We start from the raw sequence: 56,037 nt of genomic DNA on the forward strand, positions 1-56,037 counted from the left end.
TCGTCCTGAGCCAGGATCAAACTCTCCAACAAAAACTTGTCGAACAGCATCCTGACAACAAAAGTGTTGCCAAAGGAATCCCAACCAGCCAAACCCAAAGATTCGACCAGTCCGGGGTATAAATCATAATTGGCACTGGCTTATCAAGCACCCTGTTGAGTTCTCAAAGAACAACCACACACCGAACAGCAACCCCGCTTCACGGAGCGCCCCTCGGGGCAACCTCTCTAACCTACTCGGACCGACCCGCGTTGTCAATCTCGTTTCCGAGATGATCAACGAAGTGAGATCCGGACCCACGTCGACGCACGCCGAAGCTCGGCGGTCGTTGCTGTCGTGGGAAGCCGCAGACCGGCCGATCGCCGCTTCGCGGCTATCCGCCCGGCTCCTGCCGGCCTCAGAACTCTACCCGGTCGGTTTCGCGTTCGCAACCCCGTGTTTCCCGGAGTGTTCCGCACCGCCCGGTCTCAGCCTCGCTGGCGTTTCCGCCGCGAGCCTGGCGCCCGTTCTCGGCCGGTTTGTCCGGCCTCCCCCGTGCAGAGAGAAAGTTACGCGGACGGCCCGGAGAAGGCAAATCAACGGCGGTCACTGTGGCCCCTCCGCCGGTCCTGGCACCCCCACGACCGGCCCGACCCGATCGCCCGATGTGGATAGGGCGGCCGACAGCGCCGCGCGGATCGCCCGGGCGTGCCAGAGTGTCTGGCATGGATGACGTATCCCGGCCGCCGGCGATCCTCCTCGCCGAGGAAGCGCTGCTCGGGCTCCTCCTGCCGTTCTGGCAGCTGGTCATCGGCGCCTTCGTGCTCGTCGTCCTCGTCCTGTCGGTGGGCCGGTTGGCCCGACGCGGCCGGTCCCGGATGACCACCGCGCTGCTGGTCACCGCCGCGGCGATCGCCGGCTTCGCCCTGGTGGGCGTCCTGCTGCAGGGCTGACCCGGTGCCCGCTCGGCGCTGACGCCACCCGCCGATCACCCCGGAGCCGGCCCGGGCTCACCCGGTCCCGGCTCAGTGCTGACGCGACGGCCAGCTCGGCGCTGATCCGGCCGGTGCCGACCGACGGACGAATCAGAACCGCCGGTTGGCCAGGCTGGGCAGCTCGGCGCGGATGGTGGCGAGCCGGTCGAGATCCAGATCCGCGAAGGCGACACCGGGCTCGTCGGGCATCTGAGTGAGCACCGTCCCCCAGGGGTCGACCACCATGCTGCGACCGAAGCAGGTTCGCCCCGGGTCGTGGTCGCCGATCTGGCCGGCCGCCAGTACGTAGCACTGGTTCTCGATCGCCCGGGCGCGTAGCAGCACCTCCCAGTGGTCCCGGCCGGTATGCAGCATGAAGGCGGCCGGCACCACCAGCACGTGGGCTCCGCCTTCGGTGGCGAGCCGGCGGTAGAGCTCGGGAAAGCGCAGGTCGTAGCAGATCGACAGGCCGACCCGGACGCCCTCCACGGTGATCGTCACCGGCTGGTCCCCCGGGGCCACCGTCGCCGACTCCCGATAGGACACCCGACCGGGGATCTCCACGTCGTACAGGTGGATCTTGCGATAGCTCGCGGCCAGCGCGCCGGCGCGGTCGAAGACCAGCGAGGTGTTCCAGGTGTGCTCCGGATCCGGCCCGGCCTCGTGGAACGACCCGGCGACCACCCAGATCCCCAGTCGGCGGGCCACGGCCGCGAAGAACTGGCCCACCTCACCGTCGACCGGCTCCGGCGCGGGCGACCCCGCCGCGGGGCCCAGGTAGTCGACGTACTCGGGCAGGATCGCGAGGTCTGCGCCGCCGTCGGCGGCGCGCTCCAGCAACGACTCCGCGGCGGCGAGGTTCGCCTTGCGGTCGTCCCGGGCGTTGAGCTGACAGACGGCGACGCGCATGGAAATCAGCGTACGGGGGCGCGCGGCGCCCGGACAGCGTTGGCCATGGACCGCCGGCGTGTGGTCGGGTGGACGCCGCCAGCAGCCGGCCGCGGCCGGGACGGCCGGGCCCGCTGCACGGCGGTCAGGCCGACTTCTCCTCGCGGTCGCGGCGGGCACGCCGGCCGGTGAACTCGCGGGGCACGATCGTCGGGTTGACGTTCTCGAGGACCACCTCACGGGTGATCAGCACCCGGGCGGCGTCGGGGTTGCTCGGCACCTCGTACATCACGGAGAGCAGCACTTCCTCCATGATCGCGCGGAGCCCGCGGGCACCGGTGCCGCGCAGCATCGCCTGGTCGGCGATCGCCTCCAGCGCCGGCTCTTCGAACTCCAGCTCGACGCCGTCCAGCTCGAAGAGGCGCTGGTATTGCCGGACCAGCGCGTTGCGCGGCTCGGTGAGGATCCGCACCAGCGCCTCGCGGTCCAGGCTGCGCACGTTCGTGATCACCGGAAGCCGGCCGATGAATTCGGGGATCAGCCCGAACTTGAGCATGTCCTCCGGCATCACCTGGCTGAAGATGTCGTCGGTCGAGCGCTCGGAGACCGCCCGGAGCCGGGCGCCGAAGCCGGTGCCGCCGTGGCCCGTACGCGCCTCGATGATCTGGTCCAGGCCGGCGAAGGCGCCACCGCAGATGAACAGCACGTTGGTGGTGTCGATCTGGATGAACTCCTGGTGCGGGTGTTTCCGGCCGCCCTGCGGCGGCACGTTCGCCACGGTGCCTTCCAGCATCTTGAGCAGCGCCTGCTGCACACCCTCGCCGGAGACGTCCCGGGTGATCGACGGGTTCTCCGACTTGCGGGCGATCTTGTCGACCTCGTCGATGTAGATGATGCCGGTCTCGGCGCGCTTGATGTCGTAGTCGGCGGCCTGGATCAGCTTGAGGAGGATGTTCTCGACGTCCTCACCGACGTAGCCGGCCTCGGTGAGCGCGGTGGCGTCGGCGATCGCGAACGGGACGTTGAGCATCCGGGCCAGGGTCTGCGCCAGGTGGGTCTTGCCGCACCCGGTGGGGCCGAGCAAAAGGATGTTGGACTTGGCCAGCTCGACGGCGTCGCCGCCGGTGCCCGGCCCGCCGGCCGACTCGGCCTGGATCCGCTTGTAGTGGTTGTAGACCGCGACGGCGAGCGCCTTCTTGGCCTGGTCCTGCCCGACGACGTAGTTGTCGAGGAACTGGCAGATCTCCATCGGCTTGGGAAGCTCTTCCCACTTCACCTCGCCGGACTCGGCCAGCTCTTCTTCGATGATCTCGTTGCAGAGATCGATGCACTCGTCGCAGATGTAGACCCCGGGGCCTGCGATGAGCTTCTTGACCTGCTTCTGCGACTTGCCGCAGAACGAGCACTTGAGTAGGTCGCCGCCGTCACCGATCCGTGCCACCTACGTTCTCCCTGCACTCACCGGCCGGGGACCCGGCCATGACCTGCGGCGGCTGCGCCCCGCCCGTCTCGTTCACCCCGCCGGGCCGTCCCAGCGAAGCGGTACAGACCCGACGTTACCCGCTGGCGGAGGTTTCTCCGACCCCCAAAACGGGTGTGTCAGAGGTCGGCCGGGATCAACGCCCCGGCCGACCTCCGACCCGGTACCGGTCAGCTGGCCGCGTTGGCGGCCAGCAGGCCCTTCTTGCGGCTGGTCAGGATCGTGTCGACCAGCCCGTACTCGCGGGACTCCTCGGCCGTCATGATCTTGTCGCGGTCGATGTCCTTGCGAACCTTGTCGACCGGCTGGTTGCAGTGCCGGGAGAGCATCTCCTCCAGCTGGGTCCGCATCCGCAGGATCTCCCGGGCCTGGATCTCGATGTCCGAGCCCTGCCCGTAGCCGCCCTCGGTGGCCGGCTGGTGGATGATGATCCGCGAGTTCGGCAGCGCCATCCGCTTACCCGCCGTGCCGGCCGCGAGCAGCACCGCCGCGGCGCTGGCGGCCTGGCCGAGGCAGACGGTCTGGATGTCCGGCCGGACGTACTGCATGGTGTCGTAGATCGCCGTCATGGCGGTGAACGAACCACCCGGCGAGTTGATGTACATGATGATGTCGCGGTCCGGGTCGGTGCCCTCGAGCGTCAGCAGCTGGGCCATCACGTCGTTGGCCGACGCGTCGTCCACCTGGACGCCGAGGAAGATGATCCGGTCCTCGAAGAGCTTGTTGTACGGGTTGGACTCCTTGACCCCGTACGACGTGCGCTCGACGAACGACGGCAGCACGTAGCGGTTGTGCACGGCCGCGAACTGGGGCGGCAAACTCAGGTCGGTCATCGTCAGCTCCTCAGCTCAGGGTCCCGGCACCTTCCGGAACCTGGGTGGCTCCGGTGATGACCTTGTCGATGAAGCCGTAGTCCACGGCCTCCTGGGCGGTGAACCAACGGTCGCGGTCCGAGTCGGCCTCGATCTGCTCGGGAGCCTGACCGGTGTGGTGCGCGACCCGCTCCTGGAACATCCGCTTGGTGTAGAGCATCTGCTCCGCCTGGATCGCGATGTCGGCGGCGGTGCCGCCCACGCCGCCCGACGGCTGGTGCATCATGATCCGCGCGTGCGGCAGGGCGTAGCGCTTGCCCTTGGTGCCCGCGCAGAGCAGCAGCTGGCCCATCGAGGCGGCCATGCCCATCGCCACCGTCGAGACGTCGTTGTCGATGAACTGCATGGTGTCGTAGATCGCCATGCCGGAGTAGACCGAGCCACCCGGCGAGTTGATCCAGAGGTTGATGTCGCGGTCCGGGTCCTCCGCGGCGAGCAGCAGCAGCTGCGCGCAGATGCGGTTGGCGACCTGGTCGGTCACCTCGCTGCCCAGGAAGATGATCCGCTCCTTGAGCAACCGGTTGTAGACCGAGTCGTCGAGGTTGCCAATGTTGTCGCCACCTCGGGCATCGATCGCCCGGAGCGGCTTCGCTGGGATGTGCATGTCGGTCATGGCAGCCCTTCGCTCTCCGTACCGTCCTACCCGACCCTAACCGCTGGGCCGGGCAGCAGAGTCCCGGTCGTGGCACTGTTCGCTCTCAGCGCAGCCACCCTCGGGCCGTACCGAAAAAGGGTTGTGGCCGCCGCCCGCCGGAAGCGGCGGACGACGGCCTCACCCGACGATCAGTGCTCGTGGTTGTGCTCGGCCTCGTTGGCCGCGCGCAGCGCCTCGAGGGTGACCTCGTTGCCGGCGCTGTCCTTGATCGTGATCCGCTCCATCACCGAAGCGAGCGCCTTGCCGCGCCGGACGTCGCCGAAGACCGCGGCCGCCGCGCCCGAGCGCACCAGCTGGTCGTAGTACTGCTGCGGGGCCATCCCGGCGCGCTGGGCCCGGTGCACGATCTCGTGACCGAACTCGTCGTCGGAGACCTGGACGTCCTCGGCGTCGGCCAGGGTGTCCAGCAGCAGCTGGACCTTGACCCCCTCGGTCGCCGCCTCGGTCAGCTCGGCGTCGATCTGCTCCTCGGTCTTCTCCTCCGAGGCGAGGTAGTCCTCCAGGGTGGCGCCGATCCGCTCCAGCTGGTCGATCATGGCCTGCTTGCGGCTGTCGACCTCCTCGCGGACGACCCCCTCCGGCGCCGGCACCTCGGCGGCGGCGACCAGCTGCTCCAGGGCCTTGTCCCGGGCGGCGTAGATCTGCTCGACCTGCTTGCCCCGGCTGACCCGCTCGCGCAGGTCGTTGCGGAGCTCCTCGATCGTGTCGAACTCGCTCGCCATCTGGGCGAAGTCGTCGTCCAGCTCCGGCAGCTCCTTCTCCTTGACCGTGCGCACGGTCACCGCCACCTCGGCGTCCCGGCCGGCGAAGTCGCCGCCCACGAGCTGGGTGGTGAAGGTGGTGGTGTCGCCGGCCGCGAGGCCCACCACGGCCTCGTCCAGGCCCGGCAGGAGCTGCTTGCTGCCGACCTCGTGCGAGATGTTGCTCGCCGAGCCGCCCGGCACGTCCTCGCCGTCGACCGTGGCGTTCAGGTCGATCTGGACGTAGTCGCCCTCCTGGGCGGCGCGCTCGACGGTCTTCAGGGTGGCGAACCGCTCGCGCAGGTTCTTCACCTGCTCGTCGATCTCGCTCTCGTCGATCTGCAGCTCGTCCACGGTCACCTCGACGGTGGCCAGGTCGGGAAGGGTGATCTCCGGGCGGACGTCGACCTCGGCGGTGAAGTTGAGGGAGTCACCGTCGTTGAACTCGGTGATCTCGACCTCGGGGCGGCCGAGCGTCTTCAGGTCGTGCTCGCGGACGGCGGCCAGGATGTTCTCCGGGATGGCGTCCTGCACGGCCTCGTTGAGCACGGTGCCCCGGCCCACCCGCTGGTCGATGACGGCGGTCGGCACCTTGCCCCGACGGAAGCCGGGCACCTGGACCTGCGAACCGATCTCCCGGTACGCCTTCTTGAGGCTCGGCTCGAGCTCGACGAACGGCACCTCGATGGCGAGCCGAACGCGCGTCGGGCTCAGAGTCTCGACGGTGCTCTTCACAGGCGTACTCCTTGACGGATCTCAGTTGAGTCTGGGCGTGATTCAGCCCATCGAGTGTAGGCGAGCCGGTCGGGCGCTCCGGCAGCGCCCGGGGACCGCACGGGAAAAATCGGCGGCGCCCCGGACGACCCGGCTGCGGACGACAGTCGGGGTGGCGGGATTTGAACCCACGGCCCCTCGCTCCCAAAGCGAGTGCGCTACCAAGCTGCGCCACACCCCGTGGCGACGAGAAGTGTATGCCGTCGCACCCCGGCCCGGGCCCCGGGGCACCACCAACCCGACACATCGCCCGCTTTCCCCCGCCGCTCGCGGCCCCCGCGCGCCTGGGCGGTTGGAGGCCGCAACTTCCGGGATGTTGTGGCCTCCCCCGCCTCTCCAGGCGACAACATCCCGGAAGCTGTGTAGATCTTGGCGGGCGGCGCGGCGCGCGGGGGACACGACTGCGTGCGGAGCGAGGGCATTGGGTACGCTGTCCGCGTCCCGGGTGTGTCGGGGCGTACGCGGGCGTAGCTCAATGGCAGAGCTTCAGTCTTCCAAACTGACGGTGCGGGTTCGATTCCCGTCGCCCGCTCCACCGAAGAAGGCCCAGGTAGACCGCGACACCTGGGCCGTTCCGTTCCGCCGGGTCTGAATCTTGACTTGCGTTCAGCGGTACGCCGAAATCAGCGAGTCGACTGCCGCATGATCCAGGTGGGCAGGGGCTCCGTGAAGGCGTGCACCACCTCCCAGCCGGCGCGGCGGTACACCTCGACGTTGTCGGGGTTGCTGGTCTCCAGGATCGCCGGCAGGCCGTCCGCGGCGGCACGGTCCAGTCCCATCTTCATGACGGCGTGGCCCCACCGGCGACCGGCGTTGTCCGGGTGCGTACCCAACACACCGAGGTACCAGAACGGCCCGGCCGGCAGTGCGGAGTGCACCGCCTCGTCGTAGCCGCGGACGCGGGCCAACACGTCGGCGGGAAGGTGGGCGGCGAGATCGTCGTTCGGCCACTCGTTCTCGGCGGCGGGGGGTTCCCAGATCGCGACCGACGCGCCGTGCTCGATCGTCCAGATCGTTCCCTTGTGCACCCGCTTGTCGAAGAGGTGCCCGAAGAAGGCGGCGGCGTAGAGCGGATAGGTCGCCTCGTCGGGGAAGAGGTAGCGCAGGACGGCATCCTTGGTGAAGGCGGCGACCAGCGAGGTGATGACCTGTGCACGGTCTTCCGGGGTGGCGACGGTGATCTCGGGCGCTGTCACAGCGGGAACCTATCTCAGGCCGTCGCACCGCCAGGAGCACCCGGCGAGCCGGGGTCAGCCCCATCGCCTTCATAGTGGCCCAGGTCGCGGGCAAGTTCGCCGACCAGCGCCGTGGGCCGGCGCCGTAGCCACCACCGGTCGGTCACGCCGAACGGCCAGAAGGCCGCACCGTCGTCGACGGTCACCTCGCGAAACTTCTCGTCCAGCTCATCCACGATGCCTTGCCAGTTCGCCCGCACGGGCTCGGTGAGCAACGGCAGCGCCTGTTCGATCCATTCGCGGCAGGACAGGTCGTTGCGGTACTCGTCCACACCCCAGTCATAGCCGGCACGGATCTCCTCGATCAGTCCCGACCACCCGTCCACCGCCTGCGGAAGGCTGCGGACCGTTCGCCAGCCCCTTTCGCGCAGCGCTTCCCCCACGCGTAAGGCGGATTGGTAGTCCTCGCGGCTGAGGTTCTGACTCTCCACCTGCCCCATCATGCCTCCGCCGGTCACGGGTCCAGCTTGGTCTCCCTCAGCCAGCTCAGGAACGCCCCCATTCGCTCGTCGCTCCATCGTTGGCGTCCCGAGGGCCAGCCGTACCACCGGCCTTCGGCAATTTCGAAGCGCCACCGCATCAGCAGTCCCGGGCGGTAGGGAGTCAGCTTGTAGCCCCACTGCGTCGCGCGCGATTCAGCTTCGCTGACCAGTTCGTCGAACTCGTTCGGGGTCAGACCGAGTTCTCGGACGGTGGTGGTGAGGATCGCCGTCTGGGCCAGCACCCGGTGGGCAGGGGCAATGTCGTTGTCCGTCCCCCCGGCGTCCAGCTCGCTGAAGATCACACGCGACACCTCGTCGGCCGTGAGGCCGGCGGTACCCCTTGGCCGGCTTCGCGCCGCAAGCTCAGCGAACTGGCGAATCTCGGCCGGGCCGCAACAGTACTGGCCCAGCCGGGAGATCACGCCGCGGCACACGGCCTCGAACGTCGCCGCCAAGGCGGTCTTGTCCCGCGTCCTGGATCCCAAGCGGCGCAACACGGAGCGAGCGCCGAGCAGGTACGCGTGCCAGACATGACCCTCCAGCGTCGTCAAGCCGCTGGCCCTCTTCGTCGGCACGCCCGCACCGTACAAGTCAGGCGCCACAGCCGAGCCGACAACGCGAGGCCCTCAGCGGACGCGCCGGCCGGCGAATAATCGGCTGCTCCGCCCCGTCGGCGCGGGCGAGAATCCGCGCATGTCCCAGGCCACGCTGCGAACCAGCCGGATCCACCTCGTCCCGCTCTCCGACGAGCACCTAGACGACGAGGTCGAGCTCGACGCCGACCCTGAGGTGATGCGCTACCTCGGCCCGGCGCGTACCCGTGCGGAGGTGCAGGCCCTGCACCGGCGGCGGCTCGCGGCCGCGCAGCAGGTGCCCGGTCTGGGTTTCTGGGCCGGTCTCGTCGACGGGGCGTTCGTCGGTTGGTGGATCCTCGAACCGCCGGAGCGCGCCGACCAGGGCCCGATCGAGGGGCAGGCCGAACTCGGCTACCGGCTGCTGCGCCGGTACTGGCGCCGGGGCCTGGCCAGCGAGGGGGCCCGCGAGTTGGTCCGGCACGGCTTCGAGGATCTCGGCCTGACCCGGATCTTCGCCGAGACCATGACGGTCAACACCCCGTCGCGAGCCACCATGGCCTCGGTCGGGCTGCGGTACGTCCGCACGTTCCACCTCGACTTCGACGACCCGCTGCCGGGCACCGAACTCGGCGAGGTCGAGTACGCGCTGACCCGGCAGGAGTGGCTCGCCCACCGGGCGGAGGCCGTCGACCGCCCCTGACGCCGATGGCCGCCGACGACCGCGGCCGCGGTCGTCGGCCGCAACGTCGATCAGGCGTGGTCGTTGGGGGCCGGACCGGTGCCGATGCTCAGCCGGTAGATCCAGGCCGGGTACCGCACCCGCTGAGCACCGCCGGCCAGGCCCGGCGTCCGGTGCAGCTGCGCGGCGGGCAGCCAGAGATCGCCCCCGGCGTCGACCCACATGGCATCCACCCAGACCAGCCGGGGATCGGCGATCAGCGTCGTCACCGCGCGTTCCGGCGAGATGGCGAGGATCCGCCGCCGTTCGACGTCACTCAGGTAGATCGTGCCGGCCGCGTCGATCGCGGTGCCGCCGGTCGTCGGGGTGTCCAGCCAGGGCTCGACCTGCGCGGCCACCGTCTCGGGGGCGATCGTCGGGTCGTCCAGCCAGCGGGTCTCGATCCGGGACAGGCCGCCGGAGGCCGGCTGGTAGTAGAGGTACCGCCCGTCCGGCGACACCTCCAGTTGATCGGCGTGCAGGACGACCTCGGCGCCGTCCGGGCCGTGCAGCACCTCGCCGTCGGCGATCAACCGTCGGCCCACCGTGCTCGGGTGTCCGTCGAGCACCCGGCGGGCCGCGCCGGTCGCCAGGTCGAGCACGATCAGCCCCGGCGCCCCGGCGTCGGTCAGGTAGCCGGTGCCGCCGTTGAAACGGACGTCGTCGACGTAGCTGCTCTCGACGACCGCGGCGGTGAGTTCGTAGATCCGCGTCACCTGCCCGGTTGCCGGGTCCGCGACGATCAGCCGGGCACCGCCGGGCACCTGCGGCTGACCGGGCCCCGGCGCGCCCGAGTCGATGATCCACAGGCGCGCGTCCGGCCCGGCCCGCAGGCCGTTGACGTTGACGTACGCCCCGTCGCCGTGGGCCGCGTTCCAGGACGCGTCCGGCCAGGGCTCCCGCCGGCCGTCCGGGAGCGCCTCGGCGACCTTCACTCCCGGCTCATCAGCGCCGGGGAAGCTCAGGAAGACCCGTCCGCCGACGGTGGTGACGCCGGTGCAGACCCGGTCGTTGGCGAGCACCGGCGTCAGGCGCGGGTCTTCCCGGGTGGGCAGGGCGGACATGGCGGACATGGCGCTCCTTCGCGACTACCGGGTCGGTGACGGCAGCGCGCGTTCCCCGGCCCCACCCTTCGAAACGCCGCCACCGGAAGCCAACTGCTTGACAGTTGTCGATCTGTGCACTGGTGTGGGTAGCACCCGTGACATCGATGTCCGTCAGGAGGGCACATGATCGTCCGACGACGGTGGACGGCTGCCGCCACCACAGCGATCCTGCTCAGCGCGGTGCTGTCCCATCCCGGCTCCGGCGCGGCCGCGCCAGCCGCACCACCACCCACGGTCACCCTGGCCAGCGGCGAGACCGCGGTGATCCGGGTCCAGCTGCGCGACCAGGCGCAGCTCGACCAGCTCGTCGCCCGCGGCGCCGACCTCGCCAACCGGCCCCGCTCCGCGGACGGGCGGATCCTCGCCGACCTGGTGCTGAGCGGCGCACAGCTCGCCGAGCTGACCGCGCAGGGCGCCACCGCACTGCGGGTGGTGCAGCGCGAGGGCGACGGCGCCCGACACCTGGCGGAGAGCGTCCGCGCCGCGCAGCAGCGCACCGCCGCCGGCCTGCGGGCTCCGACCGCCGGGCAGCGTACGGCCGGCGCCGCGGCGGCCGTGGACACCCTGCACTTCCTTCAGGCGTATTGGTGGAGCACCGGGGGCCAGACCTTCGTGCAGACCCAGGTGGCGACGACCGCCACCGACGACCCGGACGTGGAGATCACGGTCAACTGGCGTACCGCCGACGGGGCGACGGGGTCCTTCCCGCTGTTCCGGTTCGAGGACTCCGGCGAGTACCAGTACCACTACGCGCTCCCCCAGCCGGTGCCGAACCGGCCGGTGCAGGTGACCGCGACGTCCAGCCTCGGCGGGGTCAGCCGGGTCGTCACCCCGGCGCCCTGGCCGAGCGCCACCCCGCCGCCGCTTCCCGCCGGCTACCAGAAGGACTTCATCGACGCCTACCTCACCCCGGTCGACATCCAGGCCCGGATCAAGCGGCTCGCCCGCCAGTACCCGGGGCTGGTCGACGTGATCGACCTTCCGCACCGCACTCAGGGCTACCGGCGGACCGCGGTGGCGTACCTCGGCGACCCGGCCGCCGCGGCCGTCGTGGTCGAGTCGGTGCGCTTCGGCGACCAGGGCATGAACGGCGTCCAGGTGCGTACCGTCGACCCGGGTCGACCGGGTCGCGCCCTGACGGTCGGTTACCGGGACCGGGTCCTGACCGTCTCGCTGGCCACCGACGGAGCCGGCAAGATCACCAGCAGCACCGACGACGTCGCCGCCGCGATCAGCAGCCGGTTCCCGAACCGGTTCCGGGCCTTCGTCGAGGAGGGCTCGGCCGGCCTGCCGATGCCGGTCGTCAGCCCGGTCCGGCTGGACGACGGGCTACAGGGCGCGGAGGTGCCGACCCGGGCGTGGACCGTGCAGGCGCTGCGCATCGGCGTGCACCGGGACGGTTCCCGGGTCGGCGTGCTGGCGTACTCCCAGGAGCACGCGCGGGAGTGGGCGACGCCGCTGGTCACGCTGGAGTTCGCGGAGCGGATGCTGGCCAACGCCCACACCGATCCGGCCACCCGGGAGCTGCTGGAGCAGGTGGACATCTTCGTCATCCCGACGGTGAACCCGGACGGCGCGAACTACTCCTTCCACGACTACAACTTCCAGCGCAAGAACCTGGTCAACCACTGCGCGGGCGCCAACCGTGACCCGCGCTACCGCGACTCGTGGGGCGTGGACCTGAACCGCAACTACACCGTCGGCTCGCACTTCGACGGGTACGTGGGCGCGAGCAGCAACTGCCTCTCCGGCACCTACGCCGGGACCAGTGAGCTCTCCGAGGCGGAGAGCCGCAACGTGATCGCGCTCGCCCAGGCGCACTCGAACATCCGGTTCGCGATGAACGTGCACTCCTACGGCGGGTACTTCATGTGGCCGCCGGGGGCGTACCGGGCCGACGGGCGGGTCACGCTGCCCCGGCCGTCGATCGACGAGTCGACGCTCTTCCTGAACAGCGCCCGGCGGATCGTCGGCGCCATCGCCCAGGAGCGCGGCACGGTCACCTGGCCGTCGCAGACCGGACCGGTCGCGGACGTGCTCTACTCGGCCGCCGGCAACTCGGCGGACCAGCTCTACTACGAGCTCGGCATCTTCGCCTGGGACTTCGAGGTGGGCAACGACCGCTGGAACCCGGTCACCGCCGAGTGGGAGGGCGTCGGCTTCCAGCCGCCGTTCGAGGAGGCGCACGGCGAATCCCAGGAGTACGCCGGCGGTCTGGTGGAGATGGTCCGGGTCGCCCGCGACTGGGCCGCCGCGCAGGCCGCCGGCTGACCGCCCGTGACCCGGCCGCCCGATCGGCGGCCGGGTCACCGCCACCGGTCACCCGCCGGCCGTTCCGGCGGGTGACCGGTCCGGGGACGTCCGTTTTGCGCCGAGGCGACCCGGGTACGGGCATCGGCATGGACACGAACAGCACAGCGCACCTGGTCGGCGGGCCTCGGGACGGCAGCACCCACGACGCGGGCGGTGCCGCCCTCGTGGAGCTGGAGATCGACGGCTTGTTCCATCGCTACATCCGGACCACGAAGCAGCACGGCGAGGGCGGGACGATCTACAACTACGACGGCGTGGTCGCGCCGGACGGCGGCGAGCCGGGCGTGGAGGACCCGGCCGCCCGGGTCGCCTCGCCGCGGGCCGACGCCGAGGGGCACGGCGGCACGCACTGACCGCCGGAGGGTCGCAACCGGACCGGCCGGCCGCGGATGAACCGCGGCCGGCCGGGTAAGCAGCCCGGCCTGGTGGAGAACGACCGGCGTCGCGGCCGTACCCGCGACCGGGCGCGCGGGCGGGCGGCGGTGGCCGGCCCGCCCGGGCGTACCGCCGTCAGCGGCCGGTGATCCAGTTCCAGGCCGACATGACCCACTCGGTCTGCTGGAGCCAGGCGACCCCCAGGCCGGCCAGGAAGACCGCGGTGACCAGGTGCGCGCCCCGGGCGCTGCGCCGGACCCGACCCAGCTGCCGCTCGAGGACCACCCGCCCGATCAGCCGGGAGAGCGCGAAGAGCCCGACCGCGACCAGCAGGCTCAACACGAGGATCAGCAGCGGCGCGGTCAGGTCGCCCTGCCCGGAGATCGCCCAGATCCCCCAGCAGACGAAGGCGAAGAGCCCGCCCGCGGCGCTCCACTCGCCGCCGCGGCGCAGCTGGGCCAGGTGCCAGCTCATCGGCCGGCGCGGTGTCGGCCCCTCCGGCCAGCCGGTCCCGGTGGGCTCCTGCCCGACCACGGGGAAGGGCTCGGTACGCGGCGTCCGCGGCTGCCCGACCGGGGCGACGCCCCGGCGGAACCCGTCCCGCTGCGGTGGCACCCCGACACCGGGCTGCGGCGGCACCTCGACGGTCCGCTCCGCCCAGGGCTGTGTCTGGTCCGCCATCTCTCGTTCCTCCCCCTGACCGACGGCACCACCGTCCGCCGTCTGTTTCCGAGGGTAGCCACCCGGCAAATCGGTCGCCGAGTCCGGCACCGGCCCGAGCGGTGCCGCCGACGCGCGGCGGCGACGGGGGTACGGTCGGCTGATGGGTGATGCGGAGCGACGGCGACGGCGGCTGCGGCACCACGCCGAGGGCGATCCGGCGGCCCGGGGCACCGACGGGCACTCGGTCAGCACGGCCGGGGTGCACGACGGGGCCGAGCCGCCCCGACGCCGCGGGCCGGTCGGCGACGACCGGGACGGCGAACGCGGGCTGCGTGGCCTGGTCGGCTCGGGGTCGTCGCAGGTGGGGCTGAGCGCCGCCCTGCGCGCCCGGGACGCCGCCCGGCCCGACGAGGAGGACCTCGCCGCGGCCGAGGCCCGGGTGGTGGTGGTCCGGCGCAACTGGGTGCCCCGCGAGGACCTGCCCCGCTCGCCGCGCTGACCCCCGCCCGGCACTCCCGAGGCGGGTGGCGGGGGTCAGCCGGCGGCCGTCACGGCAGCGGCGGAAGCTCCCGGGACTGCTCGTACGCGGCGACCTGGGCGATCCGCCGCGCGTGCCGCTCGTTGCCGGAGAACGGCGTGTCGAGGAACGCCTCGACGATGCCGGTCGCCTCGTCCAGGGTGTGCTGGCGGGCGCCGACGGCGACGACGTTGGCGTCGTTGTGCTGACGGGAGAGCTGGGCGGTCTCGATGTTCCAGGCCAGCGCCGCCCGCACGCCCTCGATCTTGTTGGCGGCAATCTGCTCCCCGTTGCCGGAGCCGCCGATGACCACACCGAGGCTGCCCGCATCGGCCACCACCCGGTCGCCGGTGTGCAGGCAGAAGGTCGGGTAGTCGTCGTCGGGGTCGAACCCGTGCGGCCCGACGTCCACCACCTCGTACCCCTGCTTGGCCAGGTAGTTGGCCAGGTGCACCTTCAGCTCGTAACCGGCGTGGTCGGATCCCAGGTAGACGCGCATACCGCGCAGTCTTTCAGGCCGCCGACGGCGGCGCCGCGCGGGCGGCGCCACCGAGGCGGATTGGTCACAGCTCAGCGGGCGAGCTCGGCCACCACCAGGCCGCCGCGCGCCTTCGGGGTGAACCAGGTGCTCTTGCGCGGCATCTTCTCCCGGGCCAGGTTCACCGCGACGAAGTCGTCCACGGTCACCGGGGCGATCAGGATGGCCAGCTCGGCCCGGCCGGCGTCGACCTCACCGGTCAGCCAGCTCGCCGGGTAGTCGCCGCCGACGTAGGTGATCCGCTTGTCGCCCGGGTCGAGACCGAGGGCGTCGCGCAGCAGCAGCCGCTCGACCAGGGCGTGGTCGAGGTTCTCCAGCCGGTCGCCGTCGACGTTCGGCAGCGTCACCGCGTACCCCTGGCCCGCCAGGCGGAGGTGGACGGTGCCGCCGGCCGCCGGGACCTCGACCGGGCCGTCGATCCCGGTGATCGCCGCGCCCGCCGCGCGGAGCCGGTCGAGCAGCTCCGGCCCGGTGGTGGTCAACTCGCTGACCAGCCGGTTGTACGGCTGGATCGCCACCGACCGGGGCGTGGTGACCACTGCCAGGAAGCGCGGCAGCCCACCGGTCTGCGCGGCGAGGCTGCGGTGGTTGCCGTCGGCGACCACCAGCTCACCGCCGCCGGCCAACGCGGTCAGTTCGTCCTGTCGCGGGCCGGGGCCGAGCAACCAGATCGCGTGGGTCCGACCGGCCTGGTCGGTGTCGGTGGCGGCGGGCACGCCGGCCGACTCGGCGGCCGCGGCGAGAGCCTCGTGCAGCTCCTCGCCGCGCCCGGTCTGCAGCAGCAGCACCGGCGAGAGCAGGTGCCCGAGCGACTCGGCGAGGGCGACCCGCTCGCGCACCTTGGCGATGAAGACGTCCTCGTTGCGGATCACCAGGCCGGGCTCGTCGGCCCGGGTGGAGATCTGGTCGGTGTCCACCATCGCGAAGAGTCCGTAGGCCGGCTCCTCACCCGGGGCGCTGATCCGGTAGAGCACCACCACCTGCTCGGCGGGGGTGTAGCTGCCGTCGGCCTTCGCCTCGGCGAGCCGGGCGACCGCGTCGGGCAGCGCGTCGAGGAAGGACTTGCCGACGCTCTCCGGCGCCCGGTGCGGCATCTCGATGCCGAGGGCGCTGTGCGGGTTCCCCTCGATGATCGCGGTGATCTCCGCGTCGTCGGCGAACTCGTCGTAGTTCTGCGCGCCGGTGCCGCCAGTGGTGATCCAGGCCCGGTTGATCGGGTGCACGACCGTCATGACCGCTGACGCTACCGTCGCCCGCGCCGACCCGGACGCGGACCCGGGGCGGCGTCCACCAGATGAAAGGGGCGGGCCGGCCGGAGGTCCGGCACGGTCAGCCGGCGTGCTCGGCCGAGCGGCGGTGCCGGCCGGTGTTCACCGGACCACCGGCCGGGCCACGACCGGCCGGGGTGGGCAGCGTCCGCCGGGCCGGGTTGCCGGCGCCGGGCGGGGCCGAGCGGGCCGGGCCGGGCGCGGGCTGGGCCGACCGGGCCGCGTTGGCGACGCCGGGCGGGGCCGGCCGGGCCGGCTCGGTGGCGGTGGACGGGGGCAGCCGGAAGGTCGGATCGGCGGTTCCGGGCGGGGTCAGCCGGGACGTCGGCGCCACCCGGGCCACGCCCACCACGATCGGCGGGGCGAGCAGGTCGGCCACGTCCGCGGGCAGGTCGGGTCGGAGCGCGGGCCAACGGGAGTCGTCGACCGACCAGTACGCCGGGGTGTCGGCCGCCTCCTCCCGGTTGAGCAGATCTTCACCGGGGGTGCGGCGGTGCTTCGCCATCGGGATGCCTCCACGAGCTGCAGGTTGCGGGTTGCGAATCGCTGCGGCGGACATCGGGCCAAACGAGGTCGAAGCGGAGCGGTGACGGGGGTTAATCACGCCGTCACGGGTGTTGACCGGCCCCGACGCTGGGTCGGGGCCGGTCAGTGGGTCTGTCGATCGGTGGGCCGGTGGGTCAGTCGAAGATCGGTCCGAGCTCACGGCTGCGCTTGAGCTCGAAGAAGCCGGGCGTGCCGGCGACCAGCAGCACGCCGTCCCAGAGCCGACCGGCGGCCTCACCCTTCGGAGCGGGGGTGATCACCGGACCGAAGAACGCGACCGGGCTGCCGTCCGGGCCGGGTGCGTGGATGACCGGGGTGCCGACGTCCTGGCCGACCGGGCGCATGCCGGCCTCGTGGCTGGCCCGCAGCGCCTCGTCGTAGTCGGTGCTGTCGGCGGCCGCGGCCAGCGCCGGGTCCAGGCCGGCGTCGGTCAGCGCGGCGGCGTAGAGCTCCGGCCCCCGTTCCTCCTTGCCGAGGTGGATCCGGGTGCCGAACGCGGTGTAGAGCTTGCGGAGCACGTCGGCGCCGTACCGCTGCTCGGCGGCGATGCAGACGCGCACCGGGCCCCAGGCGGTGCTGAGGAAGGTCTTGTAGTCCTCGGGCAGCTCGTCGCGGCCCTCGTTGAGCACGGACAGGCTCATCACGTGGAAGCGGATGTCCACGTCACGGACCTGCTCGACCTCGAGCAGCCAGCGGGACGTGATCCACGCCCAGGGGCAGGCCGGGTCGAACCACATGTCGGCGGTGACACGATCGGTCACGGTGAGGTTCCCTTCGCGACGGGTGACGCCACGCCTGCGGCGTCCAACCCCGATCTTCACCCCGGAAACCGTCGATCGACAGCGGAATGAGAGCGTGACCTCGGCCACCGCGGGGTGCCGGTGCATGGAAGACTCGGTTCCGGGCCGACCGCCACGAGCGGCCGGCGGACGACGCCGCCGCGGCGTACGGCGAGAGTGGGATGGAGACGAACAGTGCCGGGAGTGCGCAACCTGACGCAGGTCGAGGCGACCGAGCGGGCCCGTCTGCTCGAGGTGACCGGGTACGAGATCAGTCTGGACCTGTCGACCGCGGTGCAGGCGGCCGACGGCCGCACGTTCCGCTCCACCACCGAGGTGCGGTTCCGCTGTGCCGAGCCGGGCGCGAGCACCTTCATCGAGGTGGCCGCCGAGTCGGTGCGCTCGGCGACGCTGAACGGCTCGCCGGTGGACCTCGCCGACTGGTCGGCCGAGAAGGGGCTCGTGCTCTCCGGGCTGGACAGTGAGAACACGCTGGTGGTCGACGCCGACTTCGGCTACTCGAACAGCGGCCAGGGCCTGCACCGCACGGTCGACCCGGTCGACGGCGAGACCTACCTCTACAGCCAGTTCGAGACGGCCGACGCGCAGCGGGTGTTCGCCTGCTTCGACCAGCCCGACCTGAAGAGCGTCTACACCTGGCGGGCCACCGTGCCGGAGCACTGGCGCGTGGTGTCCAACATGCCGGTGGAGCGCGAGGAGCCCGCCGGCGAGGGTCTGAAGCTCGTCCACTTCGTCGAGTCGGCCCGGATGAGCACCTACATCACCGCGCTGTGCGCGGGGCCCTACCACGAGGTGCGCGACAGCCACGACGGCATCGACCTGGGCGTCTTCTGCCGGGCCTCGATGGCCCAGTACCTGGACGCGGACGACCTCTTCCTCATCACCAAGCAGGGCTTCGACTTCTTCCACGAGAAGTTCGGGGTGCGCTACCCGCTGCCGAAGTACGACCAGCTCTGGGTGCCCGACTTCAACGCCGGCGCGATGGAGAACTTCGGCTGCGTGACGCACGCCGAGTCGCACTACATCTTCCGCTCGCAGGTCACTGACTTCGAGTACGAGCAGCGGGCCAACACGATCCTGCACGAGCTGGCCCACATGTGGTTCGGTGACCTGGTCACCATGCGCTGGTGGAACGACCTGTGGCTGAACGAGTCGTTCGCCGAGTGGGCCAGCCACTGGTGCAACACCCACGCGACCCGGTTCGGCGACGCGTGGACGACCTTCCTGTCGATCCGCAAGAACTGGGGCTACCGCCAGGACCAGCTCTCCTCCACCCACCCGGTCTACTGCGAGATGCCGGACCTGGAGGCCGTCGAGGTCAACTTCGACGGCATCACGTACGCCAAGGGCGCGAGCGTGCTCAAGCAGCTGGTCGCGTACGTCGGCGAGGAGCCGTTCGTGGCCGGCCTGCGGGCCTACTTCGGCAAGCACGCGTGGGGCAACGCCACCTTCGACGACCTGCTCTCCGAGTTGGAGGCGGCCTCCGGACGGGAGCTGCGCAAGTTCGCCGCCCAGTGGCTGGAGACCGCGCAGGTCAACACGCTGCGTCCGGAGGTGACGATCGGCCCGGACGGCAACTACCAGCAGGTGGTGGTCCGGCAGGAGGCGCCGGGCGGCTACCCGACGCTGCGCACCCACCGGATCGGCGTCGGCCTCTACGACCTGACCGACGGGCGGCTGGTCCGCCGGGAGCGCTACGAGGTGGACGTCGCCGGAGAGCGCACCGAGGTGACCGACCTGTCCGGCGTTCCCGCGGCCGACGTGCTGCTGCTCAACGACGACGACCTCACCTACGCCAAGCTGCGGCTGGACGAGCGGTCGATGTCCACGGTGGTGCAGCACATCGGCGGCTTCGAGTCGTCGCTGGCCCGGGCGCTCTGCTGGACCGCGGCGTGGGACATGATCCGCGACGCCGAGCTCTCCGCCCGGGACTACGTGGCGCTGGTGCTGGCCGGGCTGCCCGCGGAGTCCGACATCAACCTGGTCACCGCCACGCTGCGGCAGGCCACCACGACGCTCACCCTCTACGCCGACCCGGCCTGGGCGCCGATCGGCTGGGCCGATCTGGCCCGCACCGCGAAGACCGCGCTCGCCGCCGCCGAGCCGGGCAGCGGTTTCCAGCTCGCCTGGGCTCGGGCGTACGCCTCGGCGGCCCGCTCCAGCGAGGATCTGTCCACGCTGCGTGGCTGGCTCGACGGCAACCAGGTGCCGGCCGGGCTGACCATCGACACCGAGCTGCGCTGGGGGGTGCTCGGCGCGCTGGTGGCAAACGGGGCGGCCGGGCCGGCCGACGTGGAGGCCGAGCTGGCCAACGACCGGACGGCGAGCGGCGAGCGGGAGGCCGCGTACGTGCACGCGCTGGCGCCGACCGCGGAGAACAAGGCCGCCGTCTGGGCCCAGCTGACCGGCCCGGAGGCGTTGCCGAACTGGCGGCACCGGGCGCTGTTGCAGGGCTTCGTGCATCCCACCCAGGTCGAGCTGGTCACGCCCTACCGGGAGAAGTACTTCGCCGCGGTCGCCCAGGTGTGGGCCAGCCGGGACAGCGAGCCGGCGCAGGAGTTCGCCCAGCTCGCCTACCCCGCCTACCAGGTGGACGACGACACGGTGGCGGCCACGGACGCCTGGCTGGCCGAGGAGGGGCACCCGGCCCCGCTGCGGCGGCTGGTGGCGGAGGGGCGCGACGGCGTCGTCCGCGCCCTGCGTGCCCGGGCGAAGGACGCCGCGCAGAACGCCTGATCGGCAGTGACCGGCCCGGGGCCGGCGAGGGTGCGAGCCCTCGCCGGCCCCGGGCCGTTGTCGGCGCCACTCTGCCTGCCGCGAGCGCCCCTCATCCAATTCGTGCGCACCAGCACCGGGCACGAAAAAGCCCGGCCCGCGAGTGCGCGGGCCGGGCTTCGTCGTAGGGAGTGGGTCAGCCCTTGCCGGCGTGGCTGGCCAACTGGTCGAGGCCGTTGATGATGCCGCCGGCCAGGTCGCCCCCGCTGAACGCGCCGACCATGGAGAGCGCGGCGAGCTTGGCGTACGTGTCGGGGATGCGCTTGCGCGCGTGCCGGCCGGTGACGATCTCCAGCTGCCGCTGGTTGGGCGACACCGCGATCAGCACCGACTTGTCCGGGTCGGCGAGCTGGCGGTGCAGCCGCTCGGCGTGCTCCCGGATCGGCTCGTCGAGACCGCCGACGAAGATCGAGAAGACCAGGCCGGTGCCGTGGTCGGCCAGGCGGAGCGCCTCGTCGATGCGCAGCAGCTGCCGGGTCGAGAAGGGGCCGTCCGACATCTCCGGCGGGTTGCCGGTAGCGGCCTGCGTCTCACCAACGGTCACTTGCGCCTCCGGTTCCACTGGCCGGGGCCTCCCGGTCAGCCTGTTCCTGCTTGCGACTGGACAGCGCGGGCGCCTGCGCGCCCGCTGCCAGGGCGGTGCCGGCCGAGTCGGCCAGCTGCTCCGGACGGGCCAGGAACCAGACCGGAGTGAAGTCGAAGGGTCGGCCCGGCCGGTAGCGCTTCGCGCTGCCGCCCCCACCGCGGCCGCGGCTACTGGCGTACGCCAGGCCGCCGATCACCAGTACGGCGGCCGCCGGGATGCCGACGAAGACCAGCAACGTGTCGGTAACAGACAATCCCAACGCCCCCAGGCGGAAGAAGAGACCTTAAGCATCCAGGTCGGGTGGACATGTCAACGCGTCGACCGCCCGACCCCGCTGCCATTCACGTTAGCGGAGTCGACGGCCCGCCAGATTGCGGGGTGGTGATCCCATCCGCCACTGAAGTGCTCCAGTTGCGCAGCCGTGGCGATCAAACGCGCGTCGTCACCGTACCGGCCGGTCAGGAGGGCTCCCACCGGCAGCCCCGCCGCCGTGGCCGCGACCGGCAGCGAGACGGACGGTTCGCCGCTGACGTTGAAGATGGCGCAGTACGGCGAGAACCGGCGTTGCCGGTCGAAATCGGCCGCCGGATCGCCGCCGGCGGTGAACCAGCCGACCGGCGCCTGCGGGGCGGCGAGGGTGGGGCAGAGCAGCAGGTCGCAGCCGGCGGTGCGGCGGGCGCCGAGGCGTACCTGGGCCTGGAGTTCGCCCAGCGTGGCGGAGAGCGTCCCGGCGGAGACCTCGGCGCCCCGGGCCCGGAGGAAGCGGGTGAGCGGCAGCAGCTGGCTCTCCCGCTCCGGCGGCACCGGCGATAGCGCCAGCACGTACCAGACGACCTCGAAGAGCGGCCACGCCGCGGGCCCGAGTGGCGGTGGCACCTCGACCACCTCGTGGCCGGCGGCGGTGAGCAGCGCGGCGGCCCGGTCCACGGCGGCGACGCAGTCCGGGTGCACGGGCTCCTCGGCGAGCATCGGTGCGGTGAACCGGCCGATCCGCAGGCGGCCCGGCGCCGCTTCGCGGGCCGCCGCCAGGTAGCCACCGGGCGGTGGGACCGGCGGCAGGTAGGGCTCGCCGGGCATCGGCTGGGCCAGCACGTCGAGCAGGGCGGCGACGTCGGTGACGGTCCGCCCGATCGGGCCGTGGGTGGGCAGGCCGAACGCGCCGAAGCCGAGCGGGCCGCCGGGGACCAGGCCCCGACTGGGCTTGTAGCCGACCAGGCCGCAGAGTGCGGCCGGAATGCGCAGCGACCCACCGCCGTCGGACCCCTGCGCGACAGGCACCAGCCCGGCCGCCACCGCGGCGGCCGCGCCGCCGCTGGAGCCGCCGGCGGTGTACGTCAGGTCCCACGGGTTGCGGGCCGGCGGCGCGACCAGCCCTTCCGAGTAGAGCGAGCAGCCCAGCTCTGAGGTGGTGGTCTTACCGAGGCTGATCAGGCCGGCGGCCCGCATGAAGCGGACCACGTCGGCGTCGACCGGCGGCACGAAGTCGGTGAAGGCGGCCGAGCCGAAGGTGGTGCGTACCCCAGCCGTGAGGGTGAGGTCCTTGATCGCGGTCGGCACGCCGTGCAGCGGGCCGCGCTGCCCGGCCGGGACCGCGTCCGCCGCCGCCGCGGCCTGCGCGGCCAGGTCGGCGGTGACAGTGACGAACGCGCCGACGGTGTCGCCGAGGGCGGCCACCCGGCCGAGCTGGTGCGCGACCAGCTCAGCGCTGGACAGCTCGCCGCGGGCGATCGCGGCGGCCTGCTCCAGCGCGGTCAGGTCGTGCGGCTCGGCCATGACCTCATCCTGCCCGGACGACCGACCGCTCGCACTCGTCACGCGCCGGCCCGCCCGGGCAGATCGCCCGACCCGCCCGCTTGCGCTCGGTCTCAGGGTGACCCGGAGGGCGGGACGCCAGCCGTCAGCCGTACAGGAAGCGGCGGGCGTTGCCGGAGAGGAGCTTGTCGCGCTGCTCGGCGGTGAGGAAGTCGGCCTGGTGCACCACCTGGCCGACCGGGCGTTCGCCCAGCGGGTACGGGTAGTCGCTGCCGACCAGCACCCGGTCCTCCCCCATGGTCTCCACCAGCAGTCGCAACGCGGGCGTGGCGAAGACCACCGAGTCGACGCTGAACCGGTCGAGGTAGGAGCTGGGTGGCGCGGTCGAGGCGCCACGGACCAGGTCGCCTCGGCGGTGCCAGGCGTTCTCGGCCCGGCCGAGCCAGAACGGGAAACTGCCGCCGCCGTGCGCGAAGCAGATCCGCAGCGAGGGTGGCACCCGGTCGAAGACGCCGCCGAGGATCAGGGCCAGCACCGACAGGTGGGTCTCGGCCGGCATCCCGGTCAGCCAGCGGGCCATCCACCGGTCCAGCCGAGGACCGCCCGGCATGTCCCACGGGTGGACGAAGACCGGGGCGCCGACCCGCGCGCAGTGCTGCAGGAAGGTGACCACGCCCTCGTCGTCCAGGTCGCGGTCGCCGACGTGGTTGCCGATCTCCACGCCGACGTGCCCGTTGACGAGGCAGCGGTCCAGTTCCGCGCAGGCGGCGTCCGGGTCCTGCAACGGCACCTGGCAGAACGGCACCAGCCGCTCCCCGCCGGCCTCGGTCACCGCCAGCGTGAGGTCGTTGAAGATCCGGGCCACCTTCACCGCCTGGTCGGCAGGCCGGTCGTAGCTGAAGAAGACCGGGGTCGGCGAGACGACCTGCACGTCGACGCCGTCGGCGTCCATGTCGGCCAGCCGGGTCGACGGGTCCCAACACTCGGCGCCGACCGGCCGGAACTCCGTCTCGCCAACCATGATCATGGCGGCGCGCTCGGAGTCGATCCGCAGCCACGGCCAGTCGGACCCACCGCACGCGGCGCCGAGGTCCGGCCACCCCTTCGGTACGACGTGCGTGTGCACGTCGACCACCGGGGACCGCGCCTGCCCCGGCAGGCCCCGGACGGGTTCCGCCATCAGCCCTTGCCCGGGTGCAGCGCGCCGCAGTTGGCGCAGGTACGCGCGTTCTCGTCGGCGTAGAAGGCCTGGAAGACCGGGGGCAGGTCGGCGGCGATGTCGCGCACCTGCAACTCCACCTCGTGCACCTTGTAGCCGCACTCCGCGCAGTACCACTGGAACTTCTCCAGGGTGCCCTCCTCCCGGATCCGCTCGACCACCACGCCGATCGAGCCGGGCTCCGGGCGCTGCGGCGAGTGCGGGGTGTTGCGGGGCAGCATCCACATCTGACCCTCGCGCACGTGCACCGTACGCGGCCCCTCCGGGAGCATCAGGTTGATGTGCATGTTGCCCTTGACCTGGTAGAAGAACTCCTCGTACGGGTCGATGTGGAAGTCGGTGCGCTGGTTCGGCCCGCCCACCACCATCACGATGAAGTCGTCCCCCCCGGGGAACATCTCCTTGTTGCCGACCGGGGGCTTCAGCAGGTGCTGGTTCTCCGCGATCCATCCGGGAAAGCTGAACGGCTCGGCGATCTCGCTCACGACTGACCTCCTGGGGGGAGAAGTGCCACGGCCTGAATCTCGATGAGCAGGTGCGGGTGCGGCAGCTGGTGCACGGCCACGGTCGTCCGGGTGGGCCCGGTGGCGTCGAAGAACTCCGCCCACACCTCGTTGTAGCCGCCGAAGTCGTTCATGTTCACCAGGTAGCTGGTGACCTGGACCAGGTCGGCCAGCTCGGCGCCGACGGAGCGCAGCAGGTCGCGGATGTTCTCGATGACCGCCCGGGTCTGCGCCCGGATGTCCAGGGCGGTGGTGCCGAACTCGTCCACCTCGACCCCGGCGAAGGTGTTGTCCGGCCGGCGAGATGACGTACCGGAGACGAAGACGAAGCCGCGAGCCACCTTGACGTGGGGAAACGCCCCGCGCGGTACGGCCTTGCCGGCCACCACCCGGGCCTCACCCGCGCTCACCGCGGTCCCTCCGTCCGAGCCCGGGCCCCGTCGCTCCTCGCGGTCACGACGCCGCCCGCAGCGAGGCCGTGCCGAGCCGCTCGACCACGGCCCGCACGTGCGCGCCCGGGCGCAGCGGCACCGCCGCCGTCGCCGCGCCGGCCAGGAAGACCCAGCCCTCGCGCAGTCGCACCCCGTGCCGCCCGGCCAGCCGGATCCCCTCGTCCAGCGCCCGTCGCGGGTCGCCGAGGATCGCCGCGGTCGAGCCGACCTGGGCCACCCGCCCGTCGACCTCCAGCAGCACGCCGAGGTTCGCCAGCCCGTCCGGCACCGGCGACCAGGGGCCGACCACGAACGCGGCGGCGGAGGTGTTGTCGGCGATCACGTCGGGCAGCGAGAAGGTGAAGTCGGCGTACCGGGAGTCGATCAGCTCGATCGCCGGGGCGACGGCGCGGACGGCGTCGGTGAAGTCGCCCACCGGCTCGCCCGCTTCGGGGAGCCGGTCGAGCAGGAACGCCACCTCCGGCTCCACCCGCGGGTGGATGTACCCGCCGACGTCGACCGTGCCGCCGTCGGGCACCCGCATCACGTCGGTGAGCCGGCCCCAGATCACCTCGTCCACCCCGACCTGTGCCATCTTCGCCTTGCTGGTGAGCCCCATCTTCAGCCCGACCAGCCGCTCGCCCCGGTCGAGCCGGCGCTGCACGAGCGCGGTCTGCACGGCGTACGCGGCATCCACGTCGAGGCCGGTCTCGGCCGCGAGCTGGCCGATCGCGGTCGCGGTGTCGGCCGCCACCCCCAGCTTCTCGGCGATCCCGACGGTGTCCGGCCCGATCATGCGAGTTCCTCCTGCTCGCGCCGACCGGCCAGGTCCAGCGCCACGTCGACGATCATGTCCTCCTGGCCGCCGACCATCCGGCGTCGCCCCAGCTCGACCAGGATCGAGCGGACGTCCACGCCGTACTTCGCCGAGGCGCGCTCGGCGTGCCGCAGGAAGCTGGAGTAGACCCCGGCGTACCCGAGCGAGAGGGTCTCCCGGTCGACCTGGACCGGCCGGTCCTGCGTCGGGCGGACCAGGTCGTCGGCCGCGTCCATCAGCGCGAAGACGTCGCAGCCGTGCTTCCAGCCGTGCAGCTCGGCCACCGCCACGAAGACCTCCAGCGGGGCGTTGCCCGCGCCGGCGCCCTGCCCGGCGAGCGAGGCGTCCACCCGGACGGTCCGCCCGTGCGGCGCCTGCGCGCCGGCTGGCCCGGCACCGGCGATCCGGCCGTGCTCGACGGCCAGCAGGCTGTTCGCCACGCCGAGCGAGAGGTTGTGGTGGGCGTGGATGCCGATCTGCGTCTGCGGCTCGAGCACCTGCCGGTACGCGTCGACCCGCTGCGCCACGTCGGACATCAGCAGTCGACCGCCGGAGTCGGTGACGTAGACGCAGTGCGCCCCGTACGACTCCATGAGCTTCGCCTGGGCGGCGAGACCGGCGGGGTCGTTCATGTGCGACATCATCAGGAACCCGGCCACGTCCATGCCGTTCTCCCGGGCCCAGGAGATGTGCTGGGCGGAGATGTCGGCCTCGGTGCAGTGGGTGGCGATCCGGACGCTGGTCACGCCGAGCGCCTGCGCGGCCTTCAGGTCGGCGATGGTGCCGATGCCGGGCAGCAGCAGCGTGGTCAGCTTCGCGTTGGTCATCACCTCGGCCGCCGCGGCGATCCACTGCGCGTCGCTGGCCGCGCCGTGGCCGTAGTTGACGCTGGACCCGGCGAGCCCGTCGCCGTGCGCCACCTCGATGGCGGCGACCCCGGCCGCGTCCAGCGCGGCGGCGATCGTGCGCACCTGGTCGACGGTGTAGCGGTGGGCGACGGCGTGCATGCCGTCGCGCAGCGTCACGTCCTGGATGTAGAGGTCGGTCACGCGGTCACCCCCGTGGATACGGCGCCCCGCAGCGCGACCAGCCGCTCCGCGGTCCGCAGCGCGGCCGAGGTCATGATGTCCAGGTTCCCGGCGTACGCCGGCAGGTAGTGCCCGGCGCCGGAGACCTCCAGGAAGACGGAGACCTGCAGGCCGGTGAGGTGGCGACCCAGCGACGGGACGTAGGTGTCGACCCGGTCGAACTGGACGTCCTGCTTGAGCCGGTAGCCCGGCACGTACTCCTGGACGCGGGCGACCATGTCGGCCACCGAGGCGGCGATGGCGGCGGTGTCCGCGTCGGCGTCCGGGCAGAGGCAGTAGACGGTGTCCCGCATCAACAGCGGCGGCTCGGCCGGGTTGAGCACGATGATCGCCTTGCCCCGCTCGGCCCCGCCGACCACCTCGATCGCCCGGGCGGTGGTCTCGGTGAACTCGTCGATGTTCGCCCGGGTGCCCGGCCCGGCCGACCGCGAGGCGATCGAGGCGACGATCTCGCCGTACGCCACCGGGGTGACCCGGCCGACCGCGGCGACGATCGGCACGGTGGCCTGCCCGCCGCAGGTGACCATGTTGACGTTGCGCTCGTGCAGGTGCTCGTCGAGGTTGACCGGCGGCACCACGTACGGGCCGGTCGCGGCCGGGGTCAGGTCGACCACGGTGCGCCCGTGCCCGCGCAGCACCGCGTCGTTGTGCCGGTGCGCCCCGGCCGAGGTGGCGTCGAAGACCAGCTCGACGTCGGCGAACTCGGGCATCGCCACCAGGCCGTCGACGCCGCCGGCGGTGGTCGCCACGCCGAGCCGGCGGGCCCGGGCCAGGCCGTCCGACTCCGGGTCGATGCCGGCCATCGCGACCATGCGGAGCCGGTCACTCAGCCGCAACACCTTGATCATCAGATCGGTGCCGATGTTGCCCGACCCGATCACCGCCACCCCGGTCGCCCTCGCACTCATGCCGCTTCCTTTCCGAAGCAGGTCCGGACCGAGCCGAGGCCGGAGATCCGGGCCTCGTACGCCGCGCCCGGGGTGACCGGCACCATCGGGCCGAGCGCCCCGGAGAGCACCACGTCACCGGCGCGCAGCGGGTCGCCCGAGCGGGCCAGGGTGCGCGCCAGCCACTCCAACGCGTGCAGCGGGTTGCCGAGGCAGGCCGCCCCCGCGCCGACCGAGACCGGCTCGCCCGCGTGCTCCAGCACCATGCCGCACAGCCGCAGGTCGACGTCGGCGAGGCGGCGCGGCGAGGTGCCGAGCACGAACAGACCGCTGGACGCGTTGTCCGCGACGGTGTCCACGATGGAGATGTCCCAGCCGGCGATCCGGGAGTCGACGATCTCGATGGCCGGCAGCAGGTGGTCGACCGACCGGATCAGCGTCGCGGTGGTCACCCGCTCGTCGGGCAGGTCGGCGCCGAGCACGAAGGCGACCTCCGCCTCCACCCGGGGCTGCAGGAGCCGGTCGATCGGCACCTCGACCCCGTCGCCCACCGCCATCGCGTCGGTGAGGATGCCGAAGTCCGGCTGGAAGACGCCGAGGCTCTCCTGCACCGCCCGGGAGGTCAGCCCGATCTTGGCGCCCACCCGGCGTTCGCCGCGACCCTGCCAGGCGCGCGCCTGGAGCTGCTGCACCCGGTACGCCGACTCGACGTCCCCCTCGGGCAGCAGCCGCCCGCGCAGCGGCGGGCAGGGCTTCCCGCTGCTGCGCGCTTCGGCGAGTTCACGGTTCGCCGCTTCGATGTCGACGTCCATCTGCCGCCCGTCGGTTGGCTCGCTGCGCTCGCTCACGCCGCCCCTCCGCTCCGCTCCGCGGCGGCGCGAGACGCCACGCTGCTGTGCCTGATGGTTCGCTCGCTGCGCTCGCTCACGTGAGGTCCACGCAGACGTTGGTGAGTTCGGAGTAGAAGTCCAGCGAGTGCACGCCACCCTCGCGGCCGATCCCGGACGCCTTCACCCCGCCGAACGGGGTGCGCAGGTCGCGCAGGAACCAGGTGTTCACCCAGACGATGCCGGCGTCGAGCCGGGCGCCGGCCCGGTGCGCCCGGCCCACGTCCCGGGTCCACACGCTCGCCGCCAGCCCGTACTCGGTGCCGTTGGCGAGGGCGTAGGCCTCCTCCTCGTCGTCGAAGGGCGCGACGTGCACCACCGGGCCGAAGATCTCCTCCCGGTTGGTGCGGGCGTCCGGGCCGAGCCCGGTGAGCACGGTCGGCTGCACGTACGCCCCGCCGTCGCGGGCGTCGCCGAAGCGCGGCGTGCCGCCCCCGGTGAGCACCTCGGCGCCCTCGGCCCGGGCCAGGTCGTAGTGGCCGAGCACCTTGTCCCGGTGGGTGTGCGAGATCAGCGGCATGTTCGCCGTGGCCTCGTCGGCCGGCCAGCCGTACGCCAGCTCGCCGGCCCGCTTGGCCAGGCGCGCGGTGAACTCCTCGAAGACCGGCCGCTGCACGTAGATGCGTTCGGTGCAGAGGCACACCTGACCGCCGTTGGTGAAGCTGGACCGGACCGAGCCGGCCACCGCGGCGTCCAGGTCGCTGTCGGCGAAGACCAGCCCGGCGTTCTTGCCGCCCAGCTCGAAGCTGACCGCCTTCACCCCGTCGGCCGCGGCCCGCATGATGGCGCTGCCGGTGGCCGACTCGCCGGTGAAGGTGATCGCGTCGACGCCCGGGTGTCGGGTGAGGAACTCTCCGGCCGAGTCCGGCCCGAAGCCGTGCACCAGGTTGAACACCCCGGCCGGCACGCCGGCCGCGGCCATCACCTCGGCGAGCAGGGTCGCCGACGCCGGGGTCTCCTCGCTGGGCTTGACCACCACCGCGTTGCCACTGGCCAGCGCGGGCGCCACCTTCCAGGTGAGCAGCAGCAGCGGCAGGTTCCACGGCACGATGACGGCCACCACGCCGACCGGCTTGCGGACGGCGTAGTTGAGCGCCCGGCCGCCGGTCGGGGTGACCGTGGTGAACGACTCGGTGGGCGCGGTGGCGACGATCTCGGCGAACGCCCGGAAGTTCGCCGCGCCGCGTGGGATGTCCAGGGTGCGGGCCTGCGAGATGGCCTTGCCGGTGTCCGCCACCTCGGCGGTGACCAGGTCGTCGAAGCGGCGTTCCAGCTCGTCGGCGACCCGGCGGAGCACCTCGGCGCGCTCCCGCTCCCCCATCCGGCCCCACGGTCCGCGCAGCGCCGCCCGGGCGGCGGCGACAGCGTCGTCCACCGTGGACTGCGACGCCTCGGCCACCTCGAACACCGGCTCGCCGGTCACCGGGCTGAGCTTGGTGAACCGTCGGCCGCCGTCGAGGAACTCCCCGCCGACGAAGTTGCGCAGCAGGCCCGGCCCGTCCGGCGCGTGCCCGGCCATCAGCCGGGGATCCCAGAGCGTCATCAGCGCCTCCCTCGGCTGATCAGGGCCCCGACCACGCCGCCCAGCAGCACGACCGCGCCCGCGGCGGCAGCGCCGAGCAGCCGATGCTGCCGGCGCACCCGACGGCGCACCTCGGCGTACGGGGTGGTGGAGAAGGACACCAGCTCGTACCGGGAAACGTACCGGCCGGGAAGCGCCCGCTCCAGTGCGTGCTCGACCCGGCGGCCGAGCTGGAACAGCGGCGAGGCGACCTTGTCCCGCATCTCCACGAAGTTGGCCAGCGCCATCCGGGCGATCGCCTCGGTGTTCTCCTGCCGGCGTCGCTGGAACAGCGGCAGCGCGCTCGCCCAGTTGTCGGCGCACTCGTCGAGGCAGCGGTCCAGCTCGACCACGTCCTCGAAGGCGGCGTTCGCACCCTGGCCGTAGAACGGCACGATGGCGTGCGCCGCGTCGCCGAGCAGGCCGACCTTCCCGTCCACCTGCCACGGGGTGCACCGGACGGTGCCGAGCACGCCGACCGGGTTGTGCTGGTAGTCGTCCACCAGGTTCGGCGCGAGCGGCACCAGGTCGGGGTAGTGCTCGGCGAAGTGCCGCTCGATCGCCGCCGGGCTGCCCAGCGAGGCGAAGCTGGCCGTGCCGTGGGTGGGCCAGAAGAGCGTGCAGGTGAATGAGCGGTCCGGGTTGGGCAGGGCGATCATCATCGAGGTGCCCCGGGGCCAGATGTGCAGCGCGTCCGGGTTGAGCGCGAAGTCGCCGCCGAGCGGCGGGATGGTGAGTTCCTTGTAGCCGTAGTCGAGGAAGTCCAGGCTCTCGGTCAGCAGTCCGTTGCCGAGCAACTGCCCGCGTACCGCCGAGCCGGCCCCGTCGGCGCCGAGCACCACCGGCGCGGTCGCCACCACCTTGCCCTGCGGGGTCTCGAAGGTCATCTCACCGGTCGCCGGGTCCAGCCCGACCAGCCGGTGGTCGAAGGCGACCCGCACGCCGGGCAGCGCCGTGGCCGCGTCGAGCAGCGCGTTGTTCAGGGCGCCCCGGCTGATCGAGTTGATCGCCCGGTCGCCGGCGGCGCTGTAGGACTGGAACTGCGGCTCCCCCGCCACCGGGTGGATCATCCGGCCGCGCATCGGCAGCGCGTCCGTCATCACCTGGGTGTCCAGGCCGATCCGGCGCAGCGCGTCCAGGCCACGCTCGGAGAGCGCCAAGTTGATCGAGCGGCCCCGCTCGACCCGGCCGGCGCGCGGATCCGGCCGCCGCTCGTAGAGCGCCACCGGGTAGCCGCGCCGGGCCAGGAAGCAGGCCAGCAGGCAGCCGGCGAGCCCGGCGCCGACCACCGCGATCTCGTCGCGTTCCGTCATCGGTCGTGCCTGCCTTCCGTTCGCGACTGCGGCGCTCGCAAACCGGGCTCACTCCCCGCGCTCACCGGGTCCACCGTCGCGGCCAGCGCGTCGGCGACCCGCCAGCAGTCGTGGTACGTCGAGTAGAGCGGCACCGGCGCGAACCGTACGACGTCCGGCTCCCGGGCGTCGGCGATCACGCCGTGCTCGTGCCGCAGCCGTTTGGTCAGCTCGTTGGCGCTGCCCGCCCCGATGCGCACCGAGAGCTGGCAGCCGCGTCGGGCCGGGTCGCGCGGGGTGACCACGGTCAGCGGCCGGCCGGCGGTCACCTCGTCGAGCAGCCGCTCCAGATAGCCGGTGAGCCGCAGGCTCCGCTCGCGCAGCGCCGGCATGCCGACCGAGTCGAAGAGCTCCAGCGAGGTGCGGACCGGCCCCATCGCGAAGATCGGCGGGTTCGAGATCTGCCACGCCTCCACGGTGGCCGGCGGCCGGGACACCGGGGTCATCTCGAACCGGGTGCTGGCCTCGGTGCTCCACCATCCCTCGAAGCGGGGCAGCGTCGGGTCGCCGAGGTGCCGCTCGTGCACGAAGACACCGGCCAACGCCCCCGGCCCCGAGTTGAGGTACTTGTACGAGCACCAGGCGGCGAAGTCCACGTCCCAGTCGTGCAGGGCCAGCGGCACGTTGCCGGCGGCGTGCGCGAGGTCCCAGCCGACCACCGCGCCGGCGGCCCGGCCGGCCGCGGTCACGGCCGGGATGTCCAGCAGCTCACCGGTCAGGTAGTTGACCCCGCCGAGCAGCACCAGCGCCACCCGGTCGCCCTCGGTGGCCAGGTAGTCCAGCACGTCCTCGGTGCGCAGGGCGTCCTCACCGGGTCGGGGCGTCAACCGGACCACCGTGGAGTCCGGGTCCAGCCCGTGGAACCGGGCCTGGCTGCGCACCGCGTAGCTGTCGGAGGGGAAGGCGGCGTCCTCGATCACGATCCGGGTCCGCCGGCCCGCCGGACGGTAGAAGCTGACCATCAGCAGGTGCAGGTTGACCGTGAGCGAGTTCATCACCACGGTCTCCGCCGGCAGGGCGCCGACCAGCCGCGCTGCCGGCGCGGTGAGCAACTCGTGGTACGGCAGCCAGGGCCGCTCGGCCTCCAGGTGCCCCTCCACGCCGAGCTGGCGCCAGGCGTCCAGGTCGGCGAGAAGTTCGTCGCGGGTGGCCCGAGGTTGCAACCCGAGCGAGTTGCCCGCCAGGTAGGCGACCTCGGGGAAGCGACCGCCCTCGGCCGGCGGCACGTGGAACAGGTGTCGGTGCCCGGGATCGGCGGCGTCCAACCGCCGCGCCTCGGCCTCGGCGGCGGTGAGGTGGGACGGTGCGGGGTGCGGGGCGTTCATGGGGGTGTCTCGCTCTCCGGTCACATGCTGGTGCGGGCCGACCACAGCTCCGGGAAGACCACCCGGGCCATGCTGCGCTGCAACCACGCGAGCCCGGCGGAGCCACCACTGCCGACCTTGGCGCCCATGGTCCGCTGCACCGCCTTGACATGCTGCCACCGCCAGTCGCCGAACTGCTCGGCCACCTCGGTGAGCGCCTCGCCGAGCAGCCGCAGATCGTTCTCCGGCCCGCTGTCGGCGTAGATCCGCACCCAGGCCGCCTCGACCTGGGGCTCCGGCTGGTGCTCGACCGAGACGTCGCGGGACAGCAGCTCGGCCGGGAGGTCGAAGCCCCTGCGGGCGAGCAGGGCGATCACGTCGTCCCAGAGGCTCGGCGCGGCCAGCGTGGCGCCCAGCTCGGCGTACACCTCGGTCTGCCGGCGGAACGGCCGGATCAGCGCGGGGTCGCGGAGGCCGAGCAGGAACTCCAGGTGCCGGTACATCGCCGACTGGAAGCCGGAGGCGTCGCCGAGCAGGTCGCGGAAGCGGTTGAAGTCGGCCGGGGTCATCCAGCGCAGCCCTCGCCAGGCGGCGTTGAGCCCCTCCAGGTGCAGCCCGGCGCGGCGCAGCGGCGCCAGCGCCTCCCAGACCTGGTCGGCGCGGAGCAGTCGCTGGGCCTCGATCAGCTCGTGGCGGGTCAGCCCGAAGTAGAGCTCCATGATCTGGCTGACCATCAGGAAGGACATCTCGCCCGGGTCGTCACTGAGCGGCTGTTGCAGCCGGTGCAGCGTGCTGGCGTGGGTGTACGCGTCGTAGGGCACCTGCTCGGCGAACTCCAGCGTCGGTCCGCCACCGTTGCGCGCCGCCGCGGCCGCCCGCTGCTGCGGCGTGCTGGGGCGCACCGCTGCGGCCAGGGCGGGCGCCCGCAGCTCCGTCTGTTCCACGTCGTCTCCTCAAGAAACCGGGGTGAGGTCATGATCCCGCGCCCGGATCGGCGGACGGAATGCCGGATCAACGGCGGCGGTGCGGATCGGCCTGCCACAACGAAGGCATGAGATTGCTTCCGGTTGCCGAATGTAAGGTCGCCTCGTGGACGACATGGACTGGGCGCTGCTGCGTGAGCTGCAGGCCGACGCGCGCCTCTCCTTCAGCGAACTCTCCCGCCGGGTGCACCTCTCCCCGCCGGCGGTGGCCGAGCGGGTCCGTCGGCTGGAGGAGTCCGGCGTGATCACCGGCTACCACGCCCACGTCGACCTGAGTCGGGCCGGTCGTGGTGTGGTCGCCCTGATCCGGATGTCCTGTTACGGCTCGCGCTGCATCCTGCACGACCCCGAGGTGGCCGGCTGGCCGGAGATCCTCGAGATCCACCGGATCACCGGGGACGCGTGCAGCATGCTCAAGGTCGCAGCGGGCTCGATCACCGACTTCGAGCGGGTCATCGACCGGCTCGCCCCGTACGGCCAGCCGTCCAGCACGATGGTGCTCTCCACCCCGCTGGACTGGCACCCGGTCACCCCGCTCGCCGGCCCGGACGATGCCCCGGGCAGCCGCCGCCGCTGAGGGCCCCGGGTTAGCCGGCAGACCAGGGGGAAAGCACCGCGGGTCGCCCCAGCAGGACCGGTGCACCGGTGCCGGGAGGGAGGATCATGCGGGGTCTGCGACCGGACGGTGGCGTGTTTTCCGCCCCGTCGACCATCTTCAGGCTGCTCGGGGCGATCGCGCTGATCGCGGCGTTCGTCCTGGCCGGCGCCGGGCCCGCTCGGGCGGGCGAGAACACGTTCATCGAGGTGACGCCGAACAGCGTGCAGGCGGGCGGCCGGGTCCAGCTCCGGGCCAGCTGCGACAACGACAACAACCGCCAGGCCGAGGTGCAGTCCGAGGCGTTCAACCGGGTCACCCTGCGGCCGGACAACGGCTTCCTGACCGGCTCGGCGACCGTGCCGAACGACAAGCAGCCCGGTGACTATCCGGTCAACCTGCGGTGCCAGAACGGCAATACCGCGTCCACCACTCTCACCGTGCTGAACATGGCTCAACCGAGCAAGGGCCCGGCGACCGGTGGCGGCGGCACAGCCGTCGGGCGGGGCACCGGCTCACTGCTGCTGATCGGCGGGGTGGTCGTGGTGGCCGCCGCGGTGGCGCTCGGCATGGCCGGTGGCCGCCGACGGACCGGGTCCGGGTCCTGATCCGGGGGCATCATGGCCCGCTCACCCTCGCGCCGCAGGCGACCGGACCGGCCCCGGGCCGGCTCGACGGCCCGGTCGGCCCTGCGGGCGTCCGGCCGGCTGGTGGCCAGGACCTCGGGCCGGCTGCGCCGGGTCGGCCGGCACACGATCGCCGCCAGCCTCGCCAGCACCGACCCGGAGGCCCCGCCGCTGCCGGCCCGGCCGCGGGCACGGCCCACGGCTCGCCGCCGGATCGGCGTCGGCGTCGGGCCGGGGCTGCCGGTGCTGCTGATCGCGGGGCTGATGGTGCTGATCGTCGCGATGCTGGGAGTCGAGCGGATAACCGGGATCAACGTGCTGCCGGAGCAGCTCAGCGCCGGGCTCCGGCCGCCGCCGAAGAACTTCCCGGTGCTGCCGGCGAGCCGTCCGGTGAACCTCAGCATCCACTCCATCGACCTGCGCGCCCCGGTGCACAGCGTGGGCATCGCCCCGGACGGCAGCATCGGAGTGCCGGACGCCGCCCGAGCCCAGGAGGCCGCCTGGTACGACCAGGGGCCGACGCCCGGCCAGTACGGCCCGTCGGTGATCGTCGGGCACGTCGACACCACCACCGGGCCGGCGGTCTTCCACGAGTTGAAGGGGCTGCGCCCCGGCGACCGGGTGGAGGTCCGGCGGGAGGACGGCACGATCGCCGTCTTCGAGGTGGACTCGGTGGAGAAGTTCGACAAGGCGGATCTGCCGGTGGACGAGGTGTTCGGGGACTTCAGCCGGCCCAACCTGCGCCTGATCACCTGTGGCGGGCGCTGGGTCGGCGGAGAGACCGGCTACGCGGACAACGTCGTGGTCTTCGCCTCGCTGGTGAAGGTGCGCCAGTGACCGGCCGACCGCCGGCCTCAGGCCGCCTCGGGTTCGCGCAGGTCGAGCCAGTCGGCCCAGCGCGGGTCGGGTGCCCGGTGGCCGAGCACCCGCCAGGCGGTGCCCTTCGGCGCCGCGGGCGACGAGTGCAGTCGCCAGCCCAGCTCGGCGGGGGTCTTGTCGCCCTTCGTGTGGTTGCAGCGGGCACAGGCGGCGACCACGTTCTCCCAGGCGTGCCGGCCGCCCCGGCTGCGGGGAAAAACGTGGTCGATGGTCTCGGCGGGGCCCCGACAGTAGGCGCAGCGCCAGCCGTCCCGGGCGAAGATCGCCCGCCGGGACAGACCGACGTGGGTGCGGTAGGGCACCCGGACGAACCGGGTCAGCCGGACCACCGAGGGCACCGGCAGGGCGTCCCGGGCGCTGTGCAGGATGCCGTCGCCGTCGGCGACACAGACCGCCTTGGCGGAGAGGACGAGGATCGCGGCACGACGCACCGACACGACACACAGCGGCTCGTAGGTGGCGTTGAGGACCAGCACACCGGAGCCCACCGTGGGTCGTATGTCAGGCATCGCGCTCACCCTCCCGGTTCAGCGGCCCCCTCCGCGCGCCGCCGACCGGGGCCGGGCACGGCAGCCCAGCACGGTCGACGTCGGCCGGATCACCGACGTCCGTTGCGCCAATAGTCCCTGATCGGACCCCGGATTGCACGTACTAATCCGGGCTCCCTCGTGAAGGTTTTTCCGGGCCCCGCGAGATGACCGGTTCGCCCGCTCCGTTCACCCACCGGCCGGGTGACAGCGACGGGCCGGTCACCCTGCGGTGGGTCGGCGGCGGGCCACCGGGCCGGTTGCGGTACGAAGACAGGGTGACTGCCTCCGTCCTGACGCTCCTCGCGGCCGTGCCCGGTACCCCCGCCCCGAGCCCGGAATGCCTGAACGAGACGGTGTGCCGGGTCACCTGGGAGACCACCAGGTCGGTCTGGTTCGCCGAGGGCAGCTACTGGATCCTGGTCAAGCCGCTGCGGGTGGTGCTGATCCTGCTGCTGGCGGTGATCGCCCGCTGGGCCGTGCACCGGACCATCAGCCGGCTGGTCCGCACCACCACCGACGCCGGGGTCCCGACCATGCTGCGGCCACTGCGCGAGCGGATCCCGAGCGCCGCGGTGGAGCCCGGCGAGTTCGTGCCCGAGCGACGGCGGCAACGGGCCGAGGCGATCGGCTCGGTGCTGCGCAGCCTGACCACGGCGTTCTTCTTCGGCATCGCGTTGTTGATGATCCTGCGCGAGTTCAGCTTCGACCTGGCCCCGCTGCTCGCCAGCGCGGGCATCGCCGGCGTGGCCCTGGGCTTCGGCGCGCAGAGCCTGGTGAAGGACCTGATCGCCGGCCTGTTCATGCTGATCGAGGACCAGTACGGCGTCGGTGACAACGTCGACCTCGGCGAGGCCAACGGCGTGGTGGAGTCGGTGGGGCTGCGGGTCACCACCGTCCGGGACGGGCGCGGCGTGCTCTGGTACATCCGCAACGGCGAGATCATCCGGGTGGGCAACAAGAGTCAGGGCTGGGCCCTGGTCGTGGTCGACCTGCCGATCGGGTTCGCCGCCACCGAGGAGGCCACCGCGGTGCTGCGTACCGCGGCCGCCTCGGTCGCCCTGGACCCGGAGCTGGCGCCGGAGATCGTCGAGGAGCCGGAGGTGCTCGGCGTGGAGCAGATGACGGTGGACGGCGCGGTGATCCGCACGGTGGTGAAGACGACCGCGGACGGCCAGTTCGCGGTGGGTCGGGAGCTGCGTCGTCGGCTGGCCGAGGCGTTGGAGAACTCCGGGATCACCGCGCAGATCGCCGCCGCCCGCCTCTTCCCCGGTCTGCCCGGCCGGCCGCCGGCCGACGGCGAGCCGGGGCGGGGCGGCGCGACCTGAGCGGTCCGATATGGCCGTCGGTTGTGGGGTCGCGGTCCGCGTGGCCCCTCAGGTATCGTCCGTTCGTTCAGTCGGAGATGCGACGATCTATCCGTTCGCCCTAGCTAGTTGTCAGACGATCGGGCAGAATCCGGGGCACGCGTTCCCCCGCCGGAGCGTGCTGGCGTCCTCGCTGATCAATTGATCTGACGACAGTTCCCGGGCCGACGCCGTCACGAGTGGCCGTCCTGGGGAACATGGAGGCGACGGTGTCCGACGAGCGACCCTCAGCGGAGGGGCCGGCCACCTTCCGCGAGGTCTTCGCCCAACGGGAATTCCGGGCTGTCTTCGCGGCGGGTTCGCTCTCCTGGGTCGGTGACTACCTCGCCAAGGCCGCGGTCACCCTGCTGGTCTACCAGGAGACCAAGTCGGTCGCGCTCTCCGCCGCCGCCTTCGCGGTCAGCTACCTGCCGTGGCTGGCCGGCGGTCCGCTGCTCGCCGCGCTCGCCGAGCGCTACCCGTACCGGCGGGTGATGGTGGCGTGCGACGTGATCCGGATGGCGCTGATGCTGCTCATGGCCATCCCGAGCCTGCCGGTGCAGGTCCTGCTGGCGCTGCTCTTCCTCACCACCCTGGCCAACCCGCCCAGCCAGGCCGCGAAGTCCGCGCTGATGCCACAGATCCTCGCCGGCGACCGGCTGGTCCTCGGGCTGTCCCTGAACGCCAGCGTCGGGCAGGCGGCCCAGGTGGTCGGCTATCTCATGGGGGCCTCGATCGCCGCCCTCGACCCGGTCACCGCACTGCTGATCAACGCGGGCACCTTCGCCGTCTCGGCGGTCCTGGTCCGCCTGGGCGTGGAGGACCGCCCGGCCGCCCTGAGCCCGGCGCACCGCACCCACCTGCTCCGGGAGACCTCCCAGGGGTTCCAGATCGTGTTCGGCACCCCGGTGCTGCGGGCCATCGCCGTGCTCGTGTTCAGCGCCATGCTCTTCTCGATCGTGCCGGAAGGCCTCGCCGCCCCCTGGGCCGCCACCAAAGCCGGGGGTGATCTCGACACGGGTATGGCGCAGGCGGTGATCATGGCCGCCAATCCGGTCGGCTTCATCCTCGGCGGGCTGCTGGTCGGGCGGGCCTTCGGGCCGGCCCGCCGGCTAACCCTGATGCGCCCGCTGGCGGTGCTCGCCCCGCTCACCCTGGTGCCCGCACTGTTCGACCCACCGGCCCTGGTGGTGGCACTGCTCGCGGCCGCCTGCGGCTTCGCGGTCGCCGGCATGCTGCCGACCGCCAACGGGCTCTTCGTGCAGGCCCTGCCGGACGCCTTCCGGGCCCGCGCCTTCGGCGTGATGGCCACCGGGGTCCAGGTGATCCAGGGCCTCGCGGTGCTGGTCACCGGAGTGCTCGCGGACCGCTTCAAGATTCCGTTGGTGGTCGGCATCTGGAGCGCCGCCGGGGTCCTGCTGATGCTCGTGGCCGCCCTGCGCTGGCCGAGCCAGCAGTCGGTCGCCGCCGCCATGACGGCGGCGGTCTCGGCGAACGCGACGCCCGGCCCGGAGGCTCCGGAGGGCTCGCCAGCCGCCGACCGGCCGCACCCCGCGGCCGACCCGGTTCCCGGGCAGCCCGGCGAAGGCGGTCGGCGGCGGCACGCGGTCAGCTGACGGCCGGCCCGGCCGCACGCCCGCTACCGGATGACGTGCCCGCCGACCGCACGCCCGTGACCCGACGCACATCGACGGCGGGTCCACCCGTACCGCCGGCGCTCAGGGCGCCTGGCAGGATGGAACGGTGCACCCCGCAGGTGAATCCGACAGTGCCCAGCCGTCGATGACTCTCTTCGAGGCGATCGGCGGCGAACCCACCTTCCGCAAGCTGGTGGACGAGTTCTACGCCGGCGTGGCCGAGGACCCGCTGCTGCGACCGATGTATCCCGAGGAGGACCTGGGTCCGGCGGCCGAGCGGTTCAGCCTCTTCCTGATCCAGTACTGGGGCGGGCCGAACACCTACTCGGCGCAGCGCGGGCACCCGCGGCTGCGGATGCGGCACGCGCCGTTCCGGATCGGCGCGGCGGAGCGGGACGCCTGGCTGCGGAACATGCGCCGCGCCCTCGACCGGCTGGACCTGCCGCCGGAGCACGCCACCGCGCTCTGGGACTACCTGGAGCGGGCCGCGTACTTCATGGTGAACGCGATGGAGGACCCGGCCTGACGGCCGGCGGGTGGATGGCCGTGGCGGCGGGGATCCGCCGCACCACGGCCGGCCCGGCGGCTCAGAGCAGCGCGCCCTCGTCGTGCAGCCAGTCCACGAAGCTGGTGGCCACCGCCGCGCCGCAGTCGAGCATCTCGACCAGGAGCGCGTCGTGCGTCCCGGCGCCCAACGGCACCTGCAACTCGGCGTAGATCGGCAGCTGACCGCGCTCGGTCGGGTCGCCGATGTAGGCCTTGCAGAACCGGCGGGTGTGGTTCCACTCGTTGACCACCCGGTAGGCCCGGTCGGCCCAGTCCGGCGGGACGGTCGCGTGCGGACGCGCCCGCATCACCAGGATCTCGTCCTCGGGCCCTTCGAGGGTGACCAGCACCGCGTGCCGCTCCCACATGGCCAGCAGGTTGCCGTCACCGTCGGCCAGGTAGCGCACGTCGAGCAGGTCGAGCGCGTCGCAGACCCGGTTCAGCGTGACCGGCTCGACGGTGGCCGGCATCCCGACGGTCACCGACCGGTCGTTGGCCGTGCAGTCGTCGCCCGGCTGGCGCGGGGTCGGTGGTCCGACCCGGACGGTGCTCTCCACTGTGATCCCGCTCCGACTTTCCGAATCGCCGCCGCCGGCGGGACCCGGGCGCCATGACCACCACGGCATCGCTCGCGCACCTCACTCCCCAGCGGATCCAGTCGCCTACGGTGCGTTGGATCCGAGGATGGACGGTACCCGGACAGCCGGGTTGAAGCATCCCCCCAACGACCGCCCCAACCCAGAAGAATGATCCAGGGTCATCCGTTCGGACGACCCGCGAGGGGCGTCAGGCCAAGATCCGTGGCCTTCTGCGACCAGGCCGCTCCGTAAGGTCCCACCAGACCGACCCATCGGCCGGCGACCCGCACCTGGGCGTCGGCCTCCGGCCCGGAGCCGTCCGACGGACCCAGAAAGCCCATCCGGACCAGCCCCTGCACCAGTCGCTGCGGCACCTCGACCGGCGCACCGGGCGGATCCTCCGGGGTGACCAGCACGGCCACGTGGTCGAGCAGCGCGTCGCGCAGCGCCCGCTGCCCCACCGCCCGGCCGGCCACGCCGTGTTCGCTGGCGTCCCGCAGGGTGCCGGCCGCCGCCCGGGCGATCCGCCACAGGTCGGCGGCGGGCAGCGTCTCCACCGGCCGGCTCGCCGTCGGCGGCAGCGGCCACCGCCACTGCGCGTCCCGCCGGGCCGGCAGCGCCGGGCCGGAGCGTTCCAGCTCGGCCAGGAGTTCCGCGGCCGAGACGGTCACGTCCCCCGGCCCCGGCCCGGCCACGGTGCGCACCACCAGCACCTGCCAGGGCAGCCGGGCCCAGAGCGCCGTCCGATTGCCGTCGACCGGACGGAGCCGGACCGGGAGAGCCGGGTCCAGCCGGAGCAGCCGGGCCAGGAACGCGCCGGCGTCGGCGACGCCGACGATGCCGTGCCCGCCGGCAGCCGGTGCGGGCTCCGCCGGCGAGCCGCCCCTCGACGCCACCGCCCCACCGGACCCCGTCGGGACGGGCCGCGGGCCGGCCGGCCCCGGCCGGGTCACGCCGACCCGCCCGAGAGCGCGTACGTCCGCAGGAACTCCCGCTCCCGGTCGGTGATCCGCCGGGGCAGCTGCCGACCGAGGTCGAACGGCACCAGCACCGACCGGGCCCGCCCGGCGAGCACCTCGCCGTCGTAGAGCTCGTAGGCGACGGTGAACCGGGAGGGCCTGATCTCCTCCACCCAGAGTTCGATCCGCACGGTCGGCCCGCCCTCGGCGGTGGCCCCGGCCAGCGGATAGTCGACCGGGCGCAGGTAGTCGACCTCGTGCCGGCGGATCACCACTCCGTCGGCGAACGAGTCGACCCCCGCCGCCCGGGCACCGGCGAACATCAACGCCACCCGGGCCTCCTCGTAGAGGGTGAGGAAGCGCGAGTTGTTGACGTGGCCGAACGCGTCCAGGTCGGACCACCGCAGGGTGCAGTGGTAGACGAACCGGTCAGCCATGATCAGTCGCGGGTCAGCTTGCGGTACGTCACCCGGTGCGGCCGGGCGGCCTCCGCGCCGAGCCGGTCGATCTTGTTCTTCTCGTAGGCGTCGAAGTTGCCCTCGAACCAGAACCACTTCGACGGGTCCTCGTCGTCGCCCTCCCAGGCCAGGATGTGCGTCGCGACCCGGTCCAGGAACATCCGGTCGTGCGAGATGACCACGGCGCAGCCCGGGAACTCCAGCAGCGCGTTCTCCAGGCTGGAGAGGGTCTCCACGTCCAGGTCGTTGGTCGGCTCGTCGAGCAGGATCACGTTGCCGCCGATCTTCAGGGTCAACGCCAGGTTGAGCCGGTTGCGCTCACCGCCGGAGAGCACCTTGGTCGGCTTCTGCTGGTCCGGGCCCTTGAAGCCGAACGCGGCGATGTACGCCCGGGACGGCATCTCGACCTTGCCCACCATCAGGTAGTCCAGGCCGTCGGAGACGACCTCCCAGACGGTCTTGTCGCCGCTGAGGCCCTGCCGGTTCTGGTCGACGTACGACAGCGAGACGGTCTCGCCGACCCGGACCGAGCCGCTCGTCGGCTGCTCCAGCCCGACGATGGTCTTGAACAGGGTGGTCTTGCCGACGCCGTTCGGGCCGATGATGCCGACGATGCCGTTGCGCGGCAGCGAGAACGACAGATCGTTGATCAGCACCCGGTCGCCGAAGCCCTTGGTGAGGTGCGAGGCCTCGATGACCGTGCTGCCCAGGCGCGGGCCCGGCGGGATCTGGATCTCCTCGAAGTCCAGCTTGCGGGTCTTCTCCGCCTCGGTGGCCATCTCGTCGTACCGGTCCAGGCGGGCCTTGGACTTGGTCTGCCGGGCCTTGGCGTTGGAGCGGACCCACTCGAGCTCTTCGGTGAGGCGCTTCTTCATCTTGGCGTCGCGACGGCCCTCGACGGCCAGCCGGGCGGCCTTCTTCTCCAGGTAGGTGGAGTAGTTGCCCTCGTAGGGGTAGGTCCGGCCGCGGTCCAGCTCGAGGATCCAGTTGGCCACGTTGTCGAGGAAGTACCGGTCGTGGGTGATCGCCATGACGGTGCCGGCGTACTTGGCCAGGTGCTGCTCCAGCCAGGAGACGCTCTCCGCGTCCAGGTGGTTGGTGGGCTCGTCGAGCAGCAGCAGGTCGGGCGCCTCCAGCAGCAGCTTGCAGAGCGCCACCCGGCGGCGCTCACCACCGGAGAGCTGGGTGACGTCGGCGTCCGGCGGCGGGCAACGCAGCGCGTCCATGGCCAGTTCGAGCTTGGAGTCGATGTCCCAGGCGTCGAGGTGGTCCAGCTCCTCCTGGAGCTTGCCCATCTCCTCCATCAGCTCGTCGGAGTAGTCCGTCGCCATCTGCTCGGCGATCTTGTTGAACCGCTCCAGCTTGGCCTTGGTCTCGGCGACCGCCTCCTCGACGTTGCCGAGCACGGTCTTGGCGTCGTTGAGCGGAGGCTCCTGGGCGAGCATGCCGACGGTGTAGCCGGGCATCAGGCGGGCCTCGCCGTTGCTCGGCTTGTCGAGCCCTGCCATGATCTTGAGGAGGCTGGACTTACCGGCGCCGTTCGGCCCGACCACGCCGATCTTGGCCCCGGGCAGGAAGTTCAGCGTCACGTTGTCCAGCACGACCTTGTCGCCGTGCGCCTTGCGCGCCTTTTCCAGGACGTAGATGAACTGGGCCACGGTGCGGGCTACCTCCGTCGATTGGGATCGCGAGCTTTGCGGCGCGGCGCGGGCTGCGACTTCCGCCGGCCGCCGCCGGCCGGGGGCCGGCTGCACGCACGCCGTCGTCAATCCTGACAGGTACGGCGGGCTTCGCCCACATCACCCCGCCCCCCGTGTAGCCCGGTCGGCGGCTGTTGGCAAGATCACCGGCAGGATTCGGCGACCGTGGGACGGGTAGGGAACTCCGGCACGGGGCCCCAGACGCCGCAGCTACGCTCAGTACGCTCATTCGCGGTTGACCCGTCAGCACCCGGAGGTGGCCGAACGTGACCGTCCGCAGCTCCTTTGTCGTAGTGGCGAACCGCCTGCCGGTCGACGAGGTGAGCACACCTGAGGGACGGCAGTGGCGACGCAGCCCGGGCGGGCTGGTGACGGCGCTGCATCCCGTCCTCGCCGAGCACCAGGGCACCTGGGTCGGCTGGGCCGGCGGCACCGGCGCCGCCCCCGAACCCTTCGACCTGGAGGGCATCCGGCTGCACCCCGTACCGCTCAGCGCCGAGGAGCTGGAGCGCTACTACGAGGGTCAGTCCAACGCGACGATCTGGCCGCTCTACCACGACGCGGTCGAGACGCCGGCCTACAAGCGCCGCTGGCGGGAGGCGTACCGACTGGTCAACGCCCGGTTCGCCGAGGCCGCGGCGGAGGTGGCGGCCGAGGGCGCCACGGTCTGGGTGCAGGACTACCAGCTGCAGCTGGTGCCGGCGATGCTCCGCGAGCTGCGGCCGGACCTACGGATCGGCTTCTTCCTGCACATTCCGTTCCCGCCGATCGAGCTGTTCATGCAGATGCCGTTCCGCACCGAGATCCTGCGCGGTCTGCTCGGCGCCGACCTGGTCGGGTTCCAGCAGCGACTGGCCGCGCAGAACTTCGTCCGGCTGGCCCGGCACCTGCTCGGCCTGCGCTACGAGGGGCAGATGATCCAGGTCGACGGCCGGCAGGTGAAGGCCGGGGCCTTCCCCATCTCGATCGACACCCGGGAGATGGAGCGGATGGCCGCCGACCCGGCGGTCCTGGCCCGGGCCAAGGAGATCCGCGAGGAGCTGGGCAACCCCAAGACGATCATCCTGGGCGTGGACCGGCTCGACTACACCAAGGGCATCGAGCTACGGCTCAAGGCCTTCCGGGAACTGCTGGCTGACGGAAAGCTGACAGTGCCCGACGCGGTCATGGTCCAGGTGGCCACGCCGAGCCGCGAGCGCGTGGAGCACTACCAGGCGCTCCGGGTCAAGGTGGAACGCGAGGTTGGTCGGATTAATGGCGAATTCGGCAGGGTCGGCGTGCCGGCGGTGCATTATCTGCATCAGTCGTACAGTCGCAGTGAACTTGCCGCGATGTACGTCGCTGCCGACGTGATGATGGTGACCCCGCTTCGAGACGGGATGAATCTGGTGGCCAAGGAGTACGTCGCATCGCGCGGGGACCAGGGCGGCGCGCTCGTACTCAGTGAGTTCGCCGGCGCGGCCACCGAGCTGCGCCAGGCATTTTTGTGCAACCCGCACGACCCGGACGCGGTCAAGGACGCCCTGCTGCGGGCCGTGCATGTGGAGAAGCCGGAGGCGCGCCGCCGCATGCGGACGATGCAACGCCATTTGCGTACCAATGACGTTGGCCACTGGGCCAAGTCGTTCCTCACCGAGCTCGGCGTGCCGGAGGCGGAGGCCGCGTGAACACGCCCGTCCCCGGTGGCGCCACCATCGCCACCGGCGTCATGGACCCGGAACTGCGCTCGGCCATCGGCCGGATCGCCCGGGTCCCCCAGCTCCTGATCGCCTGCGACTACGACGGCACCCTGGCCCCGATCGTCGAGGACCCGAGCAAGGCCGTACCGCTGCCCGAGGCGGTCGCCGCGATCCGCGCGCTGGCCTCCCTGCCGCAGACGAGCGTTGCGGTGGTCTCCGGCCGGGCGCTGCGCGACCTGGCCGCGCTCTCCCGGCTGCCCAGCGAGGTCCACCTGGTCGGCAGCCACGGCTCCGAGTTCGACATCGGCTTCGTCGAGCGGCTCTCCCCGGAGCTGATCGCCGTACGCACCCGGCTACGCGACGCGCTGCGCGAGATCGCCGCGAGCCACCCGGGCGTACGGCTCGAGCGCAAGCCGGCGAGCGTGGCGGTGCACACCCGCGGGGTCGACCCGCAGGTCGCCGCCGCCGCCATCGAGGCGGTCCGTGGTGGCCCCGCCACCTGGGACGGCGTCACGGTCACCCAGGGCAAGGAGGTCATCGAACTGTCGGTGGTCGCCACCCACAAGGGCACCGCGGTCGACCAGCTGCGCACCCAGCTCTCCGCCAGCGCGGTGCTCTTCATCGGCGACGACGTCACCGACGAGAACGCCTTCGGCAACCTGCACGGGCCGGACGTCGGCATCAAGATCGGCGTGGGCGACACCAAGGCCGACTACCGGGTCGACGAGCCGATCGAGGCGGCGCGCGCCCTCGGCCTGCTGCTCGAGACCCGGCGGCACTGGCTCTTCGGCGAGCGGGCGGTGCCGATCGAGCGGCACTCCATGCTGGCCAACGGCCGGACCGTCGCGCTGCTCACCCCCGACGCCAAGGTCACCTGGCTCTGCAACCCCAAGCCCGACTCGGCGGCGATCTTCGCCGACCTGGTCGGCGGCAGCCCGGCCGGGCACTTCACCGTCTCGCCCGAGCGCGGCGGCATCCCGTTGGGCCAGCGCTACCGCGGCGGCACGATGACGGTGGAGACCCGGTGGTCCGGTCTCACCGTGACCGACTGGCTGGACCTGCCGGCGCAGGAGACCACTCCGGACGGCCCCGCCATCATGGCCGGCGACTCGACGCTGGTCCGGGTGCTCACCGGCCACGGCCGGGCCCGGGTGGAGTTCGCCCCCCGGCCCGAGTTCGGCCAGGTGGCGGTGCAGTTGCAGCCGGTCGGCGACGGTCTGCTGGTGCTCGGTTCGAACGAGCCGATCGCGCTCTACTCCCCCGGGGTCGAGTGGGACGTCGTCAGCGACGGCGGCTACGAGACCGCCAAGGCGGTCGTGGACCTGCGGGCGGCAGGCGGGCAGGTCGTGCTGGAGCTGCGCTTCGGCACCCACAGCGTGGAGCACCACCGGCTGCCCGTGCACGAGCGGCAGGCCGCCGCCGAGCAGCCGTGGAAGGACTGGGTGGCCTCGCTCAAGCTGCCCACCACCGCCCGCGACCTGGTGGTCCGCAGCGCGCTGACGCTGCGCGGGCTCTGCCACCAGCCCACCGGCTCGATCCTGGCCGCCGCGACCACCTCGCTGCCGGAGGAGCTGGGCGGCGTCCGCAACTGGGACTACCGCTACTGCTGGCTGCGCGACGCGGCGCTGACCGCCCGGTCGCTGGTCGACCTCGGCTCGACCGAGGAGGCCGAGGGGCTGCTCCGCTGGATCGACGGCGTCGTCGAGCGCACCGGCGGGCACCCGGAGCGGCTGCACCCGCTCTACACGGTCGACGGGTACGAACTCGGCGCCGAGGCGGTCATCGACACCCTGCCCGGCTACGCCGGCTCCCGGCCCGTCCGGGTCGGCAACCTGGCCAACCACCAGCTCCAGCTGGATGTCTTCGGCCCGGTCGCCGACCTGATCGCCGCCGTGGCCGACCTGCGCGGCTCGGTCCGGGAGACCGAGTGGCGGGTGCTGGAGTCGATGGTCGAGGCGGTCAGCCGCCGCTGGCACGAGCCCGACCACGGCATCTGGGAGGCCCGCCTCCCACCGCGGCACCACATCTTCTCCAAGGTGATGTGCTGGATGACCGTGGACCGGGCCCTGCACGTGGTGCGCCAGCACGGCGGCGAGGACCGGCCGGAGTGGGTCGATCTGCGCGACCGGATCGCGGCAAACGTGCTGGAGCACGGCTGGCACGAGCACGCGGAGGCCTACAGCGTCGCCTACGGCGACGAGGACATGGACGCCTCGTCGCTCTGGATCGGCCTCTCCGGGCTGCTCCCGGGCGACGACCCGCGCTTCCTCTCCACGGTGCTGAAGATCGAAGCTGACCTGCGCAGCGGGCCGGTCGTCTACCGCTACCACTGGGACGACGGCCTGCCCGGGCGGGAGGGTGGCTTCCACATCTGCACGGCGTGGCTGATCGAGGCGTACCTGCGCACCGGCCGGCGGCTCGACGCCGAGGAGCTCTTCGCCCAGATGGTCGACACCGCCGGGCCCACCGGGCTGCTCCCCGAGCAGTACGACCCGCTGGCCGAGCGCGGGCTGGGCAACCACCCGCAGGCCTACAGCCACCTCGGCCTGATCCGCTGTGCCCTCCTGCTGGACAACATGCTCAAGCAGTGAGCTGACCCGTTCACCGGTGACGGCCGGAGCCCCGCGCTCCGGCCGTCACCGTCTCTGCCCCACCCCCACGCGTTGATCATGAAGTTGTTGCCAGTCGCCTCGGCGTGTCGTGACTACAACTTCATGATCAACGAGCGCTGCGGGGGGGGCGGTCAGGTGTGGAGGGCGTCGACCACGTCGCCGATGACCACGACGGCGGGCGGGCGGAGGTCGGCGGCGACCGCGTCGGCCGCGACGTTCGCCAGGGTTGACCGGAGCATCCGCTGGGAGCCGGTGGTCGCCTCCTGGACCACGGCGGCGGGGGTGTCCGGGCGGCGGCCGTGGGCGAGCAGGGTGGCGGTGATTCCGGCCAGGTTCTTCAGCCCCATCAGGATCACCAACGTGCCGCGCAACCCGGCCAGCGCGTCCCAGCGCACCAGCGAGGCCGGCGAGTCCGGCGCAAGGTGCCCCGAGACCACGGTGAACTCGTGCGCGACCGCCCGGTGGGTGACCGGAATGCCGGCCGCCGCCGGGGCGGCGATGGAGCTGGTCACCCCGGGGACCACGGTCACCGGTACGCCGGCCTCGGCGCAGGCCAGCAACTCCTCCCCGCCACGACCGAAGACGTACGGGTCGCCGCCCTTGAGCCGGACCACGAACGCGCCGGCGCGGGCGCGGTCGACCAGGATCCGGTTGATCTCCTCCTGGGCCCGGGCCGGCCCGTACGGGATCTTGGAGGCGTCGACCAGCTCCACGTCGGCGCGCAGCTCGTCGAGGAGCAGCCCGGGTACCAGCCGGTCGGCGACCACCACGTCCGCCTCGGTCAGCAGCCGCCAGCCCTTCACGGTGATCAGCTCGGGATCACCCGGCCCGGCGCCGACCAGGGCGACCCGTCCGACCGGGCCGCCCGCCGATCGTCGGGGCGCGTCCGGCTCGGCCACCGGCTCGAACCCGGCGCGCGCGGCGAGCAGCTCGCGTACCGCATCCCGGACGCTCATCGCCCGACGCGGATCGCCGCCGCCCAGCACCGCGACCGTCACCGGCCCGTGCCGCGTCACCGCCGGCGTCCAGGCGGTGGCCGCCGTCCGATCGTCGGCCCGCACGCAGAAGATGCGCCGCGCGGCGGCGGCGGCGCTGACCGACGCGGCGGCCGTCGGATCGTCCACCGCCACCTGGACCAGCCAGGCCCCGTCCAGGTCCTCGGGGGCGAACCGGCGCGCCACCCAGCGCAGCCGGCCGGCGTCGACGTGCGCGCGCAGCGCCGGAGTCAACTCCGGTGCCACCAGCAGCACGTCCGCGCCCGCGTCCAGCAGGGCGGGCACCCGCCGGGTGGCCACCGTCCCGCCGCCCACCACGACCACCCGCAGCCCGGCCAGCCGCAGCCCGAGCGGGTACGGCGACTCGCTCACGCCGCCGCCCGGCCCGACTCGGCGGCGGCGCGAGCCGGCACGCCGCTCTGCCCCCGGGCTCGCTCGCTGCGCTCGCTCACTTCTCGGCCACCCCGGCCGAGTCGAAGGTGGCCACCTCGTGCAGCACCCGGACCGCGCCGGTGACCACCGGCAGCGCGAGCAGCGCCCCGGTGCCCTCGCCGAGGCGCAGACCGAGGTCGATCAGCGGGACGAGCCCGAGCCGGCGCAGCGCCAGTGTGGCGCCGGGCTCGGCGGACCGGTGCCCGGCGACCATGGCGCCCACCGCGTCCGGGGCGAAGGCCGCGGCGGCGAGCGCGGCGGACACCGCGATCACCCCGTCCAGCAGCACCGGCACCCGGTGCGCGGCGGCGCCGAGGATCAGCCCGGTCAGTGCGGCGTGCTCCAGCCCGCCGACCGCGGCCAGCACGCCGAGCGGGTCGGCCGGGTCGGGCCGGTGCCGGTCCAGCGCGGTCCGCACCACCTCGACCTTCCGCCGGTACGTCGGGTCGTCCACGCCGGTGCCACGACCGGTCGCCGCAGCCGGATCGGCGTCGGTGAACGCGGCGATCAGCGCGGCCGCCGGGGTGGTGTTGCCGATGCCCATGTCTCCGGTGAGCAGGATGCCGGCGCCCGCCGCGATGAGGTCGTTCGCGACCCGGATGCCGGTCTCGACGGCGGCGCGGGCCTCGTCGCGGGTGAGCGCGGCGGTCACCGCGAGGTCCCGGGTGCCGGGCCGGACGTTGGCGCTGACCAGCCGGGGCGCCCGCGAGTCGAGCGTCCCGGACCCCTCGGCGTCGCGGTCGCCCGCGGCGTCGGCCGCGACGGCGTCGTCCGCGGCCGCGGGGATCGGGGTCGCCACCCCGACGTCGACCACGGTGACCGCGGCGCCGGCCTGCCGCGCGAACGCGTTGACCACCGCGCCGCCGGCCAGGAAGTTGCCGATCATCTGCGCGGTGACCTCCTGCGGCCAGGGCGTCACCCCCTGGGCGTGCACGCCGTGGTCACCGGCGAAGATCGCCACGGCGGCCGGCTCGGGCAGCGGCGGCGGGCAGTTCCCGGCCAGGCCGGCGAGGCGTACCGACAGCTCCTCCAGGGCGCCGAGCGAACCGGCCGGCTTGGTGAGCCGGCCGTGCAGCTCCCGGGCGGCGGCCATCGCCGGCTCGTCCAACGGCCCGATCGCCGCGATCGTGGTCTCCAGCATCATGCCTCCAGCATCTCGCCCAGTACCCGGATGAACTCGTCGGTGGTGGCCGGGTCGCGCACGGCCACCCGCAGCCAGTCCGGCCCGAGGCCAGGGAAGGTGTCCCCCCGGCGCACCGCCCAGCCGCGCTCGCGCAGCCCGGCCCGGACGGTGGCGGCGCCGGGCAGGTGGATCAGGACGAAGGCGCTGGCGGGGCGGCCGGCGACGCGTACCCCTGGCAGGGCGGCGAGCCGGGCGACCAGGTGCTCGCGGTCGGCGGCGAGCCGCGCGGCGATCGCGCGCTCGGCTGCGACCGCGGCCGGCGTGGCGCAGGCGGCGGCGGCCGCCAGCGCGGGCGTGGAGACGGCCCAGAGCGGCTGGACGGCGGCGAGCCGGGCCAGCAGCTCCGGCGCGCCCAGCAGGTAGCCGATCCGCAGCCCGGCCAGCCCCCAGGTCTTGGTGAGGCTGCGCACCACCAGCAGGCCGGGCAGGTCCCGCCGGGCGGCGAGGGACTCCGGCTCGCCCGGGTGGCCGGGGCTGACGGTGGTGTCGGCGAACGCCTCGTCCACGACCAGGACCCGGCCCGGGCGGGCCAGCGCGGCCAGCGTCCGTGCCGGGTGCAGAACGGAGGTGGGATTGGTCGGGTTGCCGACCATCACCAGGTCGGCGTCGGCGGGCACCCGGGCGGGGTCGAGGTGGAAGTCGTCGCCCGCGTCGAGCAGCACCCGTTCCACCCGGTGGCCGGCCGCCCGGAGCGCCGCCTCGGGCTCGGTGAACTGCGGGTGCACCACCACCGGCCGGCGGACCCCGCGCAGTGCCTGGGCGAGCAGCACGAAGCCCTCGGCGGCACCGGCGGTGAGCAGCACCTCGTCCGGGGCGCGGTGGTGCCGGGCGGCGACCGCTGCCCGGGCGGGTGCCGGATCCGGGTAGCGGGCCAGGTCGGTGAGGCTGGCGGTGATCGGCCCGGCAAGCCACGGCGGCATCGGCGCGCGGCGGACGTTGACCGCGAGGTCGACCAGGCCGTCCCCCACCTCCGCGTCCCCGTGGTGGGCGAGGTCGGGCTCGCCGGCGGGGATCGGCTCCAGGACGCGGTCGGGCGCCGGCGCCGGCGCCGGTTCGTCACCGGCGCGCGCCGGTGCCCCGCTCGGCTGACCACGCATGCCCGCGATCCTGCCGGGAAGGCGGCGTGCGGGACAGCCGATCACGGCGTGGGACGCGTCACGACTCGTTCGACGTACGCCCGTTTATGAATTCTTCTCATTTCCGAATCGGAAATGTCATAGCTTGACCCTGTGAGCAACCGACCCCTTGCTGCCGCCGGTCGTGTCGTCCCTCTCCTCCGCGCCGGGCTGATAGCCGGCATCGTGATCGCCGCCGTCGCCTATCCGCTCTTCGCCTTCACCGGCCTGGGCGCGAAGGCCACCGCGCACGCGATGGAGCACAAGACCAAACTGCTGACCACCGCGCTACCCGCCGAGACGTCCTACCTGTACGCGCCAGACGGCAAGACCGTGCTGACGATGTTCTACGAGGAGTACCGGCAGTACACCAAGCTGTCGGACATGTCGCCGAACATCCAGCAGGCCATCGTGGCGGCCGAGGACTCGCGCTTCTACCAGCACCGGGGCGTGGACCCGAAGGGCGTGGCCCGGGCCTTCGTCGCCAACGCCCGCTCCAGCGGGGTGTCCCAGGGCGCGTCCACGCTGACCATGCAGTACGTCCGGATGGCGTTGCGGGACAGCGCGAAGACCCCGACGGAGGTCCAGGAGGCCACCCAGCAGACCAGCCTGCGCAAGATCAAAGAGATGCGGATGGCGCTGGACCTGGAGAAGGAGCTCAGCAAGGAGGACATCCTCGAGCGCTACCTGAACTCCGCGTACTTCGGGCACCGCGCGTACGGCATCTACGCGGCCAGCGAGATCTTCTTCTCCAAGACCCCGAAGGACCTCAGCCCGGTCGAGGCGGCCACCCTCGCCGGCCTGGTCAAGTCGCCCAGCGAGTACGACCCCGCGTCGTCGGACCAGAAGGACGCCACCGCCCGGCGCAACTACGTGCTGGACCGGATGACGCAGCTCGGCTACCTCTCGCCGGACGCCGCCGCGACGGCCAAGGCGGAGCCGATCCGGCTGAAGCTGACCGACCCGCCGAACGACTGCGCCTCGATCCCGGAGAAGTACAACAGCTGGGGCTTCGCCTGCGACTACCTGAAGAACTGGTGGAGCGCGCAGCCGGCGTTCGGGGAGAACCGGCTGGAACGGATGGACAAGCTGCGCCGCGGCGGCTACCGGATCGTGCTCAGCATCGACCCGAAGATCCAGGACGCGGCGGAGAAGAACGTCGGCGCCAAGGAGAACACCGGCAGTCCGTTCGCCAACGGCATCGTGGTCTCCGAGCCCGGCACCGGGCGGGTGAAGGCGATGGCGGTGAACCGGACGTACTCGCTGGACCTGAGCGAGAACCCGCAGAGCTCCAACCCGGAGGCCGGGCCGAACATCAAGGCGAACTACCCGAACACGGTGGCCCCGCTGCTCGGCGGCGGTGACCTACCGGGCTACCAGGCCGGATCGACGTTCAAGATGTTCCCGATGCTGGCCGCGCTCAACTCGGGGATGACCCTCTCCACCTCGTTCAACGCCCCGTACCGCTACCAGTCGAAGGTCTTCGACAACTGGGCGCCGTCCAACGCGAGTGGGGCGATGAGCGGTCAGCAGACCATGTGGTCCGGGTTCGGCAAGTCGGTCAACACCTACTTCGTCTGGCTGGAGGAGCAGATCGGCGCCGAGGCGGGTGTCCGGCTGGCCGAGCAGCTCGGGCTGCGCTGGCGCACCGACGTCGACCGGGATCAGGCCTCACCGGGGAAGGTGAAGAAGTGGGGCGCGTTCACCCTGGGCGTCTCCGACGCCACACCGCTGGAGATGGCGAACGCGTACGCCGCGATCGCCGCCGACGGCCGGTACTGCGAGGCGATCCCGGTGCAGGCGATCATGAACCGGGACGGCACACCGACGACGTACGCCACCGCCTCCGGCATCCAACGGGAGGTCGCCAAGCCGCGCTGCCGGCAGGTGGTCAGCGCCGACGCGGCGCGTGCCGCCACCGACGCGGCCCGCTGCCCGACCGGGGACACCCCGGCCCGGGGCGGTTGCGGCGGCTGGTCGACGGCGGACAGCGTCCGGGGCACCGTCGGGCGGCCGGTGGCCGGCAAGACCGGTACCACGGACAGCACCCGGTCCGCCTGGTTCGTCGGTTACACCCCGGAGCTGGCCGCCGCGAGTTTCATCTCCGATCCGGACAACCCGTTCAACGCGGTCGGTGACGGACAGTCCCAGATCCCGATCGCCGCGGTCTCCGAGACCCTCCGCGACGGCCTCAAAGGCCAACCCACCCGCCAGTTCACCCCACCCTCCGACGCCATAGTCGGCTGACCCACCACCCACCCGCCCAGCTCGGTTGATCAAGAGGTCTGCGTCAGGAACCGGCCGGTTCCTGACGCAGACCTCTTGATCACGCCCGAGACCGGGGTGGGGTGGGGTGGGTTAGTGGAGGTCGGCGGCTACGAAGGACCAGAGTTCGAGGTCTACCCGGGCGCCCCGCACGTAGCCGGCGTTGCGCAGCAGCCCCTCGTAGCTGAAGCCGGCCTTCTCGGCCACCCGGCGGGACGCGGTGTTGCCCGGCGCCACCCGCAGCTCGACCCGCTGGAAACCGTGCTCCAGGATCAGCGCGATGGCCACCGCGTCGACCGCCTCGGCGGCCAGCCCGAAGCCGCGGGCCTGCGGCGCGATCGCGTAGGAGATCTCGGTGAGCCGGGCGCCCCAATCGGTGCGGCGGGTCCAGAGACAACCCACCAGCTCGGCGTCCTCTCGCCGGATCACCCCGTAGTGGTCGCCGTCGCCGCTGTCGCGGCGCTGCCGGGCCAGGTCGGTGCACCAGGCATGACCGTCGATCGGGCCGGAGTCGTCGGCGAGCGGCAGCCAGCGCCGGGTCAGCCGGTCGGCCATGATCGCCCCGGCCGCCGTCGCGTCCGCCGCCACCAGCTGTCGCACCTCGGTACGCGGGGTGGAGACGGTCAACGTCGGGAAGCGGCGTACCGCGACCTGACCGATCACGCCGGCACCCCGCCGGGCTGCGCCGGCACCGCCTCGGGCGCCGGGTCGGCGAGCGCCGCCGCGACCACCCGGGTGGCGGTCTCCGGGTGACCCGCCCAGTGCAGGGTGAGCTGGGAGGCGTGCACGTTGCGCCAGACGAAGCCCTCCGGCGTGCCACCGGCCCAGCTCCACGCCGGCCGCTGACCGGCCCGCGGGGTGAGCACGGCCCGGTGCTCCTTGTGGCCGACCAGCACCGTGCCCTGCGCGGCGACCACGCTCTCGGTGTGGGCCGTCGCCTCCCGGTAGCCGACCACCAAGCCGTCCCGGCTGGCGCCGACCGCGTCCAGCACGCCGCACATCGGCAGCCCGTCCAACTCGCGGGCCAACCAGAGCAGGCCGGTCCCCTCGGCCACCACCGGACGCCCGGTGCGGGCCAGCTCGGCCACCGCGATGCAGAGCTTCCGGTTGGCCGACAGCTGCTCCGCGTACGCCTCGGACAGCGCGCCACCCACGACCAGCGCGCGGGTGCCCGGGGGCAACGCCTCGTCGCGCAGCGGGTCGAACGTGACCACCTCGGCGCCGGCCGCGCGGAGCAGTTCGGTGGTCTCCGGCGGGCTGTAGCTGCCGCCCGGCCCACCGGCCAGCGCGACCACAGGACGGTTCGCCGGGGCCGCCGGGGCGCCCAACGCGTCCTGCGCCGACCAGGGAGTCGCCGGCAGCGGCGGGGCGGAGCGGGCCAGCCCGAGCAGGCGCTCCACGTCGACCGTGGCGGCGACCGCCTCGCCCAGCCGGCGCACCGCACGGGCCGCCTCGGCGGAGCCACCGATCACCGGCACCACGCCGTGCCGCCGGGCCGGGAGCACCGGGGGGAGGTCCTGGCGGCGCAGGGCGCCGTAGACCGGCACGTTGATGTCGTCGAGCGCCTCGCGGAGCATCGCCTCGTGGCGGGACGAGGCGACCCGGGTGAGGATCACCCCGCCGAGCCAGAGCTGCTCGTCGAAGGAGCGGAAGCCGTGCACCAGGGCGGCTGCCGACTGGCCCATCGCGGCGACGTCGACGGCGAGCACCACCGGGCTGCGCAGCGCGGCGGCCACCGCCGCCGTCGAGTCCTGGTCCGGGCGACCGGTGACACTGTCGTAGAGGCCCATGCTGCCCTGCACCACGGCCAGCCCGGCGCCGTCGGCACCGTGAGCGAGCAGCGGGGCGAGCCGGTCGGCGCCGGCCAGCCGGGGGTCGAGGGTTCGACCCGGCCGGCCCGCGGCGAGCCCGAGGTAGGCGGCGTCGACCTGGTCCGGCCCGATCTTGAACCCGGCGACCTGGACCTCGCGGTCGGCGAGCGCGGCGAGCAGCCCGATCGCCAGCGCGTTCTTGCCGTGCCCGGAGGACGGCGCGCTGAACACCAGGCGCGGCACGACGGTCATCATCGACTCCTCGTCGGCGGCGGGGGTACGCGGCTGAGGACCGTGGGAGCGGTCCGCCCGGTGACGATACCGGTCCGGCCCGACGGGTGAACGCCGCAGCGGGGACTGTCGCGGTGGGCGCAGCGGCCGGTCGCGGAGAGTGGCCCCGGTCATACGAGTAGCCTCGTGGCTGTGTACCGGTTCCTGCTGAGCCCACGCT

General features: G+C 72.6%; 53 protein-coding genes, 2 tRNA genes and 1 pseudogene (1 of these 56 only partly in view). 17 read left to right on the forward strand and 39 right to left on the reverse strand.

Translation table 11 applies throughout. The features are described from left to right. The first annotated feature begins 704 nt into the window (after positions 1–704). Positions 705–932 (forward strand): hypothetical protein, encoded by a 228-nt coding sequence (locus ACIP9D_RS13735; protein ID WP_350872108.1) that lies wholly within the window; start codon positions 705–707, stop codon positions 930–932. A gap of 132 nt (positions 933–1,064) precedes the next feature. On the opposite strand, the gene ACIP9D_RS13740 is transcribed toward ACIP9D_RS13735, so the two are convergent. From ACIP9D_RS13740 to ACIP9D_RS13765, 6 genes are all read right to left on the reverse strand, one after another. Then, on the reverse strand, positions 1,065–1,862 hold the full coding sequence (locus ACIP9D_RS13740) for a carbon-nitrogen hydrolase family protein (protein ID WP_350872106.1): 798 nt from the start codon (positions 1,860–1,862) through the stop codon (positions 1,065–1,067). A gap of 124 nt (positions 1,863–1,986) precedes the next feature. Next, complete coding sequence (gene clpX / locus ACIP9D_RS13745) at positions 1,987–3,282, reverse strand: ATP-dependent Clp protease ATP-binding subunit ClpX (protein ID WP_350872104.1); 1,296 nt, start codon at positions 3,280–3,282, stop codon at positions 1,987–1,989. Positions 3,283–3,491: 209 nt separating this feature from the next. Then, a complete protein-coding gene (locus ACIP9D_RS13750; RefSeq protein WP_350872102.1) occupies positions 3,492–4,154 on the reverse strand; it encodes an ATP-dependent Clp protease proteolytic subunit in 663 nt (220 codons plus the stop codon). Between the two features lie 10 nt (positions 4,155–4,164). Next, a complete protein-coding gene (locus ACIP9D_RS13755; protein ID WP_350872100.1) occupies positions 4,165–4,806 on the reverse strand; it encodes an ATP-dependent Clp protease proteolytic subunit in 642 nt (213 codons plus the stop codon). Positions 4,807–4,976: 170 nt separating this feature from the next. After that, entirely contained in the window at positions 4,977–6,323 is a 1,347-nt protein-coding gene (tig, locus tag ACIP9D_RS13760; RefSeq protein ID WP_350872098.1) for a trigger factor, read from the reverse strand. A gap of 146 nt (positions 6,324–6,469) precedes the next feature. Further along, positions 6,470–6,543, reverse strand: a tRNA-Pro gene (locus ACIP9D_RS13765). A gap of 280 nt (positions 6,544–6,823) precedes the next feature. Here ACIP9D_RS13765 and ACIP9D_RS13770 point away from each other — a divergent pair. Further along, a tRNA-Gly gene (locus tag ACIP9D_RS13770) sits at positions 6,824–6,897 on the forward strand. A gap of 88 nt (positions 6,898–6,985) precedes the next feature. Here ACIP9D_RS13770 and ACIP9D_RS13775 read toward each other — a convergent pair. From ACIP9D_RS13775 to ACIP9D_RS13785, 3 genes are read right to left on the reverse strand one after another with little or no spacing between them, the layout of a single operon-like run. Continuing rightward, on the reverse strand, positions 6,986–7,558 hold the full coding sequence (locus tag ACIP9D_RS13775) for an N-acetyltransferase (protein WP_350872096.1): 573 nt from the start codon (positions 7,556–7,558) through the stop codon (positions 6,986–6,988). A 14-nt stretch (positions 7,559–7,572) separates the two neighbouring features. Next, the gene (locus tag ACIP9D_RS13780) at positions 7,573–8,028 is read right to left on the reverse strand and encodes a hypothetical protein (protein ID WP_350872094.1); all 456 of its coding nucleotides are present in this window, start codon (positions 8,026–8,028) and stop codon (positions 7,573–7,575) included. Between the two features lie 23 nt (positions 8,029–8,051). Continuing rightward, on the reverse strand, positions 8,052–8,654 hold the full coding sequence (locus tag ACIP9D_RS13785) for a hypothetical protein (protein WP_350872093.1): 603 nt from the start codon (positions 8,652–8,654) through the stop codon (positions 8,052–8,054). A gap of 118 nt (positions 8,655–8,772) precedes the next feature. On the opposite strand from ACIP9D_RS13785, the gene ACIP9D_RS13790 reads away from it, so the two are divergent. Continuing rightward, the gene (locus ACIP9D_RS13790; RefSeq protein WP_350872091.1) at positions 8,773–9,354 is read left to right on the forward strand and encodes a GNAT family N-acetyltransferase; all 582 of its coding nucleotides are present in this window, start codon (positions 8,773–8,775) and stop codon (positions 9,352–9,354) included. Between the two features lie 50 nt (positions 9,355–9,404). Here ACIP9D_RS13790 and ACIP9D_RS13795 read toward each other — a convergent pair whose 3' ends face one another. Further along, positions 9,405–10,445, reverse strand: a complete 1,041-nt coding sequence (locus ACIP9D_RS13795; RefSeq protein ID WP_350872089.1) for an L-dopachrome tautomerase-related protein — start codon at positions 10,443–10,445, stop codon at positions 9,405–9,407. Positions 10,446–10,601: 156 nt separating this feature from the next. Here ACIP9D_RS13795 and ACIP9D_RS13800 point away from each other — a divergent pair, with 156 nt between their 5' ends. Both ACIP9D_RS13800 and ACIP9D_RS13805 read left to right on the forward strand, forming a co-directional pair. Continuing rightward, positions 10,602–12,749: a M14 family zinc carboxypeptidase gene (locus ACIP9D_RS13800; protein ID WP_350872087.1), complete on the forward strand. Its 2,148-nt coding sequence runs from the start codon at positions 10,602–10,604 to the stop codon at positions 12,747–12,749. 128 nt (positions 12,750–12,877) lie between these two features. Next, the gene (locus ACIP9D_RS13805) at positions 12,878–13,144 is read left to right on the forward strand and encodes a hypothetical protein (RefSeq protein ID WP_350872086.1); all 267 of its coding nucleotides are present in this window, start codon (positions 12,878–12,880) and stop codon (positions 13,142–13,144) included. A 157-nt stretch (positions 13,145–13,301) separates the two neighbouring features. Here ACIP9D_RS13805 and ACIP9D_RS13810 read toward each other — a convergent pair whose 3' ends face one another. Continuing rightward, positions 13,302–13,847, reverse strand: coding sequence for a hypothetical protein (locus ACIP9D_RS13810; protein ID WP_350872084.1), 546 nt, complete (start codon positions 13,845–13,847; stop codon positions 13,302–13,304). A 142-nt stretch (positions 13,848–13,989) separates the two neighbouring features. On the opposite strand from ACIP9D_RS13810, the gene ACIP9D_RS13815 reads away from it, so the two are divergent. Further along, complete coding sequence (locus ACIP9D_RS13815) at positions 13,990–14,328, forward strand: hypothetical protein (RefSeq protein WP_350872082.1); 339 nt, start codon at positions 13,990–13,992, stop codon at positions 14,326–14,328. Between the two features lie 49 nt (positions 14,329–14,377). Here the strand turns inward: ACIP9D_RS13815 and ACIP9D_RS13820 are convergent, their stop codons facing one another. The 4 genes from ACIP9D_RS13820 to ACIP9D_RS13835 all read right to left on the reverse strand — a co-directional run bounded on the left by ACIP9D_RS13820 (position 14,378) and on the right by ACIP9D_RS13835 (position 17,459). Then, on the reverse strand, positions 14,378–14,845 hold the full coding sequence (locus ACIP9D_RS13820; protein ID WP_350872080.1) for a ribose-5-phosphate isomerase: 468 nt from the start codon (positions 14,843–14,845) through the stop codon (positions 14,378–14,380). Positions 14,846–14,916: 71 nt separating this feature from the next. Then, positions 14,917–16,116, reverse strand: coding sequence for a DUF1015 family protein (locus tag ACIP9D_RS13825; protein ID WP_350872079.1), 1,200 nt, complete (start codon positions 16,114–16,116; stop codon positions 14,917–14,919). 97 nt (positions 16,117–16,213) lie between these two features. Beyond that, positions 16,214–16,657, reverse strand: coding sequence for a hypothetical protein (locus ACIP9D_RS13830; RefSeq protein WP_350872077.1), 444 nt, complete (start codon positions 16,655–16,657; stop codon positions 16,214–16,216). A 175-nt stretch (positions 16,658–16,832) separates the two neighbouring features. Then, positions 16,833–17,459, reverse strand: a complete 627-nt coding sequence (locus tag ACIP9D_RS13835; protein ID WP_350872075.1) for a disulfide bond formation protein DsbA — start codon at positions 17,457–17,459, stop codon at positions 16,833–16,835. A gap of 222 nt (positions 17,460–17,681) precedes the next feature. Between ACIP9D_RS13835 and pepN the strand changes: the two genes are divergently transcribed. After that, a complete protein-coding gene (pepN, locus tag ACIP9D_RS13840) occupies positions 17,682–20,234 on the forward strand; it encodes an aminopeptidase N (protein ID WP_350872073.1) in 2,553 nt (850 codons plus the stop codon). A 175-nt stretch (positions 20,235–20,409) separates the two neighbouring features. On the opposite strand, the gene ACIP9D_RS13845 is transcribed toward pepN, so the two are convergent. The 14 genes and pseudogenes from ACIP9D_RS13845 to ACIP9D_RS13910 all read right to left on the reverse strand — a co-directional run bounded on the left by ACIP9D_RS13845 (position 20,410) and on the right by ACIP9D_RS13910 (position 33,604). Then, positions 20,410–20,817 (reverse strand): DUF5130 family protein, encoded by a 408-nt coding sequence (locus ACIP9D_RS13845; RefSeq protein ID WP_350872071.1) that lies wholly within the window; start codon positions 20,815–20,817, stop codon positions 20,410–20,412. After that, the gene (locus ACIP9D_RS13850; protein WP_350872172.1) at positions 20,804–21,094 is read right to left on the reverse strand and encodes a hypothetical protein; all 291 of its coding nucleotides are present in this window, start codon (positions 21,092–21,094) and stop codon (positions 20,804–20,806) included. The genes ACIP9D_RS13845 and ACIP9D_RS13850 overlap by 14 nt, the downstream gene beginning before the upstream one ends. Before the next feature lie 74 nt (positions 21,095–21,168). Next, positions 21,169–22,632, reverse strand: a complete 1,464-nt coding sequence (locus ACIP9D_RS13855; protein WP_350872069.1) for an amidase — start codon at positions 22,630–22,632, stop codon at positions 21,169–21,171. Positions 22,633–22,756: 124 nt separating this feature from the next. Beyond that, positions 22,757–23,791 carry an amidohydrolase family protein gene (locus ACIP9D_RS13860; protein ID WP_350872067.1) on the reverse strand — a complete coding sequence of 345 codons (1,035 nt, stop codon included), beginning with the start codon at positions 23,789–23,791 and terminating at the stop codon, positions 22,757–22,759. Beyond that, positions 23,791–24,315 (reverse strand): 3-hydroxyanthranilate 3,4-dioxygenase, encoded by a 525-nt coding sequence (locus ACIP9D_RS13865; protein WP_350872066.1) that lies wholly within the window; start codon positions 24,313–24,315, stop codon positions 23,791–23,793. Before ACIP9D_RS13865 ends, ACIP9D_RS13860 begins: the two co-directional genes overlap by 1 nt. Further along, the gene (locus ACIP9D_RS13870) at positions 24,312–24,743 is read right to left on the reverse strand and encodes a RidA family protein (RefSeq protein WP_350872065.1); all 432 of its coding nucleotides are present in this window, start codon (positions 24,741–24,743) and stop codon (positions 24,312–24,314) included. Before ACIP9D_RS13870 ends, ACIP9D_RS13865 begins: the two co-directional genes overlap by 4 nt. Before the next feature lie 43 nt (positions 24,744–24,786). Next, positions 24,787–25,560, reverse strand: a complete 774-nt coding sequence (locus ACIP9D_RS13875) for a fumarylacetoacetate hydrolase family protein (protein ID WP_350872064.1) — start codon at positions 25,558–25,560, stop codon at positions 24,787–24,789. Next, on the reverse strand, positions 25,557–26,630 hold the full coding sequence (dmpG, locus tag ACIP9D_RS13880; RefSeq protein ID WP_350872062.1) for a 4-hydroxy-2-oxovalerate aldolase: 1,074 nt from the start codon (positions 26,628–26,630) through the stop codon (positions 25,557–25,559). Before dmpG ends, ACIP9D_RS13875 begins: the two co-directional genes overlap by 4 nt. After that, on the reverse strand, positions 26,627–27,577 hold the full coding sequence (locus ACIP9D_RS13885; protein ID WP_350872060.1) for an acetaldehyde dehydrogenase (acetylating): 951 nt from the start codon (positions 27,575–27,577) through the stop codon (positions 26,627–26,629). Before ACIP9D_RS13885 ends, dmpG begins: the two co-directional genes overlap by 4 nt. Then, positions 27,574–28,368, reverse strand: a complete 795-nt coding sequence (locus ACIP9D_RS13890) for a fumarylacetoacetate hydrolase family protein (RefSeq protein WP_350872170.1) — start codon at positions 28,366–28,368, stop codon at positions 27,574–27,576. Before ACIP9D_RS13890 ends, ACIP9D_RS13885 begins: the two co-directional genes overlap by 4 nt. Positions 28,369–28,480: 112 nt before the next feature. After that, a complete protein-coding gene (locus ACIP9D_RS13895; RefSeq protein ID WP_350872169.1) occupies positions 28,481–29,962 on the reverse strand; it encodes a 2-hydroxymuconic semialdehyde dehydrogenase in 1,482 nt (493 codons plus the stop codon). 23 nt (positions 29,963–29,985) lie between these two features. Beyond that, complete coding sequence (locus ACIP9D_RS13900; RefSeq protein ID WP_350872059.1) at positions 29,986–31,317, reverse strand: NAD(P)/FAD-dependent oxidoreductase; 1,332 nt, start codon at positions 31,315–31,317, stop codon at positions 29,986–29,988. Positions 31,318–31,385: 68 nt separating this feature from the next. After that, positions 31,386–32,681 (reverse strand): annotated as a pseudogene (gene kynU, locus ACIP9D_RS13905) (kynureninase); the annotation flags it as partial. A gap of 20 nt (positions 32,682–32,701) precedes the next feature. Then, a complete protein-coding gene (locus tag ACIP9D_RS13910; RefSeq protein WP_350872057.1) occupies positions 32,702–33,604 on the reverse strand; it encodes a tryptophan 2,3-dioxygenase family protein in 903 nt (300 codons plus the stop codon). Positions 33,605–33,749: 145 nt separating this feature from the next. On the opposite strand from ACIP9D_RS13910, the gene ACIP9D_RS13915 reads away from it, so the two are divergent. The 3 genes from ACIP9D_RS13915 to ACIP9D_RS13925 all read left to right on the forward strand — a co-directional run bounded on the left by ACIP9D_RS13915 (position 33,750) and on the right by ACIP9D_RS13925 (position 35,701). Then, entirely contained in the window at positions 33,750–34,220 is a 471-nt protein-coding gene (locus tag ACIP9D_RS13915; protein WP_350872055.1) for an Lrp/AsnC family transcriptional regulator, read from the forward strand. An 86-nt stretch (positions 34,221–34,306) separates the two neighbouring features. Next, on the forward strand, positions 34,307–34,846 hold the full coding sequence (locus ACIP9D_RS13920; protein WP_350872053.1) for a hypothetical protein: 540 nt from the start codon (positions 34,307–34,309) through the stop codon (positions 34,844–34,846). Between the two features lie 12 nt (positions 34,847–34,858). Next, the gene (locus ACIP9D_RS13925; RefSeq protein ID WP_350872052.1) at positions 34,859–35,701 is read left to right on the forward strand and encodes a class F sortase; all 843 of its coding nucleotides are present in this window, start codon (positions 34,859–34,861) and stop codon (positions 35,699–35,701) included. Positions 35,702–35,718: 17 nt separating this feature from the next. Here ACIP9D_RS13925 and ACIP9D_RS13930 read toward each other — a convergent pair whose 3' ends face one another. Continuing rightward, positions 35,719–36,252 (reverse strand): HNH endonuclease, encoded by a 534-nt coding sequence (locus ACIP9D_RS13930; RefSeq protein WP_350872050.1) that lies wholly within the window; start codon positions 36,250–36,252, stop codon positions 35,719–35,721. A 296-nt stretch (positions 36,253–36,548) separates the two neighbouring features. Here ACIP9D_RS13930 and ACIP9D_RS13935 point away from each other — a divergent pair, with 296 nt between their 5' ends. From ACIP9D_RS13935 to ACIP9D_RS13945, 3 genes are all read left to right on the forward strand, one after another. Further along, entirely contained in the window at positions 36,549–37,598 is a 1,050-nt protein-coding gene (locus ACIP9D_RS13935) for a mechanosensitive ion channel family protein (RefSeq protein WP_400449934.1), read from the forward strand. A 236-nt stretch (positions 37,599–37,834) separates the two neighbouring features. After that, a complete protein-coding gene (locus ACIP9D_RS13940) occupies positions 37,835–39,232 on the forward strand; it encodes an MFS transporter (protein WP_350872048.1) in 1,398 nt (465 codons plus the stop codon). 127 nt (positions 39,233–39,359) lie between these two features. Beyond that, positions 39,360–39,779 (forward strand): globin, encoded by a 420-nt coding sequence (locus tag ACIP9D_RS13945; RefSeq protein ID WP_400449936.1) that lies wholly within the window; start codon positions 39,360–39,362, stop codon positions 39,777–39,779. 61 nt (positions 39,780–39,840) lie between these two features. On the opposite strand, the gene ACIP9D_RS13950 is transcribed toward ACIP9D_RS13945, so the two are convergent. The 4 genes from ACIP9D_RS13950 to ettA all read right to left on the reverse strand — a co-directional run bounded on the left by ACIP9D_RS13950 (position 39,841) and on the right by ettA (position 43,452). Next, positions 39,841–40,425 (reverse strand): YbjN domain-containing protein, encoded by a 585-nt coding sequence (locus ACIP9D_RS13950; RefSeq protein WP_350872044.1) that lies wholly within the window; start codon positions 40,423–40,425, stop codon positions 39,841–39,843. 131 nt (positions 40,426–40,556) lie between these two features. Beyond that, positions 40,557–41,273: a hypothetical protein gene (locus ACIP9D_RS13955; RefSeq protein WP_350872043.1), complete on the reverse strand. Its 717-nt coding sequence runs from the start codon at positions 41,271–41,273 to the stop codon at positions 40,557–40,559. Between the two features lie 53 nt (positions 41,274–41,326). Beyond that, complete coding sequence (locus tag ACIP9D_RS13960) at positions 41,327–41,773, reverse strand: thioesterase family protein (RefSeq protein WP_350872041.1); 447 nt, start codon at positions 41,771–41,773, stop codon at positions 41,327–41,329. Positions 41,774–41,775: 2 nt separating this feature from the next. Then, positions 41,776–43,452, reverse strand: a complete 1,677-nt coding sequence (gene ettA / locus ACIP9D_RS13965) for an energy-dependent translational throttle protein EttA (RefSeq protein WP_350872039.1) — start codon at positions 43,450–43,452, stop codon at positions 41,776–41,778. Positions 43,453–43,760: 308 nt separating this feature from the next. On the opposite strand from ettA, the gene ACIP9D_RS13970 reads away from it, so the two are divergent. Continuing rightward, the gene (locus ACIP9D_RS13970) at positions 43,761–45,161 is read left to right on the forward strand and encodes a trehalose-6-phosphate synthase (RefSeq protein WP_350872038.1); all 1,401 of its coding nucleotides are present in this window, start codon (positions 43,761–43,763) and stop codon (positions 45,159–45,161) included. Positions 45,162–45,202: 41 nt separating this feature from the next. Beyond that, positions 45,203–47,764: a trehalose-phosphatase gene (gene otsB, locus ACIP9D_RS13975; protein ID WP_350872165.1), complete on the forward strand. Its 2,562-nt coding sequence runs from the start codon at positions 45,203–45,205 to the stop codon at positions 47,762–47,764. A 152-nt stretch (positions 47,765–47,916) separates the two neighbouring features. Here the strand turns inward: otsB and cobA are convergent, their stop codons facing one another. The 3 genes from cobA to cobC all read right to left on the reverse strand — a co-directional run bounded on the left by cobA (position 47,917) and on the right by cobC (position 51,492). Next, entirely contained in the window at positions 47,917–49,152 is a 1,236-nt protein-coding gene (gene cobA / locus ACIP9D_RS13980; RefSeq protein WP_350872036.1) for a uroporphyrinogen-III C-methyltransferase, read from the reverse strand. Positions 49,153–49,228: 76 nt separating this feature from the next. Next, positions 49,229–50,353, reverse strand: coding sequence for a nicotinate-nucleotide--dimethylbenzimidazole phosphoribosyltransferase (gene cobT, locus ACIP9D_RS13985; protein ID WP_350872163.1), 1,125 nt, complete (start codon positions 50,351–50,353; stop codon positions 49,229–49,231). Beyond that, the gene (gene cobC, locus ACIP9D_RS13990; RefSeq protein ID WP_350872034.1) at positions 50,353–51,492 is read right to left on the reverse strand and encodes an Rv2231c family pyridoxal phosphate-dependent protein CobC; all 1,140 of its coding nucleotides are present in this window, start codon (positions 51,490–51,492) and stop codon (positions 50,353–50,355) included. Before cobC ends, cobT begins: the two co-directional genes overlap by 1 nt. Before the next feature lie 132 nt (positions 51,493–51,624). On the opposite strand from cobC, the gene ACIP9D_RS13995 reads away from it, so the two are divergent. Further along, positions 51,625–53,757, forward strand: coding sequence for a transglycosylase domain-containing protein (locus ACIP9D_RS13995; protein ID WP_350872033.1), 2,133 nt, complete (start codon positions 51,625–51,627; stop codon positions 53,755–53,757). A gap of 111 nt (positions 53,758–53,868) precedes the next feature. Here the strand turns inward: ACIP9D_RS13995 and ACIP9D_RS14000 are convergent, their stop codons facing one another. After that, positions 53,869–54,438, reverse strand: coding sequence for a GNAT family protein (locus tag ACIP9D_RS14000; RefSeq protein WP_350872031.1), 570 nt, complete (start codon positions 54,436–54,438; stop codon positions 53,869–53,871). Continuing rightward, positions 54,435–55,838, reverse strand: coding sequence for a cobyrinate a,c-diamide synthase (locus ACIP9D_RS14005; protein ID WP_350872030.1), 1,404 nt, complete (start codon positions 55,836–55,838; stop codon positions 54,435–54,437). Before ACIP9D_RS14005 ends, ACIP9D_RS14000 begins: the two co-directional genes overlap by 4 nt. Before the next feature lie 165 nt (positions 55,839–56,003). On the opposite strand from ACIP9D_RS14005, the gene ACIP9D_RS14010 reads away from it, so the two are divergent. After that, positions 56,004–56,037, forward strand: the 5' end (the start) of a protein-coding gene (locus ACIP9D_RS14010) for an SURF1 family protein (RefSeq protein WP_350872029.1). 791 nt of this gene lie beyond the right edge of the window; the window shows 34 of its 825 coding nt (coding positions 1–34); its start codon is at positions 56,004–56,006; its stop codon lies off the right edge, out of view.

The organism is Micromonospora sp. NPDC093243 (assembly GCF_044753725.1).
Taxonomy (GTDB): domain Bacteria; phylum Actinomycetota; class Actinomycetes; order Mycobacteriales; family Micromonosporaceae; genus Micromonospora.

Excerpts from the sequence above, each read along its gene's own strand:
- ACIP9D_RS13735 (WP_350872108.1), top strand. The coding sequence starts at position 705 with ATGGATGACGTATCCCGGCCGCCGGCGATCCTCCTCGCCGAGGAAGCG.
- ACIP9D_RS13740 (WP_350872106.1), bottom strand. The coding sequence starts at position 1,862 with ATGCGCGTCGCCGTCTGTCAGCTCAACGCCCGGGACGACCGCAAGGCG.
- ACIP9D_RS13750 (WP_350872102.1), bottom strand. The coding sequence starts at position 4,154 with ATGACCGACCTGAGTTTGCCGCCCCAGTTCGCGGCCGTGCACAACCGC.
- ACIP9D_RS13755 (WP_350872100.1), bottom strand. The coding sequence starts at position 4,806 with ATGACCGACATGCACATCCCAGCGAAGCCGCTCCGGGCGATCGATGCC.
- ACIP9D_RS13790 (WP_350872091.1), top strand. The coding sequence starts at position 8,773 with ATGTCCCAGGCCACGCTGCGAACCAGCCGGATCCACCTCGTCCCGCTC.
- ACIP9D_RS13795 (WP_350872089.1), bottom strand. The coding sequence starts at position 10,445 with ATGTCCGCCATGTCCGCCCTGCCCACCCGGGAAGACCCGCGCCTGACG.
- ACIP9D_RS13800 (WP_350872087.1), top strand. The coding sequence starts at position 10,602 with ATGATCGTCCGACGACGGTGGACGGCTGCCGCCACCACAGCGATCCTG.
- ACIP9D_RS13805 (WP_350872086.1), top strand. The coding sequence starts at position 12,878 with ATGGACACGAACAGCACAGCGCACCTGGTCGGCGGGCCTCGGGACGGC.
- ACIP9D_RS13810 (WP_350872084.1), bottom strand. The coding sequence starts at position 13,847 with ATGGCGGACCAGACACAGCCCTGGGCGGAGCGGACCGTCGAGGTGCCG.
- ACIP9D_RS13815 (WP_350872082.1), top strand. The coding sequence starts at position 13,990 with ATGGGTGATGCGGAGCGACGGCGACGGCGGCTGCGGCACCACGCCGAG.
- ACIP9D_RS13820 (WP_350872080.1), bottom strand. The coding sequence starts at position 14,845 with ATGCGCGTCTACCTGGGATCCGACCACGCCGGTTACGAGCTGAAGGTG.
- ACIP9D_RS13825 (WP_350872079.1), bottom strand. The coding sequence starts at position 16,116 with ATGACGGTCGTGCACCCGATCAACCGGGCCTGGATCACCACTGGCGGC.
- ACIP9D_RS13830 (WP_350872077.1), bottom strand. The coding sequence starts at position 16,657 with ATGGCGAAGCACCGCCGCACCCCCGGTGAAGATCTGCTCAACCGGGAG.
- ACIP9D_RS13855 (WP_350872069.1), bottom strand. The coding sequence starts at position 22,632 with ATGGCCGAGCCGCACGACCTGACCGCGCTGGAGCAGGCCGCCGCGATC.
- ACIP9D_RS13860 (WP_350872067.1), bottom strand. The coding sequence starts at position 23,791 with ATGGCGGAACCCGTCCGGGGCCTGCCGGGGCAGGCGCGGTCCCCGGTG.
- ACIP9D_RS13875 (WP_350872064.1), bottom strand. The coding sequence starts at position 25,560 with ATGATCGGGCCGGACACCGTCGGGATCGCCGAGAAGCTGGGGGTGGCG.
- ACIP9D_RS13885 (WP_350872060.1), bottom strand. The coding sequence starts at position 27,577 with ATGAGTGCGAGGGCGACCGGGGTGGCGGTGATCGGGTCGGGCAACATC.
- ACIP9D_RS13890 (WP_350872170.1), bottom strand. The coding sequence starts at position 28,368 with ATGGACGTCGACATCGAAGCGGCGAACCGTGAACTCGCCGAAGCGCGC.
- ACIP9D_RS13895 (WP_350872169.1), bottom strand. The coding sequence starts at position 29,962 with ATGGCCGGGCACGCGCCGGACGGGCCGGGCCTGCTGCGCAACTTCGTC.
- ACIP9D_RS13900 (WP_350872059.1), bottom strand. The coding sequence starts at position 31,317 with ATGACGGAACGCGACGAGATCGCGGTGGTCGGCGCCGGGCTCGCCGGC.
- ACIP9D_RS13920 (WP_350872053.1), top strand. The coding sequence starts at position 34,307 with ATGCGGGGTCTGCGACCGGACGGTGGCGTGTTTTCCGCCCCGTCGACC.
- ACIP9D_RS13925 (WP_350872052.1), top strand. The coding sequence starts at position 34,859 with ATGGCCCGCTCACCCTCGCGCCGCAGGCGACCGGACCGGCCCCGGGCC.
- ACIP9D_RS13930 (WP_350872050.1), bottom strand. The coding sequence starts at position 36,252 with ATGCCTGACATACGACCCACGGTGGGCTCCGGTGTGCTGGTCCTCAAC.
- ACIP9D_RS13940 (WP_350872048.1), top strand. The coding sequence starts at position 37,835 with ATGGAGGCGACGGTGTCCGACGAGCGACCCTCAGCGGAGGGGCCGGCC.
- ACIP9D_RS13950 (WP_350872044.1), bottom strand. The coding sequence starts at position 40,425 with ATGCCGTGGTGGTCATGGCGCCCGGGTCCCGCCGGCGGCGGCGATTCG.
- ACIP9D_RS13960 (WP_350872041.1), bottom strand. The coding sequence starts at position 41,773 with ATGGCTGACCGGTTCGTCTACCACTGCACCCTGCGGTGGTCCGACCTG.
- otsB (WP_350872165.1), top strand. The coding sequence starts at position 45,203 with ATGGACCCGGAACTGCGCTCGGCCATCGGCCGGATCGCCCGGGTCCCC.
- cobT (WP_350872163.1), bottom strand. The coding sequence starts at position 50,353 with ATGCTGGAGACCACGATCGCGGCGATCGGGCCGTTGGACGAGCCGGCG.
- cobC (WP_350872034.1), bottom strand. The coding sequence starts at position 51,492 with ATGCGTGGTCAGCCGAGCGGGGCACCGGCGCGCGCCGGTGACGAACCG.
- ACIP9D_RS14005 (WP_350872030.1), bottom strand. The coding sequence starts at position 55,838 with ATGACCGTCGTGCCGCGCCTGGTGTTCAGCGCGCCGTCCTCCGGGCAC.